The sequence below is a fragment of the Phenylobacterium sp. genome (assembly GCF_041913825.1).
In the GTDB taxonomy this organism is placed as follows: Bacteria; Pseudomonadota; Alphaproteobacteria; order Caulobacterales; family Caulobacteraceae; genus Phenylobacterium.
Genome location: NZ_JAYSEO010000005.1, coordinates 109,098 through 161,388, shown reverse-complemented (window position 1 = coordinate 161,388; position 52,291 = coordinate 109,098). Strand labels below are relative to the sequence as shown.

The window sequence follows — 52,291 nt, the reverse complement described above, 5'->3', positions numbered from 1 at the left end:
CGCGGTCCACGGTCTCGCGGTCCTTGGCCTGGAACGCCAGGTGCACGTGGCTCGCCCGCCCGTCGCCGTAGGCCTTGGCGTCGTCGATCCAGAGTTCGTCGGCCAGGAAGTGGTCATCGGCCGCCACATAGGGCACGCCCAGCACGCCCAGGATCGCCGCGTAGAATCGCGAGGTCGCCTTCAGGTCCTGGGTCCGCAGATGGATATGGTCGATCAGCCGTCCGGTGTGGATTTCCATGGCAGCGCTCCGCGACGTGGATGCCGCCTCAACGCCGAACCGAGCGCGGCCGTTCAGCGGCGTCCGAAAAGGCGCTCGATGTCGGCGAGCTTGAGTTCGACATAGGTCGGGCGGCCGTGATTGCACTGGCCGGAGTGGGGCGTGGCCTCCATCTGGCGGAGCAGGGCGTTCATCTCGGGCGCGGTGAGCCGGCGGCCCGAGCGGACCGAGCCGTGGCAGGCCATGGTCCCGCAGACCTCCTCCAGCCGCTCCTTCAGCGCCAGGGCCTGGCCGTTCTCGGCGAGGTCGTCGGCGATGTCGCGCACCAGCCCCTGGACATCGGTCTGGCCGAGCAGGGCGGGCGCCTCGCGGACCAGCACGGCGCCCGGGCCGAAGGCCTCGATCACCAGGCCCATCTCGGCGAGCTCGTCGGCGCGGGCGGCGACCCGCTCGGCCTCGGCGGGGTCGAGCTCCACCACCTCGGGCAGCAGCAGGGCCTGGCGGGCCACGCCGCCCTGGGCCATCTCGGCCTTCATCCGCTCGTAGACCAGGCGCTCGTGGGCGGCGTGCTGGTCGACGATGACCACGCCGTCGCGGGTCTGGGCGACGATGTAGGTCTCGTGCACCTGGGCGCGGGCCGCGCCCAGCGGATAGTCCACCGGATCGAAGACGGGACCCGGGCCGGCGGGCGCCTCGGACATGCCCGCGGGCGGGGCCGGCTCCCACGCAGGCTCGGCGCGGGCGGAGATCTCGGAAAGGCCGGGGATCGCCTGGACGGCGGCGGCTAGGGGCGAGGGCGTCCAGCCGCCCTGGCGCCAGGCGGAGAACCCCGCCGCCGACGGCTGCGGCGGCGCCTCCTGGGCGCGGAAGCCGCCGAGCGCGGCCATGGAGACCGTGGTGGAGGCGCGGTGGCCCGCCGCGGCGAGGGCGTGGCGCAGGCCGCCTACGATCAGGCCCCGCACGAGCCCGGGGTCCCGGAAGCGGACTTCCGCCTTGGCCGGGTGGACGTTGACGTCCACCTGGGTCGGATCGAGATCGATGTAGAGGGCCGCCAGCGGATGGCGGTTGCGCGCCAGGAAGTCGGCGTAGGCGGCGCGGAGCGCGCCTTGCAAGAGCCGGTCGCGGACCGGGCGACCGTTGACGAACAGGTACTGGTGGGCGGCGTTGCCACGGTTGTAGGTGGGCAGGCCCGCGTACCCGGAGAGCCGCACGCCTTCGCGCTCGTGCTCGATCAGCAGCGCGTTCTCCGAGAACTCCCGACCCATGATGGCGGCCAGGCGGGCGAGGCGACCCTCGTCGCCCGCGTGCTCGGCAGGCAGGCGCAGCGTGCGGCGGCCGTCGAGGTCGAGGGAGAAGCCGACCGCCTCGTGGGCCATGGCCTGGCGCTTCAGCTCCTCGGTAATGGCCAGCGCCTCGGCGCGCTCCGACTTCATGAACTTCAGGCGGGCGGGCGTGGCGTAGAACAGGTCGCGGACCTCGACCCGCGCGCCGTGCGGACCGGGGAAGGCGGCCGGGGAGACCGCGCCCACGGCACCAGCTTCCACCTGGATGGCGTGCGCATCGGCGAGCCCCCGGGCGCGGCTGGCGATGGAGAGCCGGGCGACCGAGCCGATGGAGGGAAGGGCCTCGCCGCGAAAGCCCAGGGTGAAGATGCGCAGCAGGTCGTAGTCGCCGTCCTCGCCCGGCGAGAGCTTGGAGGTGGCGTGGCGCTCCACGGCCAGCGGCAGTTCCTCGGGGGGAATGCCCTTGCCGTCGTCGGCGATCAGGATCCGGGTCAGCCCGCCGCCGTCGGCCTGCACCTCCACGCGGGTCGCCCCGGCGTCGAGCGCGTTCTCCACCAGCTCCTTGACCGCGCTGGCGGGGCGCTCCACCACCTCGCCGGCGGCGATGCGGTTGATGAGCTCGGGCGGGAGACGGCGGATCGGCATGGCAAGGCTTTCGCGGACCTCCCAATATAGGTCGATTCCGGGGCGGGCGGGGGCGCGTCGAAGGAGCTGCCCATGCGGATGATCGTCGCCCTCCTGCTGCTGGCGCTGGCCGCGCTGGCCGCGCCGGCCGCCGTGGCGCAGACCCCGGTCGCGCCGCCGCCGCTGGTCGATCCGGACGCAGCCCTTGTGGAGGAGCTGGTGGTGACGGGCCGGCTGCCGGGGCCCGCGTGGTGGACGGTCTCCGACGCCGACACGACCGTCTACGTCCTGGGCGTGCCGAGCCTCGCGCCGAAGCGCATGCAGTGGGACCGGGCGATCTTCGACAAGCGTCTGCAGGGCGCCAATGCGGTGATCCTGCCGTTCACCAACATCCGGGCGAAGGGCGTGGGGGCGCTGGGGGCTGGGCTGAACCTGCTCCGCCTGCGCGCCGGCGGCCCGTTCGAGGCGCGGCTGGATCCCGCCACGCGCGTCCGCTTCGTGGCGGCCCGCGAGCGGCTCGGGGAGTCTGCCAAGCACTATTCCACGGCCAATGCGCTCGCCGCCGGCGTCCAGCTCGCCGCCGACTACCGGGAGCGGCACGAGCTCACCACCACGGACCCGGCCAAGCTGGTGGAGCTGCTGGCCCGCCGCTCAGGCGTGCCGGTGGTGGAGAAGACCTACGACATCGGCCCGCTGCTGGGCGCGATCCTCCGCACCCCGGCGGCGACCGGCCGGCTCTGCTTCGAGGAGGTGCTGGCCCAGGCCGAGGCCGGGCCCGGGATCACGCTGCAGGCGGCGCGGGCCTGGGCCTCGGGCGACGTGGCGGGCGCGCTGGAGAACGAGCGGACCTACGAGCGCTGCCTGATGGCGGTCCCGGGCGGGCGGCAGTTCGACGAACGGATGAAGGCGGACTCAGCCGCGGCGATCGCCCGGGCGCTGGAGCGGCCCGGCCACGCCATCGCGCTCGTGCCGCTCCGGCCTCTGCTCGCCGAGCGCGGCGTGCTCGACCGCCTGCGCGGCCAGGGGCTGAAGGTGACGACGCCGGGCGAGGTGGCGGAGTAGGACCGAGATTCCTCCCCGTGCGGGGAGGGCCTGGATCAGAGCCCGGGGAGCTTGATCCGGCGGGACTGGCCACGGTCGATGACGACCGTCTTGCCGCCGGTCAGCGACTTGACGCGCTCTTCCTCGGCCTGGGCGTCCACCGGAGCGGCGGTGTTGTCCTGGGCCGCGCCCTCCGGCGCCTTCGGCGCGTCGCTGCGCCAGAACATGACGCGGTCGGCGAAGCTCTTGTCCTTGTGGGCCACGTCACCGAACTCGTCGTCGACCACGTAGCGGATCAGCGGGTCGGCCTTCTCGGCGCCGGCCTTGGCGACCAGCAGCTTCTCGCCGTCCGAGCGGACCTGGGCCTCGCGCTGGCCGAGCAGAGCGGTGCGCGCAGCGCTCTCCGGCTGCAGCTCCTGCGGCCGCGGCTCACCGGGCGCCGGCGGGCGGAGGGCGTAGTCCGGCGGCACCACCAGCGGCGCCTTGGTCACCACGCGGAACTCGTCGGGGGTCACCTTGGCCATGCCCAGCGCCCGCGACGTGGACTGGCAGCCGGCCAGGCCCGCGGTCGCCGCCATGAGGGCCGAGGCCACGATCACTCGGTTGACGCGCATGAAATCAGAAGCTCCTCGCAGGCCGCCCCCCGGCCGAATGGGCTGGATACCGCAAGACGCCTGCCGGCGCCAACGCGCTTTCAGGCCGCATCCTTGGTCGGTTGGGCTGACGTTTCCCGCTTTTCGCCCCGGATCATGTCGAGAAGAAGGAGCGCGATGCCGATGTTGATGGCCGCGTCCGCCACGTTGAAGATCCAGGGGAAGTAGAGCGCCGAGACGTCGATGAAGTCGGCGACCGCGCCGAAGCGGATGCGGTCGATCACATTGCCGATGGCGCCGCCCATGATCAGGCCCAGCGCATAGGCGAGGACCGGGCGCCCGGCCTTGCGGACCCAGACCGCCAGCACCACCGACACCGCCACGGCGAACAGCACGAGCGCCCAGCGCATCAGATCCTGGTCGGCGCGCAGCAGGCCGAAGCTGACGCCCTGATTCCACACCATGGTGAAGTTCAGCGGGCCAGCCACCGGCACGGAGCCCCGGCCCGGCAGCTCGAAGACATAGAGGATCCAGTACTTCGAGAGCTGGTCCAGCAGGACGGTGACGCCGGCGACGGCGTAGGCGATCCAGCCGAGCTTCGTCACCGCCTTCATGCGTCCACCTTGCCGTGCGCCGCGTCCCAGGCCGCGACGGCGTCGGCGTCGCGGAGCGTCAGGTCCGGATAGCGGGGATCGGCCCCGACCTCCGGCAGGATCTTCCAGGAGCGCGCGCACTTGCGGCCCTCGGCCCGGAGCGGCTCGACCGAGACGCCGGCGACCTCCGGCAGGCGGAAGGCGCCGGCCGGCCCGTCGCCAGCGAGGAGGGTCGCCTGGCTGGTGCGGAACACCTCGGCGGCATCCAGGCCTTCGAAGGCGGCGAGCAGGTCGGCGTTCGCCACGTGGACCTGCGGGGCGGCCTCGAGCGCGGCGCCCATGCGCTTTTCGCGCCGCTCCACCTCCAGCGCGCCGGTGACCACGGAGGTCACCTGCTGGACCTTGGCCCAGCGGGCGGCCTCGGCGTCGTTGCGCCACTCGGCAGGGGTCGTCGGGATCACCCGCAGCGAATTTGAGCGCCCCTCCGGATAGCGGGTGGCCCAGGCCTCCTCCATGGTGAAGGGGATGAGCGGCGACAGCCACGCGGTCACCCGCTCGAACACGGCCTCCATCACCGTGCGCGCCGCGCGGCGGCGGAGCGCGTCGGGGCGGTCGCAGTAGAGGCTGTCACGCCGGATGTCGAAGAACAGGGCCGACAGCTCGTTCTGGCAGAAGTCGAGCACCGGACGGACCACGTCCTGGAAGACGTAGGTCTCGTAGCCTTGCCGCACCTGGGCGTCGAGCTCCCACAGGCGGTGCAGGATGAAACGCTCGAGCGCCGGCATCTCGGCCAGCTCCACCGCTTCGTCCGGGCTGTAGTCGGCGAGCGCGCCCAGCATGTAGCGGACGGTGTTGCGGAGCTTGCGGTAGGCGTCGGAGGTGGTCTGCAGGATCGTCTTCCCGATCCGGCTGTCGTCGGCGTAGTCGATCATCGCCGCCCAAAGGCGGATGATCTCGGCCCCGCTCTCGCGGATCACCTGGTCAGGATCGACGGTGTTGCCCTTGGACTTGGACATCTTCTCGCCGGCCTCGTCCATGGTGAAGCCGTGGGTGAGGATGGCGTCGTAGGGCGCCCGGCCCCGCGTGCCGGAGCTCTCCAGCAGCGATGACTGGAACCAGCCGCGGTGCTGGTCGGACCCCTCGAGGTAGAGGTCGGCCGGCCAGCGGGTGTGCGCCCGGTTCTCGAGCGTGAAGGCGTGGGTCGAGCCTGAGTCGAACCAGACGTCGAGGATGTCCTCGACCTTCTCGTAGCGCTCCGGATCGTGGCTCCCCAGGAAGTCGGTGACGGGGCGGTTGAACCAGGCGTCGGCGCCCTCGGCCCTGATGGCCTCGATGATCCGGCGGTCGACCTCCGGGTCATGCAGCGGATGCCCCGTCTCCTTGTCCACGAACATGGCGAGCGGCGCGCCCCAGGCCCGCTGGCGGCTGATCAGCCAGTCCGGCCGGCTCTCGACCATGGAGCGGATCCGGTTCTTGCCCTGGGCAGGGAAGAAGGCGGTGGCCTCGATGGCCTCCAGCGCAGCCTCGCGCAGGGTGCGGCCGCCGAGCGCCTCTGTCTGCACCGGCTCGTCCATGCGGATGAACCACTGCGGCGTGTTGCGGAAGATCACCGGCGCCTTGGAGCGCCAGGAGTGCGGATAGCTATGCTCCAGCCGGCCGCGGGCCAGCAGGCGCCCGGCCTCGATCAGCTTCTGGATCACCGCGTCGTTGGCCGGGCCGAACTTGCCGGCCTTCTTGCCCTCGGTCTCCAGCACCTTCAGGCCGCCGAACAGCGGCACGTGCGGATAGTAGGCGCCGTCCGGGTCCACGGTGTCGGGGATCTCGCGGTGGCCGTGGGCCAGCCAGACCAGGTAGTCGTCCGCGCCGTGGCCCGGCGCGGTGTGCACGAAGCCCGTGCCCGCGTCGTCGGTGACGTGGTCGCCGGCCAGCATCGGCACCTGGAAGCCGTAGTGGCCGTCGAGCCCGGCCAGCGGGTGCTCCAGCACCACGCCCTGGCAGTCGACGGACTCGACCTTGCGGAAGGCGGCGACCTTGGCGGCCTTCATGACGTCGCCGGCCAGATTCTCGGCCAGGATCAGCCGGTCGCCCGGTTTGGCCCAGGGTTCGAAGGCCAGGCCCTCCTCCATCGTGTCCACCTCGTAGACGGCGTAGGCGATGTCGGGGTTGTAGCTGACCGCCCGGTTGGCCGGGATGGTCCAGGGCGTGGTGGTCCAGATCACCACCGAGGCGTGGCGGGCGGCGTCGGAGCCCTCCACCACCGGGAACTTCACCCAGATCGTCGGCGACACGTGGTCGTGGTACTCGACCTCGGCGTCGGCCAGCGCGGTGCGCTCCACCGGGCTCCACATGACGGGCTTCGAACCGCGGTAGAGCTGGCCGGAGGCCACGAACTTGTGGAACTCGGCGACGATCGCCGCCTCGGACCCGTAGTCCATGGTGGCGTAGCGGTTCTCCCAGTCGCCCAGGACGCCCAGGCGCTTGAAGCCGGCCTTCTGCACCTCGATCCAGTGGGCGGCGTATTCGCGGCAGCGCTGGCGGAACTCGGCCTTGGAGACCTCGTCCTTGCGGCGACCCTTGGCGCGCAGCTCCTCCTCGATCTTCCACTCGATGGGGAGGCCGTGGCAGTCCCAGCCCGGCACGAAGTCGACGTCGTAGCCCAGCAGGAACCGCGAGCGGACGACGAAGTCCTTCAGGGTCTTCTGCAGCGCATGCCCGATGTGGATGGCGCCGTTGGCGTAGGGCGGGCCGTCGTGCAGCACGAACAGCGGCGCGCCGGCGCGCTGCCGCTCGGCGCGGATCGCGTGGTAGAGGTCCGCCTCGTCCCACTTCGCCAGGATCTGCGGCTCCTTCTGCGGGAGCCCGGCCCGCATGGGGAACGGCGTCTCCGGGAGGAAGACGGTCTCGCGATAGTCGCGCGCGGGTTTTTCGGCGTCGTCGGCCATAGAACTCTTAAATCCAGCTGGTCCGGTGATGGAGGGCGGGAGAACCCGGCGCGCGCTGGAGAACGTCCGGCGGCGTCACGCCGGGCGGTTAATTCGCACGCTCGTCCGAACCTTCGTCATCGGCGGCAGGCTCTAACAGAGTAGGCGGGCGAACTAAAGCGGCCGTCAGTCGAAGTCCGGCATCAGCAGGTCGCGGGCGGCCTTGGCGTCGCGCATCACCTGGGCGGTCATCGCCTCGAGGCCGTCGAACTTCTCCTCCGGACGCAGGAAGGCGATCAGGTCGGTCTCGATGGTCTGATCATAGAGGTCTTCGTCGAAGTCGAAGAGCCAGACCTCCAGCAGGGGCGCGATGATCCCCTCGACCGTCGGGTTCACGCCGATGTTGGCGACGCCCGGCACGTGACGGCCGTCCTGCAGCCGGGTGCGTGTCGCGTAGACGCCGAAGCGGGGGACCACGTAGTCACGCAGCGCGACGTTGGCGGTAGGGAAGCCGAGCTTGCGGCCGAGCTGGCGGCCGCGCTGGACCACGCCCTCGATGGCGAAGGGGCGGCCCAGGATCTCTGCGGCGACCTCCGGGCGGCCCTCGCGCAGCGCCTCGCGGATGGCGGTGGACGAGAATTTCTCGCCGCCTTCGCCCACCGCCTCGGCCACCGAGACGCCGAAGCCGAACTCCTGGCCGTACTGGCGCATGGTCTCGGGCGTACCGGTGCGGCCCTTGCCGAAGGAATTGTCGAAGCCCACCGCCACGTGGCGCGCGCCCAGGCCCTGGTGCAGCACCTGCTCGGCGAACTGGCGGTCGGTCATGTTGGCGAGCTCGGCGTCCCAGGGGAGCACATAGACCGTGTCCACGCCCAGCGCCTCGAGCGCCCGGGCGAGCTGGTCGAAGCGCATCAGCCGGAAGGCCGGCTCGTCTGGCCGGAAGTAGGTCCTGGGATGCGGGTCGAAGGTGATGACGCCGAGCGGGGCGCCCAGCTCGCCCGCGGCGCGGGCGGCCAGCGCGATCACCTTCTGATGCCCGCGGTGCACGCCGTCGAAGCTGCCCATGGCCACCGCCGCACCCTTGTCCGAGGCGGGCAGGTCCTTCCAGCCGCGAATGACCCGGACGCGGCTCATGCGTCCCGGCGCGCCACCATGACCACGGCCTCGCCGTCGATCACGGTCTTGCCGTTCACCTGGCAGACGGTCTCGAGCGTGACGTGGCCGCGCTTCTCGTCGATGGCCCTGACCGTCGCGCGCGCGGTGACCGGATCGCCGATCTTCACCGGCCGCCGGAAGCGGAGCTGCTGCGACAGGTAGATGGCGCCCGGGCCCGGCAGCTTGGTGCCCAGGACGGCCGAGATGTAGCCGGCCCCCAGCATGCCGTGCGCGATGCGGCCGCCGAAGGTGGTGGTCTTGGCGTAGGCCTCGTCCAGGTGGACGGGGTTGTTGTCGTGGCTCACCTCGGCGAAGGCCTCGATGTCGGCGGCGCCGACCACGTGCGTCAGCTCGGCGCTCTGCCCGACGCTCAGCTCATCCAGATAGAAACCCTGCACGCGCGCTCCCCGTTGGTCCGCCAAACCCTTAGCCGGGATGGGCGGCGCTCACCAGACCAGGTCGGCCAGGGCGTAGGTGGCGGTCAGGCCCTCGATGGAGAGCAGGTGCTCGACCACCTTCGGCTGGAGGCGGCCGTCGCGGACCGTCTCCTCGCCGTGGATGCCGTTGGCGATGAAGGCGACGTCGAGCTTCTGGGCGTTGGCGCCGCGGATGTCGGTGCCGAGGCCGTCGCCGATGCAGAGCACGCGGGTCCGGTCCGCCGGCCGGCCCAGGCGCTCCGCGGCGCGGGCCAGCGCCAGGTCGTAGATCGCCGGGTGCGGCTTGCCGGCCATCAGCACGCGCCCGTCGAGGGCCTCGTAGAGCTGGGCCAGCGCGCCGCCGCAGTAGATCAGCTTGTCGCCGCGCTGGACCACGATGTCCGGATTGGCGCAGACCATCTCCAGCCCGCGCGCGATGGCCTTGCAGAAGTCCTCCCGGTAGTCCTCCGGCGTGTCGTTCTCATCGTCGAAGGGCCCGGTGCAGGAGATGAAGGCGGCCTGCTCCAGCGGCACCTCCTGGAGACCCAGGCCCTCGTAGAGCGGCCAGTCGCGGTCCGGCCCGATCTTCCAGGCCGGCCCAGGGGCCCGCTCGGCCAGCAGGACACGGGTCGCGTCGCCGGAGGTGACCACCTCGGCGAAGGCGTCGCGTGGCACGCCGAAGCCCATGAGCTGCTCGATCACCGGCGGGTTCGGCCGCGGGGCGTTGGAGATCAGGATGACCGGCCCGCGCTCGGCGTTGAACCGCGACAGCGCCTCGCAGGCGGCGGGGAACGCCTCGCGCCCGTTGTGGATCACCCCCCAGATGTCGCAGAGCACGACGTCGTAGCGGTCGGCGATCTCGGCGAGGCCGGAGACGAGGGCGGGCTGGGTGGTGCTCATGCCGCGCGGGCTAGCCGATGTGGCCGACCGCGGAAAGCACGAAAGCGACTCTCCGAGAGGCGGAGATCAGTACCGGCCGCCGATCACCCGGCGCGCGAGCGGGTGGCCGAGCTGCGGGCGCAGGGCCGGCGCCGGCGGCGTCGCCTCGGCCAGGATGGCGTCCTTGATGGCCCGGGGCTCGCCGAACAGGTGGCCCTGGCCGTAGCGGATGTCGAGCTCGAGGATGTCCACCACCTGGCGCTCGTTCTCGACCTTCTCGGCGATGATCTCGACCCCGTAGCGGCGGTTGAGGGCGGCGTAGTCCTCGGCCGCCAGGTCCGGCATGCTGCGCAGCACCAGCCGGTCGTCCACCTCCACCAGCTCGTCCAGCAGCATCTGGGCGCCCACGCGGATGAACTTCACGTCGGCGCGGGCGAGGTCCTGCAGGTCGAGGTCGAGGTCGACCACCTTGTCGAGGCTGAATCGGAAGCCCAGCTCGGCGAGCTTGGCCATGTTGCGGGCCTGGATCGCGCCGCGGCTGTCGAACGCCGCCTGGCCGATCTCGAAGATCAGCGCGCCGGCGAGATCGCGGTTCTCCTTCAGGAGGTCGACGAACTGCGGGAAGAACACCTCGTCGCCGAGGCTCGCCATGGAGATGTTGCAGAAGATGCCGATGCGGCGGTCCTTGGCCGCCAAGCGGCGGACGATCTGCACGCAGCGGAACAGCAGCAGGTTGTCGATGGCCGTGACGAGGCCGCCGGGCTCGGCCACCGACAGGTACTCCGCCGGCATCAGCACGCGGCCGGTCTCGTCGCGGAGCCGCGAGAAGCTCTCGTAGAAGACGGTCTTGCGCTGCGGCAGGCCGACGACCGGCTGCAGGTAGAGGTCCACGCGGTTCTCGGTCAGCGCCTCGCGCACGGTGTCCATCAGCAGGCCGGCGCCGCGGTGGGCGGAGTTGTGGCCGAGCCGGGCGGCGAGCGGGGAGGGGCCGGATGCGGCCGGGGCCGCCGCCGGGCGCTCGTCCAGCCGCTGCTGCAGCCGCTCCACCAGGCTCTCCAGCATGTGGACCTCGTCCTGGATCTCCTCGGACTTGTCGTGGTCCTGGGCGGCGCTGGCGGCGACCTCGGTGACCCGCGCGTCCAGCCGCTCCACCTGGTCGATGAGGATCTGGTGCGCCTCGCGGACCTGGTCGATCTCGGCGCGGATGGCGGCGTTCTCGATCAGCCGGGCGATGATCCCGTGCAGGGCCATGCACAGGCCGATGGTGGCCACGAAGGCCGACACGCCCGCGCCCCAGCCGCCCCCGTTCCGCCACAGCGACAGCCCGACCGTCAGCGAGATGCAGAGGTAGCTGGCGCCGAGGAGCGCTGGGGTGAGCCGCCGCATGGTCCCTGTCCGAATCACGCGCAAGTATCCGCTGCGTTCTCCGCAGGTGTCGATGGCTTAACCGTCGCAGTCCGACGGTCCGCGCTTATGGCTGGCGCGTCCGCCGTTCTTATGTGATCAATGTTCACGTAAGCCGCCGCGCGAGACGGTGGCTCGGGGAAGGATCCTATGGCGAGCGAACATTTCGACGTTGTGGTGGTGGGGGCCGGCCTCTCGGGCGTCGGCGCCGGCTGGCACCTGCAGACCGAGGCGCCGGACCGCTCGTATGTGATCCTCGAAGGGCGCGACGCGATCGGCGGCACCTGGGACCTGTTCCGTTACCCCGGCATCCGCTCCGACAGCGACATGTATACCCTGGGCTACGCCTTCAAGCCGTGGCGCGAGGCCAAGGCGATCGCCGACGGCCCTTCGATCCTCAAGTACGTGCGCGACACCGCCGCCGAGCACGGGATCGACCGCCACATCCGCTTCCGCCACCAGGTGAAGCGCGCGAGCTGGTCCACCGAGGACGCGCTGTGGACCGTGGAGGCCGAGACGGAGGGGCGGACCGTCCGCTTCACCTGCGCCTTCCTGTTCCTGTGCGGCGGCTACTACTCCTACGAGGGCGGCTACACGCCCGATTTCCCGGGGCGCGAGCGCTTCCAGGGCCGCGTCGTCCACCCGCAGAAGTGGCCGTCCGACCTCGACTACGCCGGCAAGAAGGTGGTGGTGATCGGGTCGGGCGCGACGGCCGTGACCCTCGTGCCGGAGATGGCCAGGACGGCCGCCCATGTCACCATGCTGCAGCGCTCGCCCACCTACGTCGTCAGCCGGCCGGCCGAGGACAAGATGGCCAACTGGCTGCGCGCCCGGCTGCCCGGCAAGCTCGCCTACGACATCGTCCGCTGGCGCAACGTGCTGTTCGGCATGTACTTCTTCCGCATGGCGCGGAAGAAGCCGGAGGCCGTGAAGCAGCGGATCATCGGCATGGTCCGCGAGCAGCTCGGCCCCGACTACGACGTCGAGACCCACTTCACGCCGACCTACAACCCCTGGGACCAGCGGCTCTGCCTGGTGCCGGACTCCGACATGTTCCAGGCGATCAAGGCGGGGTCGGCCTCGGTGGTCACCGACCACATCGAGACGTTCGACGAGACCGGCATCCGCCTGAAATCGGGGCAGCATCTGGACGCCGACGTCATCGTCACCGCCACCGGGCTCAATCTTCAGGTGATGAACGGCCTCGAGCTCACGGTCGACGGACGCAAGGTCGAGCCGGGCCAGACGCTGTCCTACAAGGGCATGATGTACGAGGGCGTGCCGAACCTGGCGTCGGCCTTCGGCTACACCAACGCCTCGTGGACCCTGAAATGCGACCTGACGTGCGAGTACGTCACCCGCCTGCTGAACCACATGAGGAAGACCGGCCTTCGCCAGGCCACGCCGCGCAACCGCGAGGGCGAGATGGAGCTGCAGCCCTGGCTGGACTTCAACTCGGGCTACGTGCTGCGGGCCATGGACAAGTTCCCCAAGCAGGGGACGAAGGCGCCCTGGCGGCTGCACCAGAACTACGCCATGGACCTGATGACCCTGCGCTACGCCAAGCTGGACGACGGGGTGATGGAGTTCTCGAACCCCGCGCGCCCGGCGATGCGCATGGCGGCGGAGTAGGCGCGCCGGAACGCCTCTCCCGAGCGGAAGCCTGGGAGAGGGCTTTCCCTAGCGCGTGGGGACCGGGTGTTCGCCGCGGTAGTCGTAGAAGCCGCGGCCGGTCTTGCGGCCGAGCCAGCCCGCCTCGACGTACTTCACGAGCAGCGGGCAGGGGCGGTACTTGGAGTCGGCCAGCCCCTCGTAGAGCACGTTCATGATCGACAGCACGGTGTCGAGGCCGATGAAGTCCCCGAGCTCCAGCGGGCCCATCGGATGGTTGGCGCCGAGCCGCATGGCGGTGTCGATGGCGTCCACGGTGCCCACGCCCTCGTACAGGGTGTAGATCGCCTCGTTGATCATCGGCACCAGGATCCGGTTGACGATGAAGGCCGGGAAGTCCTCGGCGTTCGAGGTGGTCTTGCCCAGCGACTGGGCGAAGGCGACGGCGGTCTCGTAGGTGTCCGGGCCCGTGGCGATCCCGCGGATGATCTCCACGAGCTTCATCAGCGGCACCGGGTTCATGAAGTGCAGGCCGATGAACCGCTCGGGCCTATCGGTGGCCGAGGCCAGCCGGGTGATGGAGATCGACGAGGTGTTGGACGCCAGCAGGGTGTCCTTCGCGAGGTGCGGCGAGAGCGCCTTGAAGATGGTCTTCTTGACCTCCTCGTCCTCGGTGGCGGCCTCGATGGCCAGGTCCGTCCGGCCGATCTGCTGCAGCTCGTCCGCGCCCTTGATGCGCGTGAGCGCCGCGTCCATGGCGTCCTGGGTGATGATCCCGCGGGCCACCTGGCGGGTCATGTTCTTCTCGATGTTGGCCACGCCCGCCTTGATGCGGTCCCCGCTGACGTCGTGCAGCAGGACGTCGTAGCCGCCGAGCGCACAGACGTGGGCGATGCCGGAACCCATCTGACCGGCGCCGATGACGCCGACCGACTTGATCTGAACCATTGAGTCTTAAGCCTCGAAGCCGGGCGCCGTCGTTCGCACCCGCGGTATGGGGGCGCTATTAACATCGGCTATTGCGGCGCAGACAAGGCCTTTGCTGCGGCGCAGCGTGACCGGGAGCTGCACTGTGGCGCCTAGGCCCCTTCGAGCTCTTGCTGGGGTTGCGCGGCTGCCGCTTCGGCCAGGAGCCACTCGCGCAGGGCGTGTATCCGCGTCAGCTTCCGGCTGTCCGGCCGCCAGACGATGAAGAAGCCGAGCTCGGAGGGCACGCTGAGCTCGAAGGGCCGCACGAGGCGTCCCGTCCTGAGGTCCTGCTCGATGAGCCCGCTGCGGGCCAGCGCCACGCCGACACCCTGGGCGGCGGCCTCCAGCAGCATCACCGAGTCCTCGAACACCACGCCCTGGGCCGGCGGCGGCTCGATGCCGAACTGGCTGAACCAGAGGCTCCACGGACGGTGCCGATGGTGCAGCAGGGTGGCGTTCAGCAGGTCTTCGGGGCAGCACCAGGTCCGGGCGGCGGCCATGGCCGGGCTGCACACCGGCAGCAGGGTCTCGGTGAAGAGGTGCGTGGCCTCCACGTCGTCCCAGCGGCCCGCGCCGTAGCGCACGCCCACATCCACCCCGTCGGTCACGAAGTTGGCGCGCCGCTCCTCCACCCGCAGCTCGATGTTCTTGCCCGCCGGATGCTCCAGGAGCCGCGGCAGGCGGGGCGGCAGCCAGCGGTTGGCGAACTGCGGGTCCAGGCTGACGACCAGGGGATCGCGCTCGGCGGCGGCGGCGAACTCGGCCACGGCGTTCTGCAGCACGCCCAGCCCGCGGCCCACCTCGCGCGCCAGGCGCTCGGCCTCGGCGGTGGGGATCATCGCGTTGCCACGGCGCTCGAACAGGCGCGCGCCCAGTTCCTCCTCCAGCCGACGGATCTGCTGGCTGACCGCGCCGTGCGTGACCGACAGCTCCTCGGCCGCCCGGCTGTAGCTCCGGTGGCGGGCCGCGGCCTCCAGGGCGCGCAGGGCGAAGAAGGGCGGAAGGCGGATGCTCACGCCCAAGGTTGTTAGCGCAGGTAACAACCGAGGGCAAAATCTATCGTTCGTCTCCGGGGCCTGCAGATCCTAAATCCTCTTTCGACGGCGCCGCCCAACTCATCGCCAGATCAAGGACTTAGAACCATGAGGACCAAGCTTCTCGTGCTCGGCGTCGCTTCGCTGCTGCTCAGCGTCGAAGGCGTCCGCGCCGCCCCGGCGGCCTTCCACCAGGCCTATGTGGCCAGCGTCTCGGCCCAGGCCGACGCCAAGCTCGCCAACAGCGGCGTCATCCTGCCCGACGGGATGGTGAAGGTGCGCGGCGTGCTGAGCGGCGACCGCCTGCAGAACGTGCACCTCGCCGAGAGCACCGGCGACCTCGCCGCCGATCGGGCGGTGGAGCAGGCCCTGCGCCGGCTGAAGGTCGCTCCCGTGCCGGCCGAACTCGCCGGCCGCCAAGTCACCCTGACGCTGGGCGCCCAGCCCATCGTCCAGGCCCGGACTCCTTGAGGCCCCCGGCGCGACCCCACCGCGCCCGCGGACTTGAGGATGGGGCGGTCCCGCCGGGGGCCGCCCCTTTCCTTTTGGCCCGAGCCCGGCCGCCGCGAACCGCGCTAGGCTGCCGGCCATGAAGACCCTGCTCATCGTCTGGCATTCCCGCACCGGGGGCTCGCGGCAGATGGCCGAGGCGGCCGCCCGTGGCGCCGGCGCGGAAGGCGAGGTCGCCGTGCGCCTGCTCCCTGCAGAGACCGCGCTCGCGGCCGACGTGCTGGGCGCCGACGGTTATGTGTTCGTCGCCCCGGAGAACCTCGCCTCGCTGTCGGGAGCCATGAAGGAGTTCTTCGATCGGACCTACTACGACGTCCTCGACCGGGTGGCGGGCCGGCCCTATGCGCTCCTCGTCTGCGCCGGCTCGGACGGTCAGGGCGTGGTCCGGCAGGTGGGCAGGATCGCCACCGGCTGGCGACTGAAGCCGGCGGCCGAGCCGGTCGTGGTGGTCACCGGCGCGCAGGACCGGCCGGCCATCCAGGCCCCGAAGACAATCGCGCCGCCGGAGCTCGCCCGCTGCGAGGAGGTGGGGCAGGCCCTGGCCGCTGGCCTGGCGATGGGGATCTTCTGAGCCGATCTAGAAGGAGAGCCCGGGCGCCTCGGGCCGGACCAGGGTGAGCACCGGCCGGACTCCGGACCAGACGCTGATCTGGTGAACGTCGGGCGTCCGCTGCATCAGCGCCCCCGCCGTTTGGAGCGCGAGATCGTCGGACGCGAGCTCGTGCGCCTGGAAGCCCATGGGCTCGCCATCCTCCCCCGAGCAGTAGAAGGCGTAGAGGACTTTTGCCTGGAGCATGTGCGGCATCCCTTCCTCCGGCGACGCTTGTGGAATGCGCGCCGGGACGCGGGGGTTGCAGATGAGCCTCCGCGCGGCCCTGGCGGCGGCGGGATTTCCCGCTAGGTTGCCCGCCATGCGCACCGCCCTGCTCGCCGCCGCCGCGGCCGTCCTCTCCGCCCTGCCCGCCGCCGCCCAGGCGCCCGCCGTGCCGACGCTGCCTGCCGAGCCCACGCTGCTGCGCGACCTGCCGGCGCAGGTCTCGACCGAGCGGCTGCGGGCCGACATCGCCCGCATGGTCGCCTTCGGGACCCGCCACACCCTCTCCGACGCCAAGTCCGAAAAGCGCGGTATCGGCGCCGCGCGGCGCTGGGTCGCCGCGGAGTTCGGCGCCATCGCCCGCGACTGCGGCGGCTGCCTGACGATCGCCACGCCGTCGGCGGTGGTGACGGCGCCGCCGCGGGTGCCCACGCCCACCGAGATCGTCGACGTGCTGGCCATCCAGCGCGGCACGAGCGATCCGAACCGGGTGGTGATCATCTCGGGGCACCTGGACAGCCGGGTCACCGACGTCATGGACTTCAAGTCGGACGCTCCGGGCGCCAATGACGACGCCTCGGGCGTGGCGGCGGTGATCGAGGCCGCGCGGGTGCTGTCCAGGCACAGGTTCGGCGCGACTATCGTCTACGCCGCGCTCTCCGGCGAGGAGCAGGGGCTGCACGGCGGCAAGATCCTCGCGGATTACGCCCGCCAGCAGGGCTGGCAGGTGGTCGCCAACCTCAACAACGACATCGTCGGCAACACCGAAGGTATCGGCGGCGCCCGCGACAACACCCACGTGCGCGTCTTCTCGGAAGGCACCAAGGCTACCGAGACGCCGGAGGAGGCCAACCGCCGGCGCTACAACGGCGGCGAGGTGGACAGCCCCTCCCGGCAGGTGGCGCGCTACCTGGACGGCCTCGCCGACCGCTATCTCGCGAACCTCGACGTGGTGATGGTCTACCGGACCGACCGCTTCAGTCGGGGCGGCGACCAGGTGCGGATGCTGGAGGCCGGCTTCCCGGCCGTGCGCATCACCGAGGCGGTGGAGAACTACAACCGCCAGCACCAGGACCTGCGCACCGAGAAGGGGATCCGCTTCGGCGACACGATCGACGGCGTCGACTTCCCATATCTCGCGCAGGTGACCCGGCTGAACATCCTGGGGCTGGCGGCGCTCGCCGCCGCCCCGGCCCCGCCGACCGGCGTGGAGATCTCCGGCGCCGTCTCGGCCGACACCACGGTGAAGTGGACGCCGGCCCCTGACGCCGTGGCCTACCGGGTGTGGTGGCGCGGCACGACGGATCCGACCTGGCGCTACAGCCGGCTCGTGCCGCCCACCGGCGAGACCAAGCTCGCGGGCGTCAACATCGATGACTGGTTCTTCGGGGTGAGCGCCGTCGGCCGGGACGGGCACGAGAGCCCGGTGGTCTTCCCCGGCGTTCCCGGGCGCTGGGCGCACGAGGCGCCGAAGGCCCCCTAGGCCTTGCCGGGCGCGCGGACGTCGGTCTCCACCCAGGCGTCCTCGTGCTCCCAACTGTGGGCGGTCTTGCAGACCGGGCAGTCATAGCGCTGGCCCGACAGCCGGATCAGCTTGAAGGTGCTCGCGTCCATCGACAGGCGGGTGGGCACCACCTGGCCGGTCTGCGGACATCGGGTAAGCACTCTGGGCACGACGCGGGCTCCACGTGAGGGGGGCGGGAGCGCGACTCGTCTCTCTGGCCGCCACTGGCCAGGGGATACGTGGCGGCTGGGATCAGCCTGCGCACACCTCGGTCGCGAACACAACGGATCGCGGGAGCGGCGCAACCGCACGGGCGGCTCGCGGGTTGTCACGCCTGGCGACCGACGCGCCAGGGGATTCCAGAGGGACGATGGCCGCGCCTCGGCGCGCAACCCGGATTGGACCATGCCCGCTGCTTCCAGAAATCTCCGCCGCCTCTCCCTGACGATGGGGAGCGCCGCGATCGCCCTGGGCCTCGCCGGCTGCAAGGTGGACAGCCGGCCGCTGCTCGCCCGCGACGAGCCCGCCCCGCTCTATGCCGCCGCCGGCCAGCCGCTCGCCGGCGGCTACCCCTACGCGCTCGGACCACTGGACCCGGCGGAGGCGGCCCGCGTCGCGCCGGTGGGCCAGCCCTACGACGGCTACGCCCTGGCCGAGCGCGCCTACGCCTATGACCGCGTCGCCTGGCAGGCGCCCCCGGACTACGGCTTCCGGTATGGCGAGGTGGAGCCCTGGGCCTGGCAGACCGCGGGCGACGAACTGATGTTCGCCGAGCCGCTCGATGACGGTTACCGCTTCTACTATTACGAGCCCGGCGAGGATTACCCCTACTTCGTCCGCGACCCGCGATACGGCTACGCCTACGGGGACGACGGCGTGCTCACGGCCGTCTTCTCCGCCGCCGGCGCCCTGCTGGGGGCCGACCAGCTCTACGGTTTGTCCGGCGTGGCCGGGGCCTACCTCAATCGCGGCCACGACATGCGCCGGGTCTACTACGGCGAGCCCCGGTACGCCCTGGCCGACGATCCGCTTTGGTACGACCGCTGGGAGGACCGTTACCCGGTCATGCGGACGTCGTGGGAACCGTGGATGGCCGCGGCCGACCGGGTGGAGCCGTGGCGGAGCTACCGTGTCGCCAGCGGCGAGCGGGAGCTGCGGGCCTTCGAGAAGGAGCGCGAACGCCGCGCGAAGGCCATGGACAAGCTCGAGGCGCGCTACGCCAAGGCCGAGGACAAGGCTTACCGCCGGGCGGTGCGCGGGGCTGACCGCGAGGTCCGCGTGGCGCACGCGCCGCCGCGGGCGGAGCCGCGTCGCGGGCGCGACGACCATCCTGGCCGCGGCCGGGGCCACGAGGCCGGGGGTCGCCACGGGCCGGAGACCCGTCCGGTGGCCGTGGCCGACAACCGGCGCTGGGACGGCGGCGGGCCGCGCGGTCGGGAGGATCGCGGCGGCGGCCCGCCGCACGAGGCGCGCGGCGGCCACGACGGTGGGCCCGGCAAGGGTCACGGCCACGGCGGGGGAGGCGGCCACGGTGGTGGCGGCGGCGGTGAGAAGGGTGGCGACAAGGGTGGCGGCAAGGGCAAGGGGCGCGACTAGGCGCCCCTACTCGTCCGCCACGCCCGGCCGGGGCGTGATGCGCACCCGCCGGACGCGGCGCGCCGGCGTCTCGTAGGGCCCCATCAGGAACATGCGCGCCCGGGAGTGGTCGAGGGCGACGCGGAAGCGCCGCAGGATGCCGAGCCCAAGGAGGCCGTCGGGGATGGGTCCGCTGACGGCGGGGGCGAAGACCTGCACGTCCATGTCCTCGAAGCGGTGGCCGGCGAACCGGACATGGCGGGCCTCGACCATCCGGTCCTGGCTCACGCCGCCCAGGGTCACCGAGCGCCCGCTGCGCACGGGGCGGCCGGTCAGCAGTCCGGCGGCCGTGGCCGCCTTCTCGGACAGCGCGAGGCCGCCGGTGGCGCCGGTGTCGACCATCACGTCCAGCGGCGGCGCCTCCTCCACCTGCACCTCGGCCATCAGCGCGTGCGCCGGCCCGGGCCGCACCGTCACCGCCCGCCAGTCCCCTCCCGGCGTCCAGGCCGACGCGCGCCAGAAGGCGGCGCGGGCGCGGGGGAAGTCGATCTCGGCCACCACGGTGCGCAGCAGGTCACGGCCGAGCAGCATGGAGAACGGCCGGCGGGTCAGGCGCGAGAGGGGGTGCAGGTCGAGCGTCGCCGCGCGCAGTCCCCTCAGCGTCAGGGCGCCCAGGTCGAGGTCGAGGCGGACGGAGCGGGTCACGCTCGGCTGGCCGCTCACCCCGAAGGCCAGCATCGGCACGGGGCTGCCGGCCGGCAGGGCGAGCTCGGCGGCGAGGCCGGCGTCGATGGCCGAGTACTGAGCGCCGGAGTCCAGAACCACCCGGATGTGCCGGCCGCCCACCAAGGCCGGCAGGTCGACCATTCCGCCGGGCTCCGGCAGCGGCAGCCAGCCGGTGGTGTCGCCGCCGCCGCGGAACGCCACCTCCGGCAGGGGCCAGGCGAGGCGCTCGCGCAGGAACCAGACGCCCGCCCCGCCGGCGGCGAGGAGCCCGAGTTGGCCTAGGAGCGCCCGTCGGTTCAAAGCGCCGCGACGAGGGCGATGGCGAGGGCCGCGGCGGCCCCGATCCCCGCCGCCACGCCGATCAGCATGCCCTTCCGGTCGGCCATGCGGGCGTCCGGCTGCAGATCGGGGGTGGCGGCGTTGGACGAGGCGCTGGTCGGCCGGCCGACCCGTTCCTGCCTGCGGGCGTGGTCCACCACCTCCGGCGAGGGCGGCGTTCCGGCCGCCTCGTCGTCCGTGCCGAGCGGGGAGGCGGCGGGATCGAAGCCGGCGACCTTGTCGCCGGTCCGGCCGCTCTGGATGTCGTCGCGGAGCTGGGCGGTGGTGGAGCCGCGCCGCTGGGGCGCTCCGGGGTCGATGTGGGTCATGGGCTGGCGTCTCCTGTCGGAGGGAAACCCGTGGCGGCGGCGCCGGTTCACCCGCCCAGCTCGGCGAGAGCGCGGTGTGCTCGTCAGGGCTTTCGTAAGGTCGTCACATAATGTTCACAACAGTGAGTTGTGCAATCAACGTATCGTTAGACCTCAGCGTGTGATTAGGCTCGCCAGTTCGGCGGAGCGGCATGAGCCTATTACTCGACATCGCGCCCTATATACCTCCGGTCACGGAAGAGGTGACGGGGGCGCACATCTACGAGCGCTTCCAGCTCGAGCCGGACACCATGGCCATCGCCGTCGTGGATGCGGAGGGCCGGCCCACCGGCATCATCGAGCGCAACGACTTCCTGGTGCGCATGGCCGCGCAGTACGGCCACGCCCTGTGGTCCCGGCGTCCCATCGCCGCCTGGATGAAGCGCGATCCGGTGATCGCGGACGGCGACGTGACGGTGGCGGAGTTCTGCGGCCGGGTGCTGGAGGAGAGCCCCTCGTCGCTCCTGCACGGCTTCATCGTCACCTGCGCCGGCCGCTACGCGGGGGTGGGCTCGATGCTCGCCCTGCTGCAGGCCGCCTCCGCCCAGACCGCGCGCCTGGCCGCGGCGGCCGAGGAGTCCAGCCGGCTCGCCAACGCGGCGCTGGCCGCCCGCGGCCGCTTCCTGGCGGTGATGAGCCACGAGATCCGCACGCCGCTGAACGGCGTCCTGGCGGTGGCCGAGATCGTGCGGCGCAAGAGCCGACAGGCCGAGCTTCTGCCGCTGATCGACACCATCGTGGAGTCGGGCGAGGTGCTGCTGCGCCTGCTGAACGACGCCCTGGACCTGTCGCGGGCCGAGCACTCCGGGCTGGAACTCGAGGAGGATCCGGTGCTGGCCGCCGGCCTGGCGGACGACGTGCTGGCCCTCTGGGCGCCGCAGGCGGAGCTGAAGCAGCTCGCCTTCGAGGTGACCTACGAGGGTCCGCAGGACGCCTGGGTGCTGGGCGACCGCGTCCGGCTGCGCCAGGTGCTGAACAACCTGGTGGGCAACGCCATGAAGTTCGCGGCCCGGCGCGTGGAGGTGCGGATCACGGCGCAGGCCGCCGACGGCGGCTGCCTCCAGCTCAGCGCCCGGGTCTGCGACGACGGCCCCGGCGTGCCGCCCGACCGGCTGACCAGCATCTTCGAGCCCTTCCAGCAGACCGAGGAGGGCGTGCGCCGGGGCGGCGCGGGCCTGGGCCTGGCGGTCTGCCAGCAGATCGTCGAGCGGACGGGCGGGACGATCCGGGCGGAAAACCGGGCTGGGGGTGGGGCTGTGTTCGCCTTCGAGGCGCCGCTGTTCCGGGTCCCCGCTCCGGCCGAGCCGGCGGCGCAGGCCCAGCCCGAGGCGCGCCGCAGCGCCCTGCACGTGCTGATCGCCGACGACAACGCCACCAACCGGCTGGTCGCCCGCAGCCTCCTGGAGATCTTCGGCTGCACCAGCGAGGAGGCGCCGGACGGCGGCCAGGCGGTCGACGCCGTCGTCACCGGCCGCTTCGACCTCGTGCTGATGGACATCAACATGCCAGGCATGAACGGGGTGGAGGCGGCGCGGGCGATCCGATCCAGCGCCGGGCCGGCGTCCAAGGTCCCGATCCTGGCCCTCACCGCCAACGCCGCCCCAACCGACGCCGGCTTCTACCGCATGGCCGGCATGAACGGCGTGGTGGAGAAGCCGATCAAGCCGGAACGCCTGCTCGCGGCCATCAACGCCCTGTTCGAGGTGGAGCCGGCCTCCGCGGAGGCCGTCGCCGGCTAGCCGCGCAGCGAGCGCGCCAGGATCTCCAGGGTCAGCCGCGCGGCCTGCTTGGTCTCGTCCTGCTCGCCGCGCTCGAAGGTGATCAGCCCGGCTTCGAAGAGCTGGTCGAGCTCTTCCGCGGAGAGCACGCCCTTGCGCTTCAGGGTGGACAGCGTGCCCACAATGATCGCGTGCAGCGCCGCCAGCATGCCCGCCCGCTCGGCGTCGGCCGAAATGGGGGTCTCGTCGTTCATGGGGGGCTCGCTCCGCTCACTCTTGTCATCTCCAGTTCACCCGCCAGCGGCCAGGAGTCCAGTCGGGGGTTTGGAACCGGAGGAAGATCAGCTTGTTGAACGCGGTCATGCGAATGCGGTCGAAGGGCGGTCGGGCCCGAACCCTCATCAGGCTCGCGCTCGGCGGCTGGGTGGCCTTCTCGGCGCTGAACGCCCAGGCCGGCACCCTGGAGGACGTGGCCGCCGCCTTCGGAAATACGGTGCTCGCCACCTATCCCGACGGACGCCACCAGCGCATCTGGCTGCACGAGGACGGCGCCTACGAGGCGGTGGGCCGGCGCGGCAAGCCCTCGTCCGGACGCTGGAGCCTGAAGGGCGACAAGGTCTGCCTCAAGCAGCACCGGCCGTTCCCGGCGCCGATCTCCTATTGCACGCACTTCCCGGCCCAGGGCGACGTGGGCGCCACCTGGACCGGCAAGGACCTGGCGGGCGTGCCGATCCAGTTGAAGCTCGTGAAGGGCGTCCAACGGCCGGCCAACGGCCCCGGAAGCTGACGCACACCCTCCGGGCCGGGGCCGAATCCCCTCAACCTGCGCGCTTGCCGGGGAGCCGCCTTGTCCATCTTCGTCGTCACCCTCGAAGGCCGTGAGCCGCCGGACCCGGCGCGGCTGACCGTGCTCGCGTTCGTGGAGGCCCCGGACGAAGCCGCCGCCGAGCAGGGCGCGCACGCCGCGCTGGCGGAGCGGCAGTGGTCCGACGTGCGGTGGCTGCGCACCGGCGAGGTGACCGACGAGGCGGCCGTGCCGGAGGACTTCTCACGCGCCATGGCCAGCGCCCGCCGCTTCGGTCTGGGGCTGATCATCTACGAGGAGCCGTGAGAGCGGGACGGACGCCCGGAGGGCTCAGGTCCGGGCGCCCGCCCCGAGGAGGAGTGAGAACCGGAGAGGTCCGTCGCACCGAACGGGGCCGTTCTGGCCTCCGCCGGCGAACTGGCGCTCGCCGTCGGCACGCGGCAGGGAGGCTCCCTCCCGATCGTGGCGGCGGCGTGGCGAATGGCGCCGCTCGCGCCTAGAGCACGCAGTCGGTCAGGCCCTCGCGGCGCACGGCGCGGGCATTGCGATTGATGGCCCCGGAGCGGCGTTTCACGTAGGGGCCGGGCTTGGCCGCCTGCCACGACAGCGGCTTTGGGACGATGGCGGCGAGCCGCGCCGCCTGGGCCGGCGTCAGCCGCTTGGCGGAGATGCCGAAGTTGTGCTGGGCCGCGGCCTCCGCGCCGTAGATGCCCGGGCCCCATTCGATGGAGTTCAGATAGACCTCCATGATCCGCCGCTTGCCCCAGCCGACTTCGATCAGGAGGGTGAAGTAGGCCTCGAGGCCCTTTCTCACCCAGTCGCGGCGCGGCCAGAGGAAGACGTTCTTGGCGGTCTGCTGGCTGATCGTGGAGCCGCCGCGCACCTTCTTGCCCTGGGCGTTGTACTCCAGCGCCTTCTCGATCGCCTCGACGTCGAAGCCCATGTGGCGGCAGAAGCGCGCGTCCTCCGCGGCGATGACGGCGCGCACCAGGGTGGGGGATATGTCCTCCAGCGGGACCCAGGTGCGGCGGAAGCCCTGGCCCTCGAACACCCGCTGAACCATCAGGAAGGTCAGCGGCGGCGGCACGAAGCGGTAGACGGCCACCGCCAGCACGGGGCCGACGAACCCCAGCAGCAGGACGGCGACCACGAGGCCGGTCAGAAGACGCCGCACCGGGGAGGACCTTGCCATGACGCTGGGGAGCCTGTGTTAGGAGGAAGCCGAAGGGGCATGCTCGTCAAGGACGGTTAAGGAAGCCATGAACGTCTCCGAGGCGGTGGAGAAGCGCGTGTCGATCCGGGCGTTCCGGCCGGACCCGGTGCCGGGGGCGGTGGTGCGCGACATCCTGGAGCGGGCCGCCAAGGCGCCCTCCGGGGGCAACCTGCAGCCGTGGCGGGTCTATGCGCTGAGCGGCGCGCCGCTGGCCGAGCTGAAGGCCAAGGTGGCGGCCAACCCGTTCGGCGAGACGCCCGAGTACGACGTCTATCCGCCCAACCTGTGGGACCCGTTCCGCACGCGGCGGTTCCAGAACGGCGAGGACCTCTACGCCACGATCGGCATTCCGCGCGAGGACAAGCCGGCCCGCCTGCGCCAGCTCGCCCGAAACGGCGAGTTCTTCGGCGCGCCGGTGGGCGTCTTCTTCTGCCTGGACCGCAAGCTCGGCCCGCCGCAGTGGGCGGACCTCGGCATGTACATGCAGACCGTGATGCTGCTGGCGCTGGAGCGGGGCGTCGACACCTGCGCGCAGGAGTACTGGGCGCGCTATCCGCAGACCGTGGGCGAGGTGATCGGCCTGCCCGAGGACCACATGCTCTTCTCCGGCATGGCGATGGGCTACCGGGACTCGCAGGCCCCGATCAACACCCTGGCGGCCGCCCGCGATCCGTTCGAGGTCTGGGGCGAGTTGCGCGGTTTCGATTGAGCGGCGTCAAGGCGGCGGCTCCCGGGCCGCGGCAGCATGGCCTTGCGAATCTGGAGCAAGGCGCATGGTCAGGCATGTACGGGCAGGACGGGCGGCCGCGGGGGCGATCCTGGCGCTCGTCGGGTCGGCGGGGCTGAGCGCCCTCGTCTGGATGACCTACGACCATTCGGCGACGGCGGAGCGGCTGCTGTTCGGCCTGGGCTTCGGCCTCACCGGCCTGGCGTCCGCGCTCGCCCAGGGGCTGGTGCTCTACGGGCTGTGGCTGCTGTGGTCCGCGGGGCGGCCGATCGACCGGTGACGCGGGTCACAGACTTCGGGCCTTTCTGAACATACGGTACGGGGGCGAAGGAAACGCCGAGGGCCCTCATGACGCCTGACCAGATCGAGCTCGTCCGCTCGACGTTCGCAGAGGTCGCGCCGATCCGCGCTCAGGCCGCGCGACTGTTCTACGCCCGGCTTTTCGAGACCTGGCCGGAGATCCGGCCGATGTTCAAGACCGACCTCGCCGCCCACGGGCAGAAGCTGATGGCCGCGATCGAGGTGGTGGTCGACGGGCTCGAACGGCCCGAGACGATCGGCGCCCGCCTCGAGGCGCTCGGCCGCGCGGGCGGTTGCGCCGTCCAGCCCGCGCATTACCGGGCGATGGGGGACACCCTGATCTGGATGCTGGAGACCAGCCTGGGCGAGGTGTTCACGCCTCAGGCGAAGGCCGCCTGGATCGCCGCCTACGACCTGCTGTCCCGGGCCATGGCGGAAGCGGCCTGCGAGCCGGAGCCGCGGGCGGCCTAGACCTCGCCCACGCCCGCGCCGCCGTCCTCGTCGCCCCAGGCCACGCGCTTCGCATCGGGGCTGATCGCCACCGCGCTGACCGCCACGCCCTTTTCCGCCTTGAGGTTGACGATCCGCTGGCCCGCCAGGTCGCAGGCCCGCACCCGGCCGTCGTCCAGGCCCCACGCCACCCAGTTGCCGCCGGGCTGGCCGGCGACCACGGTGGAGAGCGCGCTCTCCTCGTAGCCGATCTCCGCCGCCTGCTTGCCCATCGGACCCGTCGAGCCCGCGAACGGCCAGACGACCACGCCGTTGGCGCCGGAGGTGGCCATCAGGCTGCCCTTGGCCAGGAAGGACAGGCTCTTCACCTTCGACGGATAGCCGCCCATGCGCATGTTCTTCTCGTCGGCCACGCGCCAGCCGTGGAGCTGGTTGTCCTGCATGGAGGAGATCAGGAACTTGCCGTCCGGGCTCCAGGCGCAGGCCACGTGGCTGCCGGCCCACTTCAGCATCACCGGCTTCTGGTCGGCGATCCGCGCGTACCAAAGCCAGGCGCCCCCGTAGGTCGCCGCCGCGATCCGGCGGCCCTTGGGGTCGAAGGCGATGGCGGCCACGGTCTTCTCGTGCGCGAAGCTGCGGGCGAAGCCCGGGTCGGCGGTGTCGCGGACGTGCAGCTCGCGGCCGGCGGCGAAGGCGACCAGCTTGGACTCCGCCGAGGCGGCCACGTGGTCGATCCAGCGGCCGGGCATCTTCGCCAGCTCCGTGGCCCCGTCGGGCTTGGACCAGACCAGGCGTCCGTCGTCGCCGCCGGTGATCACGCCCTCGCCCGAGGGGTGCACGCAGCCGGCCAGCGCCGCGCCGTCATGCGCCTGCACGGTCTCGCCCGACTCGAACCTCACCGTGCCGTCGCCCAGGGCGAACATGGCGCGGCCGGCCCTGTCGAACAGGGCGGCGGTGACGTAGGCGTCGAAGGCGTAGGTGCTCATGGCGCCTCGCCATAGAGCGCCCGACGCACCTGGGGAAGGCGGTTCCTCTACGGGAACATGGTTCTCCCGCTTCGGGCTTTACAACTTCGTAAGGCCTTGCCAAAGGTCGGCTGACTCTAAGACGGGCGCGACCATGCGCCCCAGGGAAGGATTGAAACGCATGGGCGCAAAGCTCGGCGGCGGGGGCGGCAACAAGTTCGCGCTCGGCCAGAACGCCGACATCAACGTCACGCCGTTCGTGGACGTGATGCTGGTGCTCCTCATCATCTTCATGGTGTCGATCCCGGCCGCCACGGTGTCGATCAAGCTCGACCTGCCGCCGGCGATCCCGCCGCCGCCCGGCACGGTCGTGAAGGAGCCGGTGCTGGTGAACATCCAGCAGGGCGGCGCCCTCTACATCGGCGAGCGTCCCACCAGCCTCGATGGCCTGCCGGGCGACCTGGCCGGCGTCCTGCAGGTGGAAGACCCGTCCACCCCGCCGACCGAACAGCGCGTGTACATCCGCGCCGACCGGACGGTCCGCTACGGCGACTTCATGGCGGTGATGAACACCCTGCAGGGCAACGGCTTCTACCAGGTGGCCCTGATCAACGAAGAGATCTGATCCTCTTCGGCTAGGTTTGCGGAAAGCCCCGCTCGGGAAACCGGGCGGGGCTTTTTCGTGCCCGGTCGCCGGCGGTTTCGACAACGACACGATTTTGCAGTTCTGCAATATTCCATCTTTACAGCGCGGCCGTGCGGGTATCCGATCCCTCTGTACGCGGACGTCAGAGCCGCAATGGAAGGGAGACTGAAGATGGGAATGCGACTGGCGGCCTCGAGCGCGACGCCGTTCCGGCTCCAACAGAACAGCGAGATCAACGTGACGCCCTTCGTGGACATCATGCTGGTGCTGCTGATCATCTTCATGGTGTCGATCCCGCCGGTCACCACGGCGGTGAAGGTCGACCTGCCTCCGGCGCCGGCCGGCGCCCGGCCTCAGGCGCCGCCGACCTATGTCAGCCTGCAATCCGACGGTCGGGTGTTCGTCGGCGATCAGCCGACGAGCTTGTCGACCCTGCCGGCCGACCTGGCCGCGGCGATCGGCGGCTCCAATCCGCGCAACGAGCGCGTCTACGTGCGGGCCGACATGACGGTCCGCTACGAAGCCTTCATGGCCGTCATCAACCGGCTGAAGGCCACCGGCTACGCGCGCGTGGGCCTGGTGGGCGAGGAGATCTGACGCCGGGGGCGGGCCGGGCCCCGCGCCCGGCCTCGCCGTCCTCAGGCGACGGTGCTCTCGAAGCCGGCCTTGAGGGCGGCTTCGTCGAGGTTGCGGCCGATGAACACCATTCGGGAGTAGCGGGGCTCGCCCTCGCGCCAGTCGCGCTGGAAGTCGCCTTCCAGGATCATGTGCACGGCCTGGAACACCAGGCGGCGGTTGTCGCCGGCGATGTCCAAGATGCCCTTGGCCCGCAGGATGTCCGGCCCCTGGGTCTGCAGGACGTTGTTGAGCCAGGCGGTCACCTTGTTGCCGTTCAGCGGCTTGTCGCTGGTCAGCGAAACGCCGCGGATGCCACTCTCGGCCACGTGGTCGTGGATATGGCCGTGGTCGTGGCCATGATCGTGGTCGTGCCCATGGTCATGGTCATGGTCATGGTGGTGATGATCGTGGCCGTGATGGTCGTGATCGCAGTGCTCGTCGTGCACGTGGCCCGGCTCGCCGTGCGCCGGATTGAGGAAGTCGGGCTCCAGCTCGGTAATCCGTTCGAGATCGAACGACCCCCGGCCGAGCACCTGTTCCAGCGGCACGTTGGAGCGCTGCGCCCGGTGGATCGGGGCCAGCGGATTGAGCGTGCGGATCGCCTTCTCCACCTCGGCCAGCTCGCTTTCCGACACCAGGTCCGTCTTGTTGAGGATGATCTGGTCGGCGAAGGCGATCTGCTCGGCCGCCTCCTTGGAGTCCTTCAGCCGAAGCGGCAGGTGCTTCGCGTCCACGACGGTGGTGACGCTGTCGAGCTGGGTCTTGGCGCGGACGTCCTCGTCCACGAAGAAGGTCTGCGCCACCGGGCCGGGGTCGGCGAGGCCGGTGGTCTCGACGATGATCGCGTCGAAGCCGCCCTTGCGCTTCATCAGGCCCGAGACCACCCGGATCAGGTCGCCGCGCACGGTGCAGCAGACGCAGCCGTTGTTCATCTCGAAGACTTCCTCGTCGGCGCCGACGATCAGGTCGTTGTCGATGCCGACTTCGCCGAACTCGTTGACGATCACGGCGTACTTCTTGCCGTGCTCCTCCGAGAGGATGCGGTTCAGCAGGGTGGTCTTGCCGGCGCCGAGATAGCCGGTGAGCACGGTGACGGGGGTCTTTTCGGTCATGGCCAGCATGTAGTCCGCCGGGGGCGCGATATGAAGTGGTGTTCTCCAGCGCCGCTGTTATATAGTAACACCTAATGACCGCCGCCGACCCCCTGCGCGCCCCCGAGGCGCTGGACGCCTTCCGCGAGGACCGCACCTATCTGGGCGCCGACCACCGTCGGAACGAGCGGCGGACCTGGCTCGTGACAGGCATCTGCGCGCTCACCCTGGTCGCCCAACTCGCCGGCGGGATCGCCTTCCGCTCCATGGCGCTCACCGCGAGCGGCCTGCACATGGCCGCCCACGTGGCCGCCCTGCTGGTGGCCGCCGGCGCCTATGCGCTCGCCCGCCGCCACGCGGACGATCCGCGCTTCGCCTTCGGCACCGGCAAGCTCGGCTATCTGGCGGGCTTCGCCAACGCGGTGGTGCTGGCGATCACGGCGGTGATGATCGGGGTGGAGAGCGCGCACCGGCTGCTCAATCCCGAGGCGGTGGACTATGCGAGCGCCCTGCCGCTGGCCGCCGCGGGGCTGGCGGTCACCCTCCTCTGCGTCTGGCTGCTCCGGCCCGCGCACAGCCACGCCGCCCGGCACGATCGGGACGGCGACCTCAACATCGCCGCCGCCCACCTGCACCTCGCGGCCGACGCCGCGGTCTCGGTGGTGGCGCTCGCCGCCATGGCGGCCGGCCGCCAGCTCGGCTGGGGCTTCGCCGATCCCCTGGCCGGCCTGGTCGGGGCGGCCCTGGTGGCCCACTTCGCCTGGCGACTGCTCCATCGGGCCGGCGCCGCGCTGCTGGACGTGAACCCCAGCGCCGAGCTGACCGCCGAGGTGCGCGCCCGGCTGGAGGCGGACGGCGGCCGCGTGCTCGACCTGCATCTGTGGCGCCTCGGGCCCGGCCACCACGCGGTGATCGCAGTGGTCGCCGGCGGTGGCGACGCCGCGGCCTGCCGGGCGCGGCTGCACGGCCTGCCCGGCGTCAGCCACGTGACCATCGAGGCCCGGCCGGCGGGCGATCCGCACGCCGATCACGGTCACGTGCACTGAAGCGTGACGGCTGGGTTTGACGAAGCCGGACGTTGTCACTCACATGGCCCCGATGTTTCGTACCCTCGGCGCCCGGTTGCGGGCGAGACCCCGGACCGGCGTGGCGCTGGGCCTCCTGATCGTGGCGGGCGCCGCCGCCGGCGGCTGGGCGGCCGGCGAGCGTGGCCAGACCCCCGATGCGGCGCTCACTTCCGGCAAGGTGGCTTTCGACGTCCCCGAGCCGCCGCCGCCGCCGCCGCCCGCCGACCTGCAGCAGAAGCTCGAGGCGCTCGCCGAGGGCTTCCGCGAGGACGTGGGCCTGGCCGTCACGGACGTGGCCACCGGCTGGACCGCCCAGGTGAACGGCGAGATCCCGTACCCGCAGCAGAGTGTCTCCAAGCTCTGGGTGGCGGTGGCGACACTCGAGGCGGTGGACCGCGGGCAGGCCAACCTGGAACGGGTGGTCCAGCTCGGGCCCGACGACCGCTCGGTCTTCTACCAGCCGCTCGGCCGCCGCATCCGCAACTCCGGAGGGCCGGAGGTCTCGATCCACGAGCTGCTGCGCTGGGCGATCACCGAGAGCGACAACTCGGCCAACGACAAGCTGATGCGCGAGCTGGGCGGCGCCGACGCCGTGACCACCCTGCTAGCCGAGAAGGGCCTGCAGGACCTGAAGGTGGGCGCCTACGAGCGCGACCTGCAGGCGAGGATCGCCGGCATGACCTGGCGGCCGGAGTACGGCATCGACTGGGCGTTCCAGCATGCCCGGGCCGAGCTGCCGGACCACGTGCGCGACACCGCCATGGACGCCTACCTGGCGGATCCCATGGACGGGGCGGCGCCGGCCGAGATCACCCGCACGCTCGCCGCCCTGCACAAGGGCGAGCTGCTGTCGCCCGCCTCCACCAAGGTGCTCGTCGACCTGCTGCACGACACCCGCACCGGTCCCATGCGGCTCAAGTACGGCCTGCCGCCGGGGTGGAAGCTCGGGCACAAGACCGGCACCGGCCAGGACTGGCGCGGGGCCTCCACCGGCATCAACGACGTGGGCCTGATCACCGCGCCGGACGGCCGGGTCTATGCGGTGGCGGTGATGATGCGAAAGACTTCAAAGCCGATCCCGCAGCGCCAGGCCTTCTTCCACTCGGTGAGCCGCGCGGTCGCCCAGCACTGGCAGGCCAGCGATCGCAAGCTCGCGCCCGACAGCCGCGTCGCGGCGGCGCCGGCGGCTCCGGTCGGCGGGGAATAGGAGTCAGGCCGGCTGGGCCAGGGGCGCGGCCGTCGCCGCGTCTGACCTGGCGAGCGCCCTGGCCACGCCGACGCAGATCAGCGCCTGCCCGGCGAAGTAGAGCCCCCACACGCCGAATCCGACCCAGGCCTGCCCGGCCAGTGGCCCGATGCGGGCGAAGATCAGCAGGTCGGAGACCACGAACATCAGCCCGCCCAGGCCCACCAGCGGGCGCGGGAAGCGGCTGAGCCAGGCCATGGCCGCCATCAGGGCGACCCCGGCGCCATAGAGCGCGATGCCCGGAGCCGCGGCGCGGTCGCCCGGCAGCAGGTACGACGCCACCGCCACGGCCGGGACCAGGGCGGCCGCGAACATCGAGGCGGCCGCGCCCGGCGTGGGGCGGCGGTTGCGGGCGTAGAGCCAGACGGCGGTCAGGTGGGCGGCCAGGAAAGCGGCGCCGCCGGCCGTCATGTCGGCGGCGTTCAGCAGCACGTCCCCGAGGCAGCCGAGGGCCATGACCGCCGTCAGCAACCAGCCGTCCGTGCTGCGGGCGCGGAGCGCGGCGTACAGCGCCAGGAAACCGACGCCGGTCCCCTTCCAGGCCACCGACCACGCCTGCGGCAGGTCCATCTCCCACGAGGCCACGTAGCTGACGCCGCCCAGCAGCGCCGCCGCCAGCGCCAGCCGCGCCGCCGTCTCCCGATCCATCGGCTTCCCCCGCCCTTGTTATCCGGCGCCTATCTCGCCTGCGGGCCAAGTTCGCGCAACGCCGGTTTTCAGGGCGGTGCCTGCGAAGGCCTGCAGCAGTTGGGGCTCGAGCAACGGGGTGCGCAATCCGGGCGCCCAGAGCTCGCCCGGCGCGCGACGGTCCTCCAGCCCCATTCCGGCCAGCAGGGTGGCGTAGTAGCTGTTGCTGTTGGCGCCGGCGAAGGCGGGCCAGGCGTAGCGGATTGCGCGGCGGTTCACCTCCGCCGCCACGCGTTCGGCGGAGACCAGCCTCGCCTGCACGTCCTCGGCCTCGCCGGCGAACAGCTCGGCGCTGGGGAAGCTCTCGTCGAAGAAGCCCGAACGCCCGGGCCAGGTCTCGCCCCACAGGACCTCGCGCCGGAACGGCGTGACCCCGCCCAGGCTCGGCAACTGGGCGCCGCCCGGCCCGCGAGCGATGCCGTGCAGCTCCCGCCGCACCCGTCCAGCGTCGTCGACCACCGCCACGAAGGTGTGGGCGCCGAAGCGCCACTCCCGGGCCCTGAGGCGGAGGCGCAGGGCGGGCGTCTGGACCTTCACGAGACGGAGGATCGGCATCGGCCTAACAGGCTCCGGAGCCCGGGTGCGTTCCCGCATCCAACCTTCGCCGCGATTCCGCCACGGCGCCGCCACAGGTCGCCGCAACCCAGGGCGGACCGTCACCTTGGGAGTTCCTATGCGAAAATTCGTCATCGCCGCCGCGCTCGCGGCCGTCGCCCTTCCGGCCCTCCCGGCCGCCGCGGACCCGCCGGGCTGGGCGCCCGCGCACGGCAAGCGCGCCAAGCACCGGATCTACGACGAGCGTGGCCGCTACTACGAGCCGCGTCCGATCAGCCGCAGCGACCGCGTCTGGCGGGGCGACGACGGGCGCTACTACTGCAAGCGCGACAACGGCACGACCGGCCTGGTGGTCGGGGCCGCGGTGGGCGCCCTGCTCGGGCGCGAGATCGACGGCGGGCGCGACCGTACGGCCGGCACCATCCTGGGCGCCGCGGCAGGCGGCCTGCTCGGGCGCGAGATCGACCGCGGCGAGCTGAAGTGCCGCTGAGCCGACTAGGCCGGGGCGAAGGACGGGCGCCCCGGCCGGCCGGCTCTGCCGCTTTCGATTGACTCTGCACAGCTCATCCCCCAAACCGCCGCCAATCCGCAAAAACACGCCCCGAGGGAGGCTTTCATGCGCGTTGGTGTGCCCCGCGAGATCAAGCCGGACGAATATCGCGTCGGCCTGACGCCGACCGCGGTCCGCGAATACGTCTCGCACGGCCACGAGGTGGTGGTGGAACTGGGCGCCGGCGCCGGCGCCGGCTACGCCGACGAGGCCTATGTGCGGGCCGGCGCCCGCCTGCTGCCGAACGCCGACGAGGTGTTCGCCGAGGCCCAGATGATCGTGAAGGTGAAGGAGCCCCAGGCGGTCGAGTGGGCCCGGCTCACCGACAAGCACATCCTCTTCACCTACCTGCACCTGGCGCCCGATCCGGCGCAGGCCGAGGGCCTGCTGAAGTCGGGCTGCGCCGGCATCGCCTACGAGACGGTGACCGACGCCAACGGCGGCCTGCCGCTGCTCGCCCCGATGTCCGAAGTGGCCGGACGCATCGCCGTGTTCTCGGCGGGCGAGACCCTGCTGAAGCACAACGGCGGCATGGGCCTGCTGATCTCCGGCGTGCCCGGTGTGCCGCCGGCCCGCGTGGCCGTGCTCGGCGGCGGCGTGGTCGGCATGAACGCCGCCCGCATGGCCGCGGGCCTGGGCGCCGAGGTGGTGATCCTCGAGCGCTCCATCCCCCGGATGCGCCAGCTCGACGACATGTTCCAGGGCCGCATCCTCACCCGCTACTCCACCCAGGATGCGGTGGAGGAGGAGGTGTTGAAGGCCGACGTGGTGATCGGCGCGGTGCTCACCGCCGGCGCCAGCGCGCCGAAGCTGGTGCGCCGCGAGCACCTGGCCCAGATGAAGCCGGGCTCGGTACTGGTGGACGTCTCCATCGACCAGGGCGGCTGCTTCGAGACGAGCCGGCCCACCACCCACAACGACCCGACCTACACCGTCGATGGCGTGGTCCACTACTGCGTCGCCAACATGCCGGGCGCGGCGCCGCGCACCTCGTCCGAGGCGCTGGTCCACGCCACCCTGCCCTTCGGCCTGCAGCTCGCCGACCAGGGCCTCGACGCCCTGAAGAAGAACACCCACCTGGCCAAGGGCCTGAACGTGCTCAAGGGCGAGGTGACCCACCCGGCCGTGGCCGAGGCCCTGGGCAAGTCCTTCAAGGACCCCTACGGCGCCTGGAAGTAGCCCGAGCGACACCACGCGATGCGAGGGGGCGGCGGAGCGATCCGACGCCCTTCTTCATGCCTGGGCGCGGACATACGCCGGCAACAAAGGTCACCGTTCCTTCCGCTCAGCGAAGTTGAGGGAGGAAGCCCATGTGTGACGACGACATCCATCCCGGCCTTGTGACGGATCCCACCGTATCCCGTCGCGGACTCGGCCTCTGGACCGTGGCCGCCGCCGGGGTCGCCGCGGCCAGCGCCGCGGGCGCCCAGGCGAGGATCGTGGAGAAGGACGTCAAGGTCACCACGCCGGACGGCGTGTCGGACAGCGCCTTGTTCTACCCGGAGGGCAAGGGGACCTGGCCCGCCGTCCTGCTGTGGCCCGACATCATGGGGCTGCGCCCCGTGAAGCGGGAGATGGGCCGCCGCCTTGCCGGCCAGGGCTATGTGGTCCTGGTGGTGAACCCGTTCTACCGCTCGCACACCGCGCCGGTGATGCCGGGCGAGATCAACTTCGGCGACCCTGAGACCCGCAAGGTGCTGATGGGCTACCGCCAGGCCATGACCAACGAGGGGATCGACAAGGATTCCGTCGCCTACCTGGCCTTCCTCGACGCCCAGCCGCAGACCAACAAGAAGGCCAGGGCGGGGGTACAGGGCTACTGCATGGGCGGCCCGCTGTCCTTCCGGACCGCCGCCGCCGTGCCGAACCGCATCGGCGCGGTGGGCTCGTTCCACGGCGGCGGCCTCGTCACCGACCAGCCCACCAGCCCGCACCTGCTGATCGCGAAGACCGAGGCCGAGTACCTGGTGGCGGTCGCGAAGAACGACGACGCCCGCGCGCCCAACGACAAGGAGGTCCTCAAGAAGGCCTTCGCCGACGCGAAGAAGCGCGCCACCGTCGAGGTCTATCCCGCCGACCACGGTTGGTGCGTGCCGGGCAGCCAGGTCTACGACCAGGCCCAGGCCGAGCGCGCCTGGTCCGAGCTGTCGGCCATGTACAAGCGCGCGCTGGTCTAGGCCTCGGCGCCGATGCGGTGGCGCGCCAGCGCCTCGTAGTGCGGCCGGGCCGCATCGGCGATCCGCTGCAGGTCGGCCGTAAGCGGCGGCGCCGCTGGGGACTCCGGGGCGGCGAAGCCGGTGGAGCGCTCCACCGCGTCGTACCAGGCCGGCGCCCAGACGCCGTCGCTGGCCCGCCGTCCCGCCGGCCAGGCCAGCATGGCCGGGTCGAAGGCGATTTCCAGGGCGGCGCAGAGCGCACGGAGCGTGGCCTCCGGCCCCGCCAGCACGTCGGCGCCGCGCACGACAGGGGGCGCCCGGCCCAGCCGGTCGGCCTCGCGTTCGAACAGCTCCCGCTGGCGGACGACGCCGATGTCCTCCAGCGTCGGCTGGGCCCGCTTCACCGCGTAGCTGGCCACCACCTCCGCGGGGTCGCGGATCAGGAAGGCGTTCCGCCGGCCGGCCAGCCAGTCGAGGCCGAAGCCCGCCAGCATGTGGTGGGTCATGTGCTTCTCGTAGACCAGCGGCCCGTCCAGCGCCTCCAGCCGCGCCACCACCTCGCCCCAGGCCTGCGGCTGCGACGCCAGCACCGCCTCGCGCATGGGATGCTCCAGGCCCGTGGCCGCGAGGTAGGCGGCGTAGAACGGCTCGTCGACCACCTGGCAATCCGCCCGGCTTCCGAAGCTGCGCATCATCGCCGTGGAGATGTTGCGCGGCCCCGACCACATGGCGATGCGCACGGTCATCGGGCGGCGTCCCGGTCCTTCAGCCGCGCGTAGGCGGCGCGCAGCCGCGCGGTCAGTGGGCCGGGCAGGGCGGCGGGCAGGGTGCGGCCGTCGATCTCCCGCACCGGCGTGAGCCCGCCGAAGGTGCCGGTCACGAAGGCCTCATCGGCCGCCTGTGCGTCGGACAGCGGAAAGTCGCCGAGCGCGATGGGAACGCCCTCCTCGCGGCACAGGGCGATCACGTTGGCCCGGGTGACACCGTTGAAGCAGTAGGCGCCGGTGGAGGTGCGCACCTCGCCGTCCCGCACCCAGAAGAAATTGGTGGCGTTGCAACTGGAGACGAAGCCGTGCGGGTCGAGCATCAGGGCCTCGTCCGCGCCCGCGTCGATCGCGTCACGCAGCGCCAGGATCAGCGCCAGCCGGCTGTGGGAATTCAGCCGCATGTCGAACATCTCGGACGGCGTGCAGCGGATCGAGGACGTGGCGAGCGCCAGGCCGCGCGTCACGATCTCCGGGGAGGGCTCCTTGAATTCCGCGGTGATGACGATGGTCGGCCGGCCGAGCCAGTTCCTCGGGTCCTGGTTCACCGCCGCCTTCTCGCCCCGCGTCACCATGAGGCGCAGATGCCCGCCGTCCGCCATGGCGTTGGCCGCCAGCGTCTTGCGGATCTCGCCGGCGAGCGCCTCCGGCGACAGGCCGATGTCGAGCCCGATCCGCTCGAGCCCCTGGTAGAGCCGCTCCAGGTGGGCCTCGAGGAACAGCAGCCGGCCCTTGTGGACGCGCAGGCCTTCCCACACCCCGTCGCCCAGCACGAAGCCGGCGTCGAACACCGACACCCGGGCCTCCGACTTGGGAACCAGCGCCCCGTTCACATAGACCTTCAGGTCGGCGTTGCGGGGATCGGGGGCGAAATCCTGGCTTCCGGGCATGGCGCACCCTAGAGGCGCCGCTAGACTGCGGCCAAGTCTCGAGGAGCCTGCAGATGAACGGTGTCGGCGGATCGACCGCGGAACGCGAACTTTCCGAGCTCTCGCGGTGGCCGAACCCGGCGCCGCCCATCGGCCGCGACGAGCGCGAGGCGCGGCTCGCCAAGGCCCAGGGGCTGATGGCGGCCATCGGCGCGGACGCCATGATCGTCGGCGCGGGTGCCTCGCTGCGCTACTTCGCCGGCGTCGCCTGGAACGCCACCGAGCGGCTGGTGGCCATGGTGCTGCCGCGCTCGGGCGAGCCGGTGATGATCTGTCCGCGGTTCGAGGAGGGCTCGCTTGTGGCCTCGCTCGGGATCGTGGCGTCGCTCCGTCTCTGGGAGGAGCACGAGAGCCCCTACGACCTCACCGCCCAGGTGCTGCGCGAGCTCGGGGTCGAGAGCCTGGCCGTCGACCCGGCGCTGGCCTTCTTCATGTTCGACGGCCTGCGGATCGCCGCGCCCGGCGTCCAGATGACCAACGCCGCCGAGGTCGTGGACGGCTGCCGGATGATCAAGTCGCCGGCCGAGCTCGCCCTGATGTCGCAGGCCAAGGCCATGACCCTGGAGGTCCACCGCCGTGCGGCGCGCATCCTGCGGGAGGGGATCACCACGGGCGAGGTCCGCCGCTTCATCGACCAGGCGCACCGGGCGCTCGGGGCCGACGACGGCTCGTCGTTCTGCGCGGTGCAGTTCGGCGAGGCCTCCGCCTATCCGCACGGCCTGCCGGGCGAACAGCAGCTCCAGCCCGGCGATATCGTCCTCATCGACACCGGCTGCCGCGTGCAGGGCTACAACTCCGACATCACCCGCACCTACGTGTTCGGCCAGCCCACCCAGGAGATGATCCGGGTCTGGGAGGTGGAGAAGCGCGCCCAGGCCGCGGCCTTCGCGGCCGTGAGGCCCGGCGTCGCCTGCGAGGAGATCGATGCGGTGGCCCGCCGGGTTCTGGCGGCGGAGGGCTTCGGTCCGGACTACGAGCTGCCCGGGCTGCCGCACCGCACCGGCCACGGCATCGGCCTCTCGATCCACGAGGCGCCCTACCTGGTGAAGGGTGACCGGACGCCGCTGCGGCCCGGCATGTGCTTCTCCAACGAGCCGATGATCGTCGTCCCGGGCGCGTTCGGCGTGCGCCTGGAGGACCACTTCCACGTCACGGACGACGGCGCGGCCTGGTTCACGGAGCCGCAGCCGAGCCTGGAGAAGCCGTTCGGCTGAAGCCTAGGCCGCCGCCCAGGCGCGGTCGTCGAGGGCGAGGGGGTCGTCGATGGCCATCTCGTCCCAGTCGAGGTCCGGCGGCGGGCTCATGGCGGCGGCTACCACCGCGCTCATCTCGGCGGCGGACGCGACGCCCACCAGGACGGTCGAGGCTTCGGGCCGCGACAGGGCGAAGCCCAGGGCCGCCTGCAGCGGGTCCGAGCGTCCCTCGGCGATCAGCCGGCGGGCGCGGGAAATGCGGCCGGCGGCGGCCTTCAGGTGGCTCGGCGCCCGGTCGGGCGGCAGGAACAGCAGCCCGTTCAGGAAGATCGAGCGCAACTGCACCTCCACGCCCATCTCGGCGAGGGTGGCGAGCGTGCCGTCGATCAGCAGCCGCTGGTCCAGCAGCGAGGCCGGCGCCTGGACCACGTCGGGCTTGAAGCGCTTGGTCAGGCCCACGGGATCGTCGGAGGCATAGACCGAGACGCCGATGTTGCGGCACAGGCCGGCGTCGCGCAGGGCGCGCAGCCGGTCCCAGACGATCGGGCCGTTGGGCGAGAAGAGGTCGGTGGCGGACGGGGCCAGGATGGTGTCCACGCGGTCCACGCCCAGGCGCTGGAGCTGCGCGCGCACCTCGGCCTCCACCAGGTCCGGCCCGCGATCCGGGCGGACGGTGGTGATGGTCATGCGGAACGGGTTCGGCTTGGGCGTGATCTGGCCGATGGTCGTCTCGCACGGCGCCGGGCAGCGGCCGACCTCGAGCACGCCGATTCCGGAGCGCGCGGCGATGGCCAGGATGTCCCGTGCTTCCACCTCGCGCGGACGGCCGCGGAAGGCGGGCTGGTCAAGGCCGAACTGGCCCGAGCCGAGGCCCAGCTTGGTGATCGGAGACGTCATGGAGGCGTAAGGCTTGGTAAGGTCCCTATGAGCCGCCATGTTGCACCCGAGATGCTTACGAAGCCGTCTACACAACCTTGCCTGAGTCTTAAGGCGTGACCCGCGAGCCCCTTCCCGAGTGGCCGACCTTCGGCCTCACCGACGATGTCCGCCCGGCGCTGCGCCAGGCCCGCGACGCCGGCCGGCCGGTGGCCCTGGCCACGCTGATCGCGGTGGAGGGGGGCGGGCCCCGGCCGGTGGGGACCCAGATGGTCTTCGCCGAGGGCCTCGTCGCCGGCTACTTCTCGGGCGGCTGCGTGGAGAGCGACGTGGCCGACCACGCCTTCGCCTGCCTCGCGGACGGCGAGCCGCGCACCCTGATCTATGGCGAGGGGAGCCCCTGGCCCGACATCCGTCTGCTCTGCGGCGCCCGGATCGAGATCTTCCTGGAACGCGTCCCCTCGGACGACGGGGCGCTCGCCGAGCTGCTCGCGGCCGAGCGGGACCGGCGGCCGGTCACCTGGGTCAGCGACGGCAGGGCGCGGGCCTGCGCGCCCGAGCTGGAGCCCTGGCCGGAAGCCGCCGTCGAGCGGCTCTACGAGCCCACGCCCCGGCTGGCGGTGGTGGGCGGCGATCCCACCGCGCTCGCCATCGCCGAGCTCGGTCTCCGGGCGGGCTTCGAGACGACGCTGATCCGACCCAAGGGGCCGGAGGCGCCGCCGCCCATCCCGGGCCTCGCCTATCGCCGGGACGAGCCGGACGCGGCGCTCGCGGCGCTGGACCTCGATCCCTGGACCGCCGTGGCGGTGGCCACCCATGACCTCGAGACCGACCAGGCCGCGCTGCGGGCGGCGCTGCCGTCGGCGGCCGGCTACGTCGGATTGCTGGGGGCGCGAGCGCGGCTGCCCGAGCGGCTGGCGCGCCTGCGGGCGGCCGGCCTGCCCGAAGGTGCGCTGGCCCGGCTGCACGCGCCGATCGGCCTCGACATCGGCGGCAAGGCGCCCTTCGAGGTGGCGGTCTCGGTGATCGGGGAGATCGTCGCCCTGCGCTACGCGCGGGCCAGCGGCAGCACGTCGACCACCTCCCCCGCGGCGGCGGCCGGCGCTCCGGCCTGACGCCGGACCAGGGCGTCCGAGGCGGCGAAGACGCTGACCAGCGATGAGTCCTGGTCGCGGTAGGGCCGCACGGTCACCGCACCGCCTGCGTAGCCGAGCTTGGCCCGCATCCAGTGCTCGCGGGGGCCGTTGGCGGGCAGGGCCTGCTCCAACCGTGCGGGCACGGTGCGCGGCGCGGTGGGCGCGCCCTGGTAGGCCATCAGGATCGGCCGCAGGAACATCTCGGCGCAGACGAAGGCCGAGGCCGGATTGCCGGGCAGGCCGAGCATGCGGCGGCCGTCCTCCAGCACGCCGAAGAAGGTCGGCTTGCCCGGCCTGACGGCGACGCTCTCCACGCGGAAGGACAGGCCGAGCGCCAGGCCCGCCTGGCGGACGAGGTCGTGGTCGCCCACGGAAGCGCCGCCCAGCGTCACCACCAGGTCGGCGTCGGCGCCTCGCAAAGCCTCGATCACCGCGTCCAGGGCGTCGGCCACCGGCTTGGCGCGGGTCACCTCGGCGCCCCAGCCGCGCATCATGGCCGCCAGCGCGGGGGCGCCGGAGTCGTAGATCTGGAAGGGCCCGGGCTCGCCCGGCGCCTCGACGATCTCCTCGCCCGTGGAGAGCAGCGCCACCTTCGGCCGCCGCGCGACCAGCAGCTCCGCCCGTCCGGCCGAGGCCGCCAGCGACAGCCGCCAGGGGTCGATGGTCGCGCCCCGCTCGAGCAGCGCCTGGCCTCGCCGGAAATCGCCGCCGGCCGGCCGCACGTGCTCGCCGGCCGTGACGCCGGGCGCCTCGACCTCATTGCCGTTGCGCGTGCAGTCCTCCTGGATCACCACGGCGTCGCAGCCTGCCGGGACCGCCGCGCCGGTGAAGATCCGCACGGCCTCGCCCGGCCCGACGGCGGCGGCGTAGCCGTGTCCGGCCGCGCTCTCGCCGACGACGCGCAGCACGGCGGGGCAGTCGGCGGCGCGAACCGCATAGCCATCCATGGCCGAGGCCGCGAACGGCGGCTGGTCGCGCACTGCGGCCACGTCCTCCGCCAGGACCCGTCCCGGCGCCCCGGCGAGCGTCACCCGCTCGGGCGGCAGCGGCGCGACCTCGGCCAGCATCCGGGCGCGGGCGTCGTCGACGGGAAGCAGCCTCACGCCCGCCAGTCCCCCGACGTGCCGCCGGTCTTCTCCACCAGCCGGACCTGCTCGATGACCATGCCCTTCTCGGCCGCCTTGAGCATGTCGTAGAGCGTGAGCAGCGCCACCGAGGCGGCGGTCAGCGCCTCCATCTCGACGCCGGTCTGGCCGGTGGTCTTCACCCGGGCCGTGACGGAAAGCCCGCCCTCGGCGGGCTCCACCCGCACCTCCACCTTCGAAAGCGCCAGCGGATGGCACATGGGGATCAGGTCGGCGGTGCGCTTGGCGGCCATGACGCCGGCGATCTCCGCCACCGCGCGCACGTCGCCCTTACGCCCCTGTCCGGACAGGGCGAGGTCCAGCGTCTGCGGGCTCATCCGCAGGAAGCCCTCGGCCACCGCCTGGCGGGTGGTGACCGCCTTGTCGGAGACGTCGACCATGCGCGCGCGGCCGGCCTCGTCGATGTGGGTTAGGCGGGTCACTGCTCGAGGAGCCGGGGCATCAGCTCCACCATGTTGCAGGGCCCGTGGCGGCTGTCCAACTGGGCGGAGATCACCTTGTCCCAGCCGTCCTTCACCGCGCCGTTCGAGCCCGGCAGGCAGAAGACGAAGCAGCCCTTCACGATGCCGGCTAGCGCCCGCGACTGAAGCGTCGATAGGCCCACCGACTGGTAGCTGACCAGGTGGAAGATCACCGAGAAGCCGTCGATCTCCTTGTCGAACAACGGCCGGATGGCTTCGGGCGTCACATCGCGGCCGGTGATGCCGGTCCCGCCGGTGGTGACGATCGCCTCCACCCCCTGGTCCACCCATGCCAGCACCTGGCTGCGGATCGCCTCGACGTCGTCCGGCACGATGCCCTTCGCCACCAGCTCGTGGCCGGCGCCCTGCACCCGCTCGGCGAGCAGGCGGCCGGAGGTGTCGCTCTCCTCGTCGCGGGTGTCGGAGATGGTCAGCACGGCCACCCGCACGGCCTTGATCGGCTTGGCGGGGTCGATGCGGCCGCCGGGCGTGAGAACGGGGGCGTTCATGGGCGAGGCTCCTCTGTCGCATCCTTTCTAGCCCGGCCGGGTTGCGCATGGGTAGGTCCGGGCGAAGGTAGGCCGCAACCTCCTCGCCTTCCCCACGGTTAAGGTGGCGGGGGACGTACCGGCGAGCCGACCCGCACAACCTAGGGAGATGTCTATGCCCCCCTCGAGGCGCGAGGAGCTACTGTCGCGGGTCCGGGACAGCTACCCCGTGGTGGCGCCGGACCTCCTGCAGCCTCTGCTGCGGTTCATGACGGTGGAGCGCGAGCGCGTGGGCGGGGACACGGACAAGATCCTGGTGATGCTGGTGATCGCGGTGCGCACCACCCAGCATCCCGAATTCCGCGCCTTCACGACCGAGGAATTGATCGCCGGCGAGGTCGCCGTCCTGCCGTCGCTGGGGATCAACATCCGCTCCATCGCAGACTCCACCGGGATCCCCAAGGAGACGGTGCGCCGCAAGGTCGGCGAACTGATCGAGGCCGGCTGGCTGGTGAAGGAGGACAATCACCTGCGCTACACCGCTGAGGGCTTCAACGCCGTGGAGCCGGCCCGGCAGGCGATCGAGGAGATGGCCGTCCGCAACTACGAGGTCGTGCAGCGGTTGGCCGATGGCGACGGCTGAGCGCGCTCAATCCCACCGGGCGACGTCCGCGTGGTCCTCGGGGCGGGGCTCGATCCAGCGTTCGCCGTCCGGCCCGTGCTCCTTCTTCCAGAACGGGGCGCGGGACTTCAGGTAGTCCATCAGGAAGTCGCAGGCCTCGAAGGCGGCTCGCCTGTGTCGCGCCGCCGTGGCCACGAAGACGATCGCCTCGCCGGGCGCGATCCGGCCCACGCGGTGGAGGATGCGAAGGTCGTCGATCCCGAACCGCTGCCGGGCCTGCTCGGCGATCCGGCCGATCTCGGCCTCGGTGAAGCCTGGATAGGCCTCCAGCTCGAGAACCGCCGTGCGGCCGGCCTCGGCCCGGGCGATGCCGGTGAAGGTCGCCACCGCCCCCACTTCGCTGCGGTCGGCAGTGAACTCCGAGAGCAGCGCGCCCGGATCGAACGGCTCGTGCGACAGGCGGATCATCCGCCGCTCATCGGCGGCAGGAAGGCGACCTCGGCTCCGGCCGCCAGCGGGCGGTCGCCGCGCACGATGGCCTGGTCCAGCGCCACCTGCACGCCGGGCCCGCCGAGCGCCTCACCCAGGCGGGCGTCCTCGGCGGCGATCAGGGCCTTCAACCCGGCGATGGAGGCGGCGTCGATCTCCCGCTCCCGCCAGCCGGCGAGGTCGCGCAGCGGCCCGAACAGAAGCACCTTGGCCACGCCTCAGCCTCCCGTGGTCGACATGTGGCGGGCCACCGCCGGCGCCGCGGCGCGGGCGATGCGGAAGTCGTGCCCCCGGGGCTTGCCGGCGACCGCCAGCCGGATCGCCTCCACCAGGTCCTCGGCGGAGGCGCCGGCGCGGATCACGGCCCGGAGGTCCGAGGCGTCGTCCTGGCCGAGGCAGGTGTGCAGGGTTCCGGTGCAGGTCAGCCGCACGCGGTTGCAGGCCTCGCAGAAATTGTGGCTCAGCGGGGTGATGAAGCCGAGCCGCCCGCCGGTCTCGGCCACCTCCACGTAGCGGGCCGGCCCACCGGTGCTGAGCGGGATGTCGCGCAGGGTCCAGAAGCTTTCCAGCTCGGCGCGGAGCGCGGTGAGCGACAGGTACTGGTCCGTGCGGTCGGCCTCCACCTCGCCCATGGGCATGGTCTCGATCAGGGTCATGTCGCAGCCCCGGCCGTGCGCCCAGGCGATCAGCTCGGGCAGCTCGGCGGCGTTGTCGTCCTTCAGGGCCACGGCGTTGATCTTGACCCGCAGGCCGGCTGCCTGGGCGGCCTCGATCCCGGCCACCACCTTGGCGAGGTCGCCGCCGCGGGTCAGCCGGCGGAACAGGTCAGGCTTCAGCGTGTCGAGCGAGACATTGATCCGCCGCACGCCCGCGTCGGCGAGCTGGCCGGCGAACTCGGCCAGCCGCGTGGCGTTGGTGGTGAGGGTCAGCTCCTCCAGCGCGCCGGAGGAGAGGTGGCGGCCCAGGCTGCCGATCAGCCCCAGGACGCCCTTGCGGACCAGCGGTTCGCCGCCGGTGATCCGCAGCTTGCGGGTTCCCAGCGCCACGAACGCCGAGGCGATGCGGTCCAGCTCCTCGAGCGTCAGCACCTCCGCCTTCGGCAGGAAGGTCATGTGCTCGGCCATGCAGTAGACGCAGCGCAGGTCGCAGCGATCCGTCACGGAGACGCGCAAATAGGTGACCGCGCGGCCGAAGCCGTCCGTCAGCGCCTGGGGGCCTTGCCCCGGTATGGCGTCGTAGGGCGTCATAGGCCCTGCAAGATAGAGGGGATCAGGCCTTGGCGACAGGGGCGGACGCGACAGGACCCTTCGAGGCGGTGGTGCTGGCGGCCGGCGCGGGCTCCCGCTTCGGCGGCGGCAAGCTGCTGGCACCCTACATGGCCGGCGTATTGCTCGACGGCGCGCTGGCCGCCGCCTTCGCCGCGCCGGCCCGAAGCGTCACGGTGGTCACCGGCGCGGAGGAGGAGGCCGTGGCCCGCGCCGCCATCCGCCTGGCCGACCGCTTCGGCCAGCACGACCGCCTGCGCATGGTGCACGCCGCCGACTACGCGCAGGGCATGGCCCACAGCCTGCGCATGGGGGTCGCGAGCCTGCCGGCCGAGGCGGCGGGGGCCTTCGTCTTCCTGGGCGACATGCCGCGGGTGCCGCGCGAGGTGCTGCAACCCATGGCCGACGCGGTGCGGGCCGGCGCGCTGGCCGCCGCCCCGGTGTTCGCCGGCCGCCGCGGCAACCCGGTCCTGCTCGCGCGGTCGCTGTTCCCGCACGTCCTGGCGCTCAGCGGCGACGCCGGCGCCCGGGCGGTGCTGGCCGACCTCGGCGACCGCCTCGCCCGCGTGGAGGCCCCCGACGACGGCGTGCTCTACGACGTCGACCGGGTGGAAGACCTGCCGTCCTAGGCCTGTTTCACGAACGGCAGGCTGGTGGTCGGCTGGCCGGTCAGGGTGAGCAGCGCGTTGGCCACCGCCGGCGCGATCACCGGCGTCCCCGGCTCGCCGACCCCGCTGGGCGGGTTGGGCGAGGGGACGATGTAGGTCTCCACGGTCGGGGCCTCGGAGTTGCGCAGCACCCGGTAGGTGTCGAAGTTCTGCTGGTCCACCTTGCCCTCGGTGAGGGTGATGGCCCCGAACAGCGCCGCCGACAGCCCGTAGCAGGTGCCGCCCTCCATCTGGGCGGCGATCTGGTCGGGAGAGATCGCCGTGCCGCAGTCGATGGCGGTGACCACCCGGCCGACCTTGGGCTGGCCGTCGACCATCTGCACCTCCGCCACCTGGGCGACCACCGAGCCGAAGCTCTCGTGCACCGCCACCCCGCGCGTCCAGCCGGCCGGCGCCGGCGTCGTCCAGCCGGCCTTCTCGGCCGCCAGGTTCAGCACCGCCAGATGCCGGTTCGCGCCGGCCTTCACGTAGAGCGCCCGGCGGTACTCCACCGGGTCCTTGCCGGCCCGGCGGGCGAGCTGGTCGATGGTGTGCTCCATCACATAGGCCGTATGCGTGGCCCCGACCGAGCGCCACCACAGCACCGGCACACCGGCGTCGGGCGTGATCAGTTGGGCGTCCACCACCGGCGTCGCCTTGAGGTAGGGCGAGCCCTTGGCGCCCTCCACCGCGGTGTCGTCGATCTTCGGCGTGCCCATGGGCGAGCCCTTCATGATCGACTGGGTGACGATGCGGTGCCGCCAGGTGGCGGGGAAGCCCTCGGCGTCGGTGGTCACCCGCACCGCGTGATGCACCAACGGCCGGTAATAGCCGGCCTGCATGTCGTCCTCGCGGGTCCAGACCAGCTTCACCGGCCGGCCCTTGCCCACCTTCTTGGCGACGTGGACGCACTCGACCACGTAGTCCGACTGGAAGTTGGCGCGCCGGCCGAACGAGCCGCCGGCGAACAGGGTCTCCACCTCGATGGCTCCCGGCGCGTTCAGCACGATCTTCGCCGCGTTCATCTGGTCCATGGTGGGAATCTGCGAGCCGTGGATCAGCTTGCAGCGGTTGCCGTCCACGATCGCCACGCAGTCCAGCGGCTCCATGGAGGCATGGGCCAGGTAGGGGAAGTCGTAGGTGGTCTCGAGCGCCGCCGTCCCGCTGGCCGCCTGGGCGGCGTCGCCGCGCGCCTCGAAGCTGACCCACTCGGTCTTGGCGGGCGTCGTCCGGCCGGCGGCGATGTCGCGGAACAGGCTGGCGATCTGCGCCGAGCCGCGCGTCTCCGCCTCGGCCTCGTCCCAGGTGACCTTCAGGGCGTCGCGGCCCTGCCGGGCGGCCCAGGTGTTGTCCGCCACCACGGCCACGCCGGTCGGGATCTGGAACACGTCCACCACCCCGGCGACCTTGCGGGCGTCGGCGGCGTCGAAGCTCTTCACCTTGGCCCCGAAGCGCGGCGGGTGGGCGACCATGGCCACCAGCATGTTCGGCAGCCGGACGTCCTGGGTGAACCGGGCGGTCCCGTTGCTCTTGGCCACGGAGTCCTTGCGGCGCACCAGGTCGGTGCCGACCAGGGTGAAGGTCTTCGGGTCCTTCAGCGTCGGCGTCTGCGGCGGGCTGACCTTGCCGGCGTCCTCGAGGAGCTCGCCGAAGCCGGCCTGGCGGCTGGAGGCTGTGTGTCGAACCACGCCGTCCTGAACCGTGATCTCGCCCGCCGGCACGCCCCAGCGGCTGGCCGCCGCCTGGACGAACATCGCTCGGGCGGAGGCGCCCGCGGTGCGCAACTGCTGCCAGGAGTTGGCGATGGCGGTGGAGCCGCCCGTGCCCTGCACCCCCATCACCGTGTTGGCATAGACCTTGGCGTTGCCGGGGGCCTGTTCGACCCGGACCTTCGTCCAGTCGGCGCCCAGCTCCTCGGCGACGATGGCGGCGAGGCCGGCGTGGTTCCCCTGGCCGAACTCGATGTGCTTGGAGACGACGGTGACCCAGCCGTCCGGCGAGACCTTCAGGAAGGGACCGAAGGCGCCGAAGTCGCGCTTGGCGCCGATGCTCATCAGGTCGGCAGGCGAGCAGCCCACCAGCAGGGCGCCGCCGGCCAGCGTCGCGCCGACCGCCAGGGCCTCGCGCCGGGTGGCGCCGCGGGACAGGGCGTCGAGAGGCTTGTTCATGGTCGTCCTCCTCAGGCCTTGGGCGGCGGCACGGCCAGCGGCGCGGGGTTGACCGCGATCGGCGGCGGCGCGGCGGCGGCCATGCCGGCGGCGTCCTTGATGGCCGCGCGGATGCGCTGGTAGGTCCCGCAGCGGCAGACGTTGCCGTCCATGGCGGCGGAGATCGCCTCGTCGGTGGGCTGCGGCGTCGTGTTGAGCAGGGCGACCGCGCTCATGATCTGCCCCGACTGGCAGTAGCCGCACTGCGGCACGTCGTGCTTCACCCAGGCCTGCTGCAGCGGATGGCTTCCGCCGAGCCCCTCGATGGTGGTGATCTTCGAAGCCGCCACCGCCGAGATCGGCGTGGAGCACGAGCGCACCGGCTGGCCGTCGGCCAGCACCGTGCAGGCGCCGCACTGGGCCACGCCGCAGCCGTACTTGGTCCCGGTCAGCCCCAGTTCATCCCGCAGCACCCACAACAGGGGGGTCTCTGGCGCGGCCTGCACCTGCAGGGCGCGGCCGTTCACGTCGAGCGTTGCAGCCATGGTCGGTTACTTTCCCGGAACGCCTGTCCTTTGATCATCCTAACAGCGCTTAGACCGGACCGTAAGCCGCCGCGCCTTGCGCGCGGCCGTCGATGCGATAGCAATGCTCAGCGACACGAGCCCATACCGATATTTCTAAGGAGAGCCCGCTTGCTTCGTCCGCTTCTCGCCCTCGCCGCCCTCGGTCTCGCCGCGACCCCGGCGCTCGCCGCCGACGGCGAGCAACTGTTCAACATGCAGTGCAAGATGTGCCACGCGGGCGGCCCGATGGGCCCGTCTCTCGTCGGCGTCGCGGGGGCGAAGATCGCCGCGAAGCCGGGGTTCAACTACTCGCCCGCGCTCAAGGCCAAGGAAGGGACCTGGACCGACGCCAACCTGGACGCGTTCCTCAAGGCGCCCACCCAGTTCGCGCCCGGCACCCGCATGATGATCTCGGTGCCCTCCGAGGAAAGCCGCCAGGCGGTGATCGCCTACCTCAAGACCCTGAAGTAAGATCGGGCGCATGGACGCCTTCCCCGCCTTCTTTCCCCTCGCCGGCCGCACTGTGGTGATCGCGGGGGCGGGAGAGGGCGCGGAGGCGAAGGCGCGCCTGTTCGACGGCTCGCCGGCGCAGGTGCGGCGGCTCGATGGCCCCGAAGCTCTCGATCCCGCCGGCTACGCCGGGGCGGCCCTGGCCTTCGTCGCCAGTCCGGACGACGCCTTCGCCGAGGCCGCCGCGGCGGCCGCACGACAGGCCCACGTGCCCGTCAACGTCGTCGACCGCCCCGCGCTCTGCGACTTCACCACGCCCGCGGTGATCGACCGTGGCGAGGTGGTCGCCGCAATCGGCACGGCCGGCGCCTCGCCGATGCTCGCCACCCTGCTGCGCCACGACATCGAGGCCCGGGTGCCGGAGGGCGCCGGCCGCGTGGCCGCCCTGTTCCGCAACCTGCAGGAGGAGGTGCGCCGCGCCCTGCCCGAGGCGCACCGCCGCCGGGCCTTCCTGCGCGCCGCCCTGACAGGCCCGGCCGCCCAGGCGGCGTTGTCGGGCGACATGGAGGCCGCCGCGCGTCGCCTGCGCCAGGCGCTGCAGGAGGACGCGCCCAGCCTGGGCGTGGTGCAGGTGCTGGACGCCCGCGGCCCGGCCGAGCACCTGACCCTCAAGGCGAGCCGCGCGCTGGCCGCCGCCGACGTGCTGGTCTGCGATCCGGGGGTCGATCCCAACATCGTCTCCCTGGCCCGCCGCGACGCCGAGCGCCTGGCTCCGGCCGCGCTCTCCGCCGAGCGGCTTCGGTCCCTGGTCGAGGACGGCATGCGGGTCGTGCGCCTGCACGAGGGGCACGTGCCCACCGACGACTTCGCCGACGCCGGCGTGACCATCGAGGTCCTGCCGGTGGTGGAGGCCTGAGCCGGCCTACTCGTCGAGCGGCCGGCCCTTCGTCTCGGGCAGGAAGAAGAGGCAGGTGAGCACGCTGATCAGCGTGAACACGAACGGGAACCACAGGCCGGAATAGATGTCGCCCACCGCCGTCACGATGGCGAAGGCGCTGAACGGCACGAAGCCGCCCACCCAGCCGGTGCCGATGTGGTAGGGCAGGGACATGGCCGTGTAGCGGATCCGCGTCGGGAACAGCTCCACCAGGCAAGCCGCGATGGGGCCGTAGAGCGCGGTCGCGGCGACCACGAAGATCATCAGCACACCGAAGGCGCCCAGCAGGTTCATCCGCGCCGGGTCGGCCTTCTCCGGATAGCGGGCCATGGCCAGGCCCTGCTTGATCTGCCGCTCGACGGAGGCCTTCAGCGCCTTGGCCACCTCGGGCGGCTGGCCGCTGGCGTCCACGGAGTTGACGATCGCGCCGCCGATCCGGACCTGGGCCGGGGCGCCGGGCGCGCCGGGCTGGGTCTCGTAGGAGACGCCGGCGTTGGCCAGCGTGCTCTTGGCGATGTCGCAGGAGGTGACGAACTGCGCCTTGCCCACCGGATCGAACTGCAGCGAGCAGTCCGCGGGGTCGGCGACCACCACCACCGGGGTGCGGGCTTCGGCCTCGGAAAGCGCCGGGTTCAGGGTCTGCGACAGCAGGTGGAAGCCGGGGAAGTAGGCCACCAGCATCAGCGTCATCCCGAACAGCATCACCGCCTTGCGGCCGAGCTTGTCCGAGAGCCAGCCGAAGAAGACGTAGAGCAGGGCGCTGGCCGCCGTGGCGCTGAGCATCAGGGTGTTGATGGTCGCCGGCGGGACCTTCAGGAACCGCTCCATGAAGGTCTGCACGTAGAAGAAGGCGGTGTACCAGACGGCCCCTTGCGCGAACATGATCGCCGCCAGGGCGATGATCACCAGCCGCAGGTTCGACCAGGTGCCGAACGCCTCCTTGAACGGCGCCTTGGAGTGGGAGCCCTCCTCCTTGATCTTGGCGAAGGTCGGGCTCTCGGAGAGCTTCAGGCGCATCCAGACCGAGACGGCCAGCAGCAGGGCCGAGACCAGGAACGGGACCCGCCAGCCCCAGGCGTCGAACGCCTCCGGCCCGGCGGTCTCGCCGACCACCACCCGCGTGGCGAGGATCACCAGCAGGGCGCCGAACAGCCCGATGGCGGCGGAGGTCTGCACCCAGCTCGTCGAGCGGCCGCGAGCGTCGACCGGGGCATGCTCGGCCACGTAGATCGCCGCCCCGCCGTACTCGCCGCCCAGGGCGATCCCCTGGATGATGCGCATCAGCACCAGCAGGGCCGGCGCAATCAGCCCCGCCTGCTCGTAGCTCGGCAGCAGGCCGATGGCGAAGGTCGCCCCGCCCATCATCAGCACCGTGGCCATGAAGGCGCCCTTCCGCCCCACGCGGTCGCCGATGCGCCCGAAGATCAGCGCGCCCAGCGGCCGGAACAGGAAGCCCGCGCCGAACATGGCCAGGGCCGCGATGTAGCCGGCGGTCTCCGGCAGGCCGGAGAAGAAGGTCCGGGAAATGACCTGGATCAGGCTGCCGAAGACGAAGAAGTCGTACCACTCGAACGCCGTGCCTGCGGCGGACGCGGCGACCACGGTGGTCAGCGACGTTTCCTTCTTCTCGACGTTCTCGACGCCAGACTGCCCTGCGGTCGTTTCCGCCATTCGGTTCCTCCCCGGTTGCACCTGCTGTAGCACCGCTCGGCGAAGCCTTGGAAGGCGGCGTCGAGAATGGACAGGCGCGGGCGAACCGCCCGAGGCTGGGGCCGTTCTGGACGGGCCAACGGAGAACGCGTCTTGCAGGACATGAGGGACTACCCGGAAGGGCGGCTGGAGTATGTGGCCGCGCCGGCCGCGGCCGTTCGGCCGCCGCCGCCCCCGGAGCCCCCGCCGCCGGAAGACGCCCGCTCGGTCTGGCGTCGCCGGCCGCTGCAGATCGCGCTGGGCGCGGTCGCCGCGCTGGTCGTGACGATGCTCTGGCTGAGCTGGGCCCTGCCGGTGGGCCGCGCCCTCGAGCCGTTGGAGAGTCCGACGCTGGTGCTGGTCACCGCGGACGGCAAGCCGTTCGCAAGGCGCGGCTCCTACAAGGAGGCGCCGGTGGACGTGGCGGAGCTGCCGGAGCACGTGCCGGGCGCCTTCGTCGCCATCGAGGACCGGCGCTTCTACCGCCACCTCGGCCTCGACCTGCGCAGCATCGCCCGCGCAGCCATGACCAACGCCGAGGAGGGTGAGATCCGCCAGGGCGGCTCCACCATCACCCAGCAGCTCGCCAAGAACGCCTTCCTCACCAACCGCCAGACCCTACGTCGGAAAGCCCAGGAGGCGCTGATCGCGCTCTACCTGGAAGCGCGGCTGTCGAAGGACGAGATCCTCTCCCGCTACCTCTCCTCGGTCTATTTCGGCGACGGGGTGTTCGGCCTGCGGGCTGCGGCCCGGCACTACTTCGACAAGACGCCCGAGCAACTGACGGTGGGCGAGGCCGCCATGCTGGCCGGGGTGGTGAAGGCGCCCTCCAGGCTTGCCCCCACCGAGGACTTCGAGGCCGCCCAACGGCGCCAACGCGTCGTCCTGGCCGCCATGGCCGACCAGGGGATGATCACGTCCCAGCAGGCGCGGCAGGCTCGTCGCGTGCGCTTGCGCGAGGGCCGCGCCGTCCTGCCGGTGGGCTCCTACTTCGCCGACTGGATCTCGGCCGAGACCAAGCGCGCCTTCGACCGCGGCTATGGCGAGGTGCGGGTGCAGACCACGCTCGACTCGGTGCTCCAGGCCCAGGCCCAGCGGGCGGTGCGCCGGGCCATCGCCGGCGCGCGGGGTCAGCGGG

At 71.9% G+C, this 52,291-nt stretch carries 59 protein-coding genes (2 of these 59 only partly in view); 26 read left to right on the top strand and 33 right to left on the bottom strand.

Features of this window, described 5'->3' with window-relative positions; all coding sequences use genetic code 11:
• Together ACE3Q8_RS05625 and mutL are read right to left on the bottom strand one after the other, a co-directional pair.
• Positions 1-238, bottom strand: partial view of a VOC family protein gene (locus ACE3Q8_RS05625; protein WP_374469268.1) — the 5' portion only. 176 nt of this gene lie to the left of the window's left edge; the window shows 238 of its 414 coding nt (coding positions 1-238); it begins with the start codon at positions 236-238; its stop codon lies off the left edge, out of view.
• Positions 239-291: 53 nt separating this feature from the next.
• A complete protein-coding gene (gene mutL, locus ACE3Q8_RS05620; RefSeq protein WP_374469267.1) occupies positions 292-2,145 on the bottom strand; it encodes a DNA mismatch repair endonuclease MutL in 1,854 nt (617 codons plus the stop codon).
• Between the two features lie 72 nt (positions 2,146-2,217).
• Between mutL and ACE3Q8_RS05615 the strand changes: the two genes are divergently transcribed.
• A complete protein-coding gene (locus ACE3Q8_RS05615) occupies positions 2,218-3,186 on the top strand; it encodes a TraB/GumN family protein (protein WP_374469266.1) in 969 nt (322 codons plus the stop codon).
• A gap of 35 nt (positions 3,187-3,221) precedes the next feature.
• On the opposite strand, the gene ACE3Q8_RS05610 is transcribed toward ACE3Q8_RS05615, so the two are convergent.
• The 7 genes from ACE3Q8_RS05610 to ACE3Q8_RS05580 all read right to left on the bottom strand — a co-directional run bounded on the left by ACE3Q8_RS05610 (position 3,222) and on the right by ACE3Q8_RS05580 (position 11,108).
• Complete coding sequence (locus tag ACE3Q8_RS05610) at positions 3,222-3,779, bottom strand: DUF3035 domain-containing protein (protein WP_374469265.1); 558 nt, start codon at positions 3,777-3,779, stop codon at positions 3,222-3,224.
• An 80-nt stretch (positions 3,780-3,859) separates the two neighbouring features.
• Positions 3,860-4,372: a signal peptidase II gene (lspA, locus tag ACE3Q8_RS05605; RefSeq protein WP_374469264.1), complete on the bottom strand. Its 513-nt coding sequence runs from the start codon at positions 4,370-4,372 to the stop codon at positions 3,860-3,862.
• Positions 4,369-7,293 carry an isoleucine--tRNA ligase gene (gene ileS / locus ACE3Q8_RS05600; protein WP_374469263.1) on the bottom strand — a complete coding sequence of 975 codons (2,925 nt, stop codon included), beginning with the start codon at positions 7,291-7,293 and terminating at the stop codon, positions 4,369-4,371. Before ileS ends, lspA begins: the two co-directional genes overlap by 4 nt.
• Before the next feature lie 165 nt (positions 7,294-7,458).
• Positions 7,459-8,406: a bifunctional riboflavin kinase/FAD synthetase gene (locus ACE3Q8_RS05595; RefSeq protein WP_374469262.1), complete on the bottom strand. Its 948-nt coding sequence runs from the start codon at positions 8,404-8,406 to the stop codon at positions 7,459-7,461.
• Entirely contained in the window at positions 8,403-8,825 is a 423-nt protein-coding gene (locus ACE3Q8_RS05590; protein WP_374469261.1) for a MaoC family dehydratase, read from the bottom strand. The genes ACE3Q8_RS05595 and ACE3Q8_RS05590 overlap by 4 nt, the downstream gene beginning before the upstream one ends.
• A 48-nt stretch (positions 8,826-8,873) precedes the next feature.
• On the bottom strand, positions 8,874-9,743 hold the full coding sequence (locus tag ACE3Q8_RS05585) for a TIGR01459 family HAD-type hydrolase (protein WP_374469260.1): 870 nt from the start codon (positions 9,741-9,743) through the stop codon (positions 8,874-8,876).
• 66 nt (positions 9,744-9,809) lie between these two features.
• On the bottom strand, positions 9,810-11,108 hold the full coding sequence (locus tag ACE3Q8_RS05580) for an EAL domain-containing protein (protein WP_374469259.1): 1,299 nt from the start codon (positions 11,106-11,108) through the stop codon (positions 9,810-9,812).
• Positions 11,109-11,276: 168 nt separating this feature from the next.
• Here ACE3Q8_RS05580 and ACE3Q8_RS05575 point away from each other — a divergent pair, with 168 nt between their 5' ends.
• Positions 11,277-12,758, top strand: coding sequence for a flavin-containing monooxygenase (locus ACE3Q8_RS05575; protein WP_374469258.1), 1,482 nt, complete (start codon positions 11,277-11,279; stop codon positions 12,756-12,758).
• Between the two features lie 48 nt (positions 12,759-12,806).
• On the opposite strand, the gene ACE3Q8_RS05570 is transcribed toward ACE3Q8_RS05575, so the two are convergent.
• Together ACE3Q8_RS05570 and gcvA are read right to left on the bottom strand one after the other, a co-directional pair.
• Positions 12,807-13,685, bottom strand: a complete 879-nt coding sequence (locus ACE3Q8_RS05570) for a 3-hydroxybutyryl-CoA dehydrogenase (RefSeq protein ID WP_374469257.1) — start codon at positions 13,683-13,685, stop codon at positions 12,807-12,809.
• A 131-nt stretch (positions 13,686-13,816) separates the two neighbouring features.
• A complete protein-coding gene (gcvA, locus tag ACE3Q8_RS05565) occupies positions 13,817-14,722 on the bottom strand; it encodes a transcriptional regulator GcvA (RefSeq protein ID WP_374469256.1) in 906 nt (301 codons plus the stop codon).
• 126 nt (positions 14,723-14,848) lie between these two features.
• On the opposite strand from gcvA, the gene ACE3Q8_RS05560 reads away from it, so the two are divergent.
• Both ACE3Q8_RS05560 and ACE3Q8_RS05555 read left to right on the top strand, forming a co-directional pair.
• Positions 14,849-15,211, top strand: coding sequence for a hypothetical protein (locus ACE3Q8_RS05560; protein ID WP_374469255.1), 363 nt, complete (start codon positions 14,849-14,851; stop codon positions 15,209-15,211).
• A 118-nt stretch (positions 15,212-15,329) separates the two neighbouring features.
• Positions 15,330-15,821, top strand: a complete 492-nt coding sequence (locus ACE3Q8_RS05555) for a flavodoxin family protein (RefSeq protein ID WP_374469254.1) — start codon at positions 15,330-15,332, stop codon at positions 15,819-15,821.
• A gap of 6 nt (positions 15,822-15,827) precedes the next feature.
• Here the strand turns inward: ACE3Q8_RS05555 and ACE3Q8_RS05550 are convergent, their stop codons facing one another.
• The gene (locus ACE3Q8_RS05550; RefSeq protein ID WP_374469253.1) at positions 15,828-16,055 is read right to left on the bottom strand and encodes a hypothetical protein; all 228 of its coding nucleotides are present in this window, start codon (positions 16,053-16,055) and stop codon (positions 15,828-15,830) included.
• Positions 16,056-16,161: 106 nt separating this feature from the next.
• On the opposite strand from ACE3Q8_RS05550, the gene ACE3Q8_RS05545 reads away from it, so the two are divergent.
• The gene (locus ACE3Q8_RS05545; RefSeq protein ID WP_374469252.1) at positions 16,162-17,547 is read left to right on the top strand and encodes a M28 family peptidase; all 1,386 of its coding nucleotides are present in this window, start codon (positions 16,162-16,164) and stop codon (positions 17,545-17,547) included.
• On the opposite strand, the gene ACE3Q8_RS05540 is transcribed toward ACE3Q8_RS05545, so the two are convergent.
• The gene (locus ACE3Q8_RS05540) at positions 17,544-17,738 is read right to left on the bottom strand and encodes a hypothetical protein (protein ID WP_374469251.1); all 195 of its coding nucleotides are present in this window, start codon (positions 17,736-17,738) and stop codon (positions 17,544-17,546) included. The genes ACE3Q8_RS05545 and ACE3Q8_RS05540 overlap by 4 nt on opposite strands.
• Positions 17,739-17,973: 235 nt before the next feature.
• On the opposite strand from ACE3Q8_RS05540, the gene ACE3Q8_RS05535 reads away from it, so the two are divergent.
• Positions 17,974-19,164 carry a hypothetical protein gene (locus ACE3Q8_RS05535; protein ID WP_374469250.1) on the top strand — a complete coding sequence of 397 codons (1,191 nt, stop codon included), beginning with the start codon at positions 17,974-17,976 and terminating at the stop codon, positions 19,162-19,164.
• Positions 19,165-19,170: 6 nt separating this feature from the next.
• Here the strand turns inward: ACE3Q8_RS05535 and ACE3Q8_RS05530 are convergent, their stop codons facing one another.
• Both ACE3Q8_RS05530 and ACE3Q8_RS05525 read right to left on the bottom strand, forming a co-directional pair.
• Positions 19,171-20,169 (bottom strand): aspartyl protease family protein, encoded by a 999-nt coding sequence (locus tag ACE3Q8_RS05530; protein ID WP_374469249.1) that lies wholly within the window; start codon positions 20,167-20,169, stop codon positions 19,171-19,173.
• Complete coding sequence (locus ACE3Q8_RS05525; protein ID WP_374469248.1) at positions 20,166-20,516, bottom strand: hypothetical protein; 351 nt, start codon at positions 20,514-20,516, stop codon at positions 20,166-20,168. Before ACE3Q8_RS05525 ends, ACE3Q8_RS05530 begins: the two co-directional genes overlap by 4 nt.
• Before the next feature lie 191 nt (positions 20,517-20,707).
• Between ACE3Q8_RS05525 and ACE3Q8_RS05520 the strand changes: the two genes are divergently transcribed.
• Positions 20,708-22,294 carry an ATP-binding protein gene (locus ACE3Q8_RS05520; protein WP_374469247.1) on the top strand — a complete coding sequence of 529 codons (1,587 nt, stop codon included), beginning with the start codon at positions 20,708-20,710 and terminating at the stop codon, positions 22,292-22,294.
• Here the strand turns inward: ACE3Q8_RS05520 and ACE3Q8_RS05515 are convergent.
• Positions 22,291-22,527: a hypothetical protein gene (locus ACE3Q8_RS05515; RefSeq protein ID WP_374469246.1), complete on the bottom strand. Its 237-nt coding sequence runs from the start codon at positions 22,525-22,527 to the stop codon at positions 22,291-22,293. The genes ACE3Q8_RS05520 and ACE3Q8_RS05515 overlap by 4 nt on opposite strands.
• 107 nt (positions 22,528-22,634) lie before the next feature.
• On the opposite strand from ACE3Q8_RS05515, the gene ACE3Q8_RS05510 reads away from it, so the two are divergent.
• A complete protein-coding gene (locus ACE3Q8_RS05510) occupies positions 22,635-23,060 on the top strand; it encodes a hypothetical protein (protein WP_374469245.1) in 426 nt (141 codons plus the stop codon).
• Positions 23,061-23,120: 60 nt separating this feature from the next.
• The gene (locus ACE3Q8_RS05505; RefSeq protein WP_374469244.1) at positions 23,121-23,384 is read left to right on the top strand and encodes a hypothetical protein; all 264 of its coding nucleotides are present in this window, start codon (positions 23,121-23,123) and stop codon (positions 23,382-23,384) included.
• A 190-nt stretch (positions 23,385-23,574) separates the two neighbouring features.
• Here the strand turns inward: ACE3Q8_RS05505 and mtgA are convergent, their stop codons facing one another.
• A complete protein-coding gene (gene mtgA / locus ACE3Q8_RS05500) occupies positions 23,575-24,270 on the bottom strand; it encodes a monofunctional biosynthetic peptidoglycan transglycosylase (protein WP_374469243.1) in 696 nt (231 codons plus the stop codon).
• 67 nt (positions 24,271-24,337) lie between these two features.
• Here mtgA and ACE3Q8_RS05495 point away from each other — a divergent pair, with 67 nt between their 5' ends.
• The 3 genes from ACE3Q8_RS05495 (at position 24,338) to ACE3Q8_RS05485 (ending at position 25,789) form a co-directional block, all read left to right on the top strand.
• Positions 24,338-25,000 carry a nitroreductase gene (locus tag ACE3Q8_RS05495; protein WP_374469242.1) on the top strand — a complete coding sequence of 221 codons (663 nt, stop codon included), beginning with the start codon at positions 24,338-24,340 and terminating at the stop codon, positions 24,998-25,000.
• Positions 25,001-25,064: 64 nt separating this feature from the next.
• The gene (locus tag ACE3Q8_RS05490; RefSeq protein WP_374469241.1) at positions 25,065-25,298 is read left to right on the top strand and encodes a hypothetical protein; all 234 of its coding nucleotides are present in this window, start codon (positions 25,065-25,067) and stop codon (positions 25,296-25,298) included.
• Between the two features lie 68 nt (positions 25,299-25,366).
• A complete protein-coding gene (locus tag ACE3Q8_RS05485; protein WP_374469240.1) occupies positions 25,367-25,789 on the top strand; it encodes a globin domain-containing protein in 423 nt (140 codons plus the stop codon).
• On the opposite strand, the gene ACE3Q8_RS05480 is transcribed toward ACE3Q8_RS05485, so the two are convergent.
• On the bottom strand, positions 25,786-26,754 hold the full coding sequence (locus tag ACE3Q8_RS05480) for a WD40 repeat domain-containing protein (protein ID WP_374469239.1): 969 nt from the start codon (positions 26,752-26,754) through the stop codon (positions 25,786-25,788). The genes ACE3Q8_RS05485 and ACE3Q8_RS05480 overlap by 4 nt on opposite strands.
• 160 nt (positions 26,755-26,914) lie before the next feature.
• Here ACE3Q8_RS05480 and ACE3Q8_RS05475 point away from each other — a divergent pair, with 160 nt between their 5' ends.
• Together ACE3Q8_RS05475 and ACE3Q8_RS05470 are read left to right on the top strand one after the other, a co-directional pair.
• Complete coding sequence (locus tag ACE3Q8_RS05475; protein WP_374469238.1) at positions 26,915-27,358, top strand: biopolymer transporter ExbD; 444 nt, start codon at positions 26,915-26,917, stop codon at positions 27,356-27,358.
• A 192-nt stretch (positions 27,359-27,550) separates the two neighbouring features.
• Positions 27,551-27,976, top strand: a complete 426-nt coding sequence (locus ACE3Q8_RS05470) for a biopolymer transporter ExbD (protein ID WP_374469237.1) — start codon at positions 27,551-27,553, stop codon at positions 27,974-27,976.
• A gap of 41 nt (positions 27,977-28,017) precedes the next feature.
• Here ACE3Q8_RS05470 and ACE3Q8_RS05465 read toward each other — a convergent pair whose 3' ends face one another.
• Complete coding sequence (locus ACE3Q8_RS05465; protein ID WP_374469236.1) at positions 28,018-29,118, bottom strand: GTP-binding protein; 1,101 nt, start codon at positions 29,116-29,118, stop codon at positions 28,018-28,020.
• A gap of 65 nt (positions 29,119-29,183) precedes the next feature.
• On the opposite strand from ACE3Q8_RS05465, the gene dmeF reads away from it, so the two are divergent.
• Entirely contained in the window at positions 29,184-30,134 is a 951-nt protein-coding gene (gene dmeF, locus ACE3Q8_RS05460; RefSeq protein WP_374469235.1) for a CDF family Co(II)/Ni(II) efflux transporter DmeF, read from the top strand.
• Positions 30,135-30,210: 76 nt separating this feature from the next.
• On the top strand, positions 30,211-31,362 hold the full coding sequence (gene bla / locus ACE3Q8_RS05455) for a class A beta-lactamase (protein WP_374469234.1): 1,152 nt from the start codon (positions 30,211-30,213) through the stop codon (positions 31,360-31,362).
• Between the two features lie 3 nt (positions 31,363-31,365).
• On the opposite strand, the gene ACE3Q8_RS05450 is transcribed toward bla, so the two are convergent.
• Positions 31,366-32,049 (bottom strand): lysoplasmalogenase family protein, encoded by a 684-nt coding sequence (locus tag ACE3Q8_RS05450; RefSeq protein WP_374469233.1) that lies wholly within the window; start codon positions 32,047-32,049, stop codon positions 31,366-31,368.
• 18 nt (positions 32,050-32,067) lie between these two features.
• Positions 32,068-32,643 (bottom strand): hypothetical protein, encoded by a 576-nt coding sequence (locus ACE3Q8_RS05445; protein ID WP_374469232.1) that lies wholly within the window; start codon positions 32,641-32,643, stop codon positions 32,068-32,070.
• A 118-nt stretch (positions 32,644-32,761) separates the two neighbouring features.
• On the opposite strand from ACE3Q8_RS05445, the gene ACE3Q8_RS05440 reads away from it, so the two are divergent.
• The 3 genes from ACE3Q8_RS05440 to ACE3Q8_RS05430 all read left to right on the top strand — a co-directional run bounded on the left by ACE3Q8_RS05440 (position 32,762) and on the right by ACE3Q8_RS05430 (position 35,370).
• Complete coding sequence (locus ACE3Q8_RS05440; RefSeq protein ID WP_374469231.1) at positions 32,762-33,133, top strand: glycine zipper 2TM domain-containing protein; 372 nt, start codon at positions 32,762-32,764, stop codon at positions 33,131-33,133.
• A 126-nt stretch (positions 33,134-33,259) separates the two neighbouring features.
• Positions 33,260-34,372, top strand: a complete 1,113-nt coding sequence (gene ald, locus ACE3Q8_RS05435; protein WP_374469230.1) for an alanine dehydrogenase — start codon at positions 33,260-33,262, stop codon at positions 34,370-34,372.
• 131 nt (positions 34,373-34,503) lie between these two features.
• The gene (locus ACE3Q8_RS05430) at positions 34,504-35,370 is read left to right on the top strand and encodes a dienelactone hydrolase family protein (RefSeq protein WP_374469229.1); all 867 of its coding nucleotides are present in this window, start codon (positions 34,504-34,506) and stop codon (positions 35,368-35,370) included.
• On the opposite strand, the gene ACE3Q8_RS05425 is transcribed toward ACE3Q8_RS05430, so the two are convergent.
• The gene (locus ACE3Q8_RS05425; protein WP_374469228.1) at positions 35,367-36,095 is read right to left on the bottom strand and encodes a hypothetical protein; all 729 of its coding nucleotides are present in this window, start codon (positions 36,093-36,095) and stop codon (positions 35,367-35,369) included. The two genes, ACE3Q8_RS05430 and ACE3Q8_RS05425, sit on opposite strands and share 4 nt — an antisense overlap.
• Positions 36,092-37,003 carry an aminotransferase class IV gene (locus ACE3Q8_RS05420; protein ID WP_374469227.1) on the bottom strand — a complete coding sequence of 304 codons (912 nt, stop codon included), beginning with the start codon at positions 37,001-37,003 and terminating at the stop codon, positions 36,092-36,094. The genes ACE3Q8_RS05425 and ACE3Q8_RS05420 overlap by 4 nt, the downstream gene beginning before the upstream one ends.
• Before the next feature lie 53 nt (positions 37,004-37,056).
• Here ACE3Q8_RS05420 and ACE3Q8_RS05415 point away from each other — a divergent pair, with 53 nt between their 5' ends.
• Positions 37,057-38,256 (top strand): M24 family metallopeptidase, encoded by a 1,200-nt coding sequence (locus ACE3Q8_RS05415; RefSeq protein WP_374469226.1) that lies wholly within the window; start codon positions 37,057-37,059, stop codon positions 38,254-38,256.
• A gap of 3 nt (positions 38,257-38,259) precedes the next feature.
• Here the strand turns inward: ACE3Q8_RS05415 and ACE3Q8_RS05410 are convergent, their stop codons facing one another.
• Positions 38,260-39,132, bottom strand: coding sequence for a bifunctional regulator KidO (locus tag ACE3Q8_RS05410; RefSeq protein WP_374469225.1), 873 nt, complete (start codon positions 39,130-39,132; stop codon positions 38,260-38,262).
• Between the two features lie 95 nt (positions 39,133-39,227).
• On the opposite strand from ACE3Q8_RS05410, the gene ACE3Q8_RS05405 reads away from it, so the two are divergent.
• Positions 39,228-40,226 carry an XdhC family protein gene (locus ACE3Q8_RS05405; RefSeq protein WP_374469224.1) on the top strand — a complete coding sequence of 333 codons (999 nt, stop codon included), beginning with the start codon at positions 39,228-39,230 and terminating at the stop codon, positions 40,224-40,226.
• On the opposite strand, the gene glp is transcribed toward ACE3Q8_RS05405, so the two are convergent.
• Genes glp through moaB form a run of 3 tightly spaced genes read right to left on the bottom strand, consistent with a single transcriptional unit; the run spans position 40,160 to position 42,362 of the window.
• Positions 40,160-41,350, bottom strand: a complete 1,191-nt coding sequence (gene glp / locus ACE3Q8_RS05400; protein ID WP_374469223.1) for a gephyrin-like molybdotransferase Glp — start codon at positions 41,348-41,350, stop codon at positions 40,160-40,162. The two genes, ACE3Q8_RS05405 and glp, sit on opposite strands and share 67 nt — an antisense overlap.
• Complete coding sequence (moaC, locus tag ACE3Q8_RS05395) at positions 41,347-41,814, bottom strand: cyclic pyranopterin monophosphate synthase MoaC (protein WP_374469222.1); 468 nt, start codon at positions 41,812-41,814, stop codon at positions 41,347-41,349. The genes glp and moaC overlap by 4 nt, the downstream gene beginning before the upstream one ends.
• On the bottom strand, positions 41,811-42,362 hold the full coding sequence (moaB, locus tag ACE3Q8_RS05390) for a molybdenum cofactor biosynthesis protein B (RefSeq protein ID WP_374469221.1): 552 nt from the start codon (positions 42,360-42,362) through the stop codon (positions 41,811-41,813). The genes moaC and moaB overlap by 4 nt, the downstream gene beginning before the upstream one ends.
• Positions 42,363-42,516: 154 nt before the next feature.
• On the opposite strand from moaB, the gene ACE3Q8_RS05385 reads away from it, so the two are divergent.
• Positions 42,517-42,984, top strand: a complete 468-nt coding sequence (locus ACE3Q8_RS05385) for a hypothetical protein (protein ID WP_374469220.1) — start codon at positions 42,517-42,519, stop codon at positions 42,982-42,984.
• Between the two features lie 6 nt (positions 42,985-42,990).
• On the opposite strand, the gene ACE3Q8_RS05380 is transcribed toward ACE3Q8_RS05385, so the two are convergent.
• The 3 genes from ACE3Q8_RS05380 to moaA are packed head-to-tail and all read right to left on the bottom strand — an operon-like array spanning position 42,991 to position 44,699.
• Positions 42,991-43,431 carry a molybdenum cofactor biosynthesis protein MoaE gene (locus ACE3Q8_RS05380; protein WP_374469219.1) on the bottom strand — a complete coding sequence of 147 codons (441 nt, stop codon included), beginning with the start codon at positions 43,429-43,431 and terminating at the stop codon, positions 42,991-42,993.
• On the bottom strand, positions 43,428-43,667 hold the full coding sequence (locus ACE3Q8_RS05375) for a MoaD/ThiS family protein (RefSeq protein WP_374469218.1): 240 nt from the start codon (positions 43,665-43,667) through the stop codon (positions 43,428-43,430). The genes ACE3Q8_RS05380 and ACE3Q8_RS05375 overlap by 4 nt, the downstream gene beginning before the upstream one ends.
• A gap of 3 nt (positions 43,668-43,670) precedes the next feature.
• A complete protein-coding gene (gene moaA / locus ACE3Q8_RS05370) occupies positions 43,671-44,699 on the bottom strand; it encodes a GTP 3',8-cyclase MoaA (RefSeq protein WP_374469217.1) in 1,029 nt (342 codons plus the stop codon).
• Positions 44,700-44,728: 29 nt separating this feature from the next.
• Between moaA and ACE3Q8_RS05365 the strand changes: the two genes are divergently transcribed.
• A complete protein-coding gene (locus ACE3Q8_RS05365) occupies positions 44,729-45,346 on the top strand; it encodes an NTP transferase domain-containing protein (protein WP_374469216.1) in 618 nt (205 codons plus the stop codon).
• Here ACE3Q8_RS05365 and ACE3Q8_RS05360 read toward each other — a convergent pair.
• Positions 45,343-47,532 carry a molybdopterin cofactor-binding domain-containing protein gene (locus tag ACE3Q8_RS05360; protein ID WP_374469215.1) on the bottom strand — a complete coding sequence of 730 codons (2,190 nt, stop codon included), beginning with the start codon at positions 47,530-47,532 and terminating at the stop codon, positions 45,343-45,345. The two genes, ACE3Q8_RS05365 and ACE3Q8_RS05360, sit on opposite strands and share 4 nt — an antisense overlap.
• A gap of 11 nt (positions 47,533-47,543) precedes the next feature.
• Positions 47,544-48,056 carry a (2Fe-2S)-binding protein gene (locus tag ACE3Q8_RS05355; RefSeq protein ID WP_374469214.1) on the bottom strand — a complete coding sequence of 171 codons (513 nt, stop codon included), beginning with the start codon at positions 48,054-48,056 and terminating at the stop codon, positions 47,544-47,546.
• A 150-nt stretch (positions 48,057-48,206) separates the two neighbouring features.
• On the opposite strand from ACE3Q8_RS05355, the gene ACE3Q8_RS05350 reads away from it, so the two are divergent.
• Positions 48,207-48,548 (top strand): cytochrome c family protein, encoded by a 342-nt coding sequence (locus ACE3Q8_RS05350; protein WP_374469213.1) that lies wholly within the window; start codon positions 48,207-48,209, stop codon positions 48,546-48,548.
• A 10-nt stretch (positions 48,549-48,558) separates the two neighbouring features.
• Positions 48,559-49,443 (top strand): NAD(P)-dependent oxidoreductase, encoded by an 885-nt coding sequence (locus ACE3Q8_RS05345; protein WP_374469212.1) that lies wholly within the window; start codon positions 48,559-48,561, stop codon positions 49,441-49,443.
• A 6-nt stretch (positions 49,444-49,449) separates the two neighbouring features.
• On the opposite strand, the gene ACE3Q8_RS05340 is transcribed toward ACE3Q8_RS05345, so the two are convergent.
• A complete protein-coding gene (locus tag ACE3Q8_RS05340; RefSeq protein ID WP_374469211.1) occupies positions 49,450-51,135 on the bottom strand; it encodes an MFS transporter in 1,686 nt (561 codons plus the stop codon).
• A gap of 141 nt (positions 51,136-51,276) precedes the next feature.
• Here ACE3Q8_RS05340 and ACE3Q8_RS05335 point away from each other — a divergent pair, with 141 nt between their 5' ends.
• Positions 51,277-52,291: the start of a transglycosylase domain-containing protein gene (locus tag ACE3Q8_RS05335; RefSeq protein WP_374469327.1), read on the top strand. 1,058 nt of this gene lie beyond the right edge of the window; 1,015 of the gene's 2,073 nt are visible here — the first part of the coding sequence; the start codon lies at positions 51,277-51,279; its stop codon lies beyond the right edge, outside the window.

What these genes read in the sequence shown, in the direction of transcription:
- mutL (WP_374469267.1), bottom strand. Translation starts at nt 2,145, where the DNA reads ATGCCGATCCGCCGTCTCCCGCCCGAGCTCATCAACCGCATCGCCGCC.
- ACE3Q8_RS05615 (WP_374469266.1), top strand. Translation starts at nt 2,218, where the DNA reads ATGCGGATGATCGTCGCCCTCCTGCTGCTGGCGCTGGCCGCGCTGGCC.
- ACE3Q8_RS05610 (WP_374469265.1), bottom strand. Translation starts at nt 3,779, where the DNA reads ATGCGCGTCAACCGAGTGATCGTGGCCTCGGCCCTCATGGCGGCGACC.
- lspA (WP_374469264.1), bottom strand. Translation starts at nt 4,372, where the DNA reads ATGAAGGCGGTGACGAAGCTCGGCTGGATCGCCTACGCCGTCGCCGGC.
- ileS (WP_374469263.1), bottom strand. Translation starts at nt 7,293, where the DNA reads ATGGCCGACGACGCCGAAAAACCCGCGCGCGACTATCGCGAGACCGTC.
- ACE3Q8_RS05595 (WP_374469262.1), bottom strand. Translation starts at nt 8,406, where the DNA reads ATGAGCCGCGTCCGGGTCATTCGCGGCTGGAAGGACCTGCCCGCCTCG.
- ACE3Q8_RS05585 (WP_374469260.1), bottom strand. Translation starts at nt 9,743, where the DNA reads ATGAGCACCACCCAGCCCGCCCTCGTCTCCGGCCTCGCCGAGATCGCC.
- ACE3Q8_RS05580 (WP_374469259.1), bottom strand. Translation starts at nt 11,108, where the DNA reads ATGCGGCGGCTCACCCCAGCGCTCCTCGGCGCCAGCTACCTCTGCATC.
- ACE3Q8_RS05575 (WP_374469258.1), top strand. Translation starts at nt 11,277, where the DNA reads ATGGCGAGCGAACATTTCGACGTTGTGGTGGTGGGGGCCGGCCTCTCG.
- ACE3Q8_RS05570 (WP_374469257.1), bottom strand. Translation starts at nt 13,685, where the DNA reads ATGGTTCAGATCAAGTCGGTCGGCGTCATCGGCGCCGGTCAGATGGGT.
- ACE3Q8_RS05560 (WP_374469255.1), top strand. Translation starts at nt 14,849, where the DNA reads ATGAGGACCAAGCTTCTCGTGCTCGGCGTCGCTTCGCTGCTGCTCAGC.
- ACE3Q8_RS05555 (WP_374469254.1), top strand. Translation starts at nt 15,330, where the DNA reads ATGAAGACCCTGCTCATCGTCTGGCATTCCCGCACCGGGGGCTCGCGG.
- ACE3Q8_RS05550 (WP_374469253.1), bottom strand. Translation starts at nt 16,055, where the DNA reads ATGCCGCACATGCTCCAGGCAAAAGTCCTCTACGCCTTCTACTGCTCG.
- ACE3Q8_RS05545 (WP_374469252.1), top strand. Translation starts at nt 16,162, where the DNA reads ATGCGCACCGCCCTGCTCGCCGCCGCCGCGGCCGTCCTCTCCGCCCTG.
- ACE3Q8_RS05535 (WP_374469250.1), top strand. Translation starts at nt 17,974, where the DNA reads ATGCCCGCTGCTTCCAGAAATCTCCGCCGCCTCTCCCTGACGATGGGG.
- ACE3Q8_RS05525 (WP_374469248.1), bottom strand. Translation starts at nt 20,516, where the DNA reads ATGACCCACATCGACCCCGGAGCGCCCCAGCGGCGCGGCTCCACCACC.
- ACE3Q8_RS05520 (WP_374469247.1), top strand. Translation starts at nt 20,708, where the DNA reads ATGAGCCTATTACTCGACATCGCGCCCTATATACCTCCGGTCACGGAA.
- ACE3Q8_RS05515 (WP_374469246.1), bottom strand. Translation starts at nt 22,527, where the DNA reads ATGAACGACGAGACCCCCATTTCGGCCGACGCCGAGCGGGCGGGCATG.
- ACE3Q8_RS05510 (WP_374469245.1), top strand. Translation starts at nt 22,635, where the DNA reads ATGCGAATGCGGTCGAAGGGCGGTCGGGCCCGAACCCTCATCAGGCTC.
- mtgA (WP_374469243.1), bottom strand. Translation starts at nt 24,270, where the DNA reads ATGGCAAGGTCCTCCCCGGTGCGGCGTCTTCTGACCGGCCTCGTGGTC.
- ACE3Q8_RS05495 (WP_374469242.1), top strand. Translation starts at nt 24,338, where the DNA reads ATGAACGTCTCCGAGGCGGTGGAGAAGCGCGTGTCGATCCGGGCGTTC.
- ACE3Q8_RS05490 (WP_374469241.1), top strand. Translation starts at nt 25,065, where the DNA reads ATGGTCAGGCATGTACGGGCAGGACGGGCGGCCGCGGGGGCGATCCTG.
- ACE3Q8_RS05485 (WP_374469240.1), top strand. Translation starts at nt 25,367, where the DNA reads ATGACGCCTGACCAGATCGAGCTCGTCCGCTCGACGTTCGCAGAGGTC.
- ACE3Q8_RS05480 (WP_374469239.1), bottom strand. Translation starts at nt 26,754, where the DNA reads ATGAGCACCTACGCCTTCGACGCCTACGTCACCGCCGCCCTGTTCGAC.
- ACE3Q8_RS05475 (WP_374469238.1), top strand. Translation starts at nt 26,915, where the DNA reads ATGGGCGCAAAGCTCGGCGGCGGGGGCGGCAACAAGTTCGCGCTCGGC.
- ACE3Q8_RS05470 (WP_374469237.1), top strand. Translation starts at nt 27,551, where the DNA reads ATGGGAATGCGACTGGCGGCCTCGAGCGCGACGCCGTTCCGGCTCCAA.
- ACE3Q8_RS05465 (WP_374469236.1), bottom strand. Translation starts at nt 29,118, where the DNA reads ATGCTGGCCATGACCGAAAAGACCCCCGTCACCGTGCTCACCGGCTAT.
- dmeF (WP_374469235.1), top strand. Translation starts at nt 29,184, where the DNA reads ATGACCGCCGCCGACCCCCTGCGCGCCCCCGAGGCGCTGGACGCCTTC.
- ACE3Q8_RS05450 (WP_374469233.1), bottom strand. Translation starts at nt 32,049, where the DNA reads ATGGATCGGGAGACGGCGGCGCGGCTGGCGCTGGCGGCGGCGCTGCTG.
- ACE3Q8_RS05445 (WP_374469232.1), bottom strand. Translation starts at nt 32,643, where the DNA reads ATGCCGATCCTCCGTCTCGTGAAGGTCCAGACGCCCGCCCTGCGCCTC.
- ACE3Q8_RS05440 (WP_374469231.1), top strand. Translation starts at nt 32,762, where the DNA reads ATGCGAAAATTCGTCATCGCCGCCGCGCTCGCGGCCGTCGCCCTTCCG.
- ald (WP_374469230.1), top strand. Translation starts at nt 33,260, where the DNA reads ATGCGCGTTGGTGTGCCCCGCGAGATCAAGCCGGACGAATATCGCGTC.
- ACE3Q8_RS05430 (WP_374469229.1), top strand. Translation starts at nt 34,504, where the DNA reads ATGTGTGACGACGACATCCATCCCGGCCTTGTGACGGATCCCACCGTA.
- ACE3Q8_RS05425 (WP_374469228.1), bottom strand. Translation starts at nt 36,095, where the DNA reads ATGACCGTGCGCATCGCCATGTGGTCGGGGCCGCGCAACATCTCCACG.
- ACE3Q8_RS05420 (WP_374469227.1), bottom strand. Translation starts at nt 37,003, where the DNA reads ATGCCCGGAAGCCAGGATTTCGCCCCCGATCCCCGCAACGCCGACCTG.
- ACE3Q8_RS05415 (WP_374469226.1), top strand. Translation starts at nt 37,057, where the DNA reads ATGAACGGTGTCGGCGGATCGACCGCGGAACGCGAACTTTCCGAGCTC.
- ACE3Q8_RS05410 (WP_374469225.1), bottom strand. Translation starts at nt 39,132, where the DNA reads ATGACGTCTCCGATCACCAAGCTGGGCCTCGGCTCGGGCCAGTTCGGC.
- moaB (WP_374469221.1), bottom strand. Translation starts at nt 42,362, where the DNA reads ATGAACGCCCCCGTTCTCACGCCCGGCGGCCGCATCGACCCCGCCAAG.
- ACE3Q8_RS05385 (WP_374469220.1), top strand. Translation starts at nt 42,517, where the DNA reads ATGCCCCCCTCGAGGCGCGAGGAGCTACTGTCGCGGGTCCGGGACAGC.
- ACE3Q8_RS05380 (WP_374469219.1), bottom strand. Translation starts at nt 43,431, where the DNA reads ATGATCCGCCTGTCGCACGAGCCGTTCGATCCGGGCGCGCTGCTCTCG.
- moaA (WP_374469217.1), bottom strand. Translation starts at nt 44,699, where the DNA reads ATGACGCCCTACGACGCCATACCGGGGCAAGGCCCCCAGGCGCTGACG.
- ACE3Q8_RS05360 (WP_374469215.1), bottom strand. Translation starts at nt 47,532, where the DNA reads ATGAACAAGCCTCTCGACGCCCTGTCCCGCGGCGCCACCCGGCGCGAG.
- ACE3Q8_RS05355 (WP_374469214.1), bottom strand. Translation starts at nt 48,056, where the DNA reads ATGGCTGCAACGCTCGACGTGAACGGCCGCGCCCTGCAGGTGCAGGCC.
- ACE3Q8_RS05345 (WP_374469212.1), top strand. Translation starts at nt 48,559, where the DNA reads ATGGACGCCTTCCCCGCCTTCTTTCCCCTCGCCGGCCGCACTGTGGTG.
- ACE3Q8_RS05340 (WP_374469211.1), bottom strand. Translation starts at nt 51,135, where the DNA reads ATGGCGGAAACGACCGCAGGGCAGTCTGGCGTCGAGAACGTCGAGAAG.